This is a genomic window from Rhodococcus sp. MurmanLake-1 (assembly GCF_056945715.1).
In genome coordinates this window covers 400710-456586 of record NZ_JBWZNF010000005.1, presented here as the reverse complement: position 1 = coordinate 456586, position 55877 = coordinate 400710, and the positions used below count along the sequence as shown (strand labels likewise).

The 55877-nt window shown below is 63.0% G+C and carries 56 protein-coding genes (2 of these 56 cut by a window edge); 23 read left to right on the top strand and 33 right to left on the bottom strand.

Annotated elements, in window-relative coordinates; translation table 11 throughout:
- Together AC2ETI_RS17455 and AC2ETI_RS17450 are read right to left on the bottom strand one after the other, a co-directional pair.
- Positions 1–913, bottom strand: the 5' portion of a protein-coding gene (locus AC2ETI_RS17455; protein WP_483634159.1) for a hypothetical protein. 203 nt of this gene lie to the left of the window's left edge; 913 of the gene's 1116 nt are visible here — the first part of the coding sequence; it begins with the start codon at positions 911–913; its stop codon lies off the left edge, out of view.
- Complete coding sequence (locus AC2ETI_RS17450; protein ID WP_003941975.1) at positions 913–1863, bottom strand: Ppx/GppA family phosphatase; 951 nt, start codon at positions 1861–1863, stop codon at positions 913–915. Before AC2ETI_RS17450 ends, AC2ETI_RS17455 begins: the two co-directional genes overlap by 1 nt.
- A gap of 66 nt (positions 1864–1929) precedes the next feature.
- Between AC2ETI_RS17450 and AC2ETI_RS17445 the strand changes: the two genes are divergently transcribed.
- Positions 1930–2715, top strand: coding sequence for a DUF3109 family protein (locus tag AC2ETI_RS17445; protein ID WP_003941928.1), 786 nt, complete (start codon positions 1930–1932; stop codon positions 2713–2715).
- A 99-nt stretch (positions 2716–2814) separates the two neighbouring features.
- On the opposite strand, the gene AC2ETI_RS17440 is transcribed toward AC2ETI_RS17445, so the two are convergent.
- The 8 genes from AC2ETI_RS17440 to AC2ETI_RS17405 all read right to left on the bottom strand — a co-directional run bounded on the left by AC2ETI_RS17440 (position 2815) and on the right by AC2ETI_RS17405 (position 11306).
- Complete coding sequence (locus AC2ETI_RS17440) at positions 2815–3504, bottom strand: response regulator transcription factor (RefSeq protein ID WP_003942020.1); 690 nt, start codon at positions 3502–3504, stop codon at positions 2815–2817.
- Positions 3501–4736 carry a sensor histidine kinase gene (locus AC2ETI_RS17435; protein ID WP_019744391.1) on the bottom strand — a complete coding sequence of 412 codons (1236 nt, stop codon included), beginning with the start codon at positions 4734–4736 and terminating at the stop codon, positions 3501–3503. The genes AC2ETI_RS17440 and AC2ETI_RS17435 overlap by 4 nt, the downstream gene beginning before the upstream one ends.
- Before the next feature lie 162 nt (positions 4737–4898).
- Complete coding sequence (locus tag AC2ETI_RS17430; protein WP_003941992.1) at positions 4899–5654, bottom strand: phosphoglyceromutase; 756 nt, start codon at positions 5652–5654, stop codon at positions 4899–4901.
- 46 nt (positions 5655–5700) lie between these two features.
- Positions 5701–7302, bottom strand: coding sequence for an AMP-binding protein (locus AC2ETI_RS17425; RefSeq protein ID WP_019744393.1), 1602 nt, complete (start codon positions 7300–7302; stop codon positions 5701–5703).
- Positions 7303–7441: 139 nt separating this feature from the next.
- Positions 7442–7939 carry a type III secretion system chaperone family protein gene (locus tag AC2ETI_RS17420; RefSeq protein ID WP_483634158.1) on the bottom strand — a complete coding sequence of 166 codons (498 nt, stop codon included), beginning with the start codon at positions 7937–7939 and terminating at the stop codon, positions 7442–7444.
- A complete protein-coding gene (gene mshA, locus AC2ETI_RS17415; RefSeq protein WP_020906764.1) occupies positions 7936–9264 on the bottom strand; it encodes a D-inositol-3-phosphate glycosyltransferase in 1329 nt (442 codons plus the stop codon). Before mshA ends, AC2ETI_RS17420 begins: the two co-directional genes overlap by 4 nt.
- A gap of 42 nt (positions 9265–9306) precedes the next feature.
- Positions 9307–10134 (bottom strand): alpha/beta fold hydrolase, encoded by an 828-nt coding sequence (locus AC2ETI_RS17410; protein ID WP_020906763.1) that lies wholly within the window; start codon positions 10132–10134, stop codon positions 9307–9309.
- On the bottom strand, positions 10080–11306 hold the full coding sequence (locus AC2ETI_RS17405; RefSeq protein WP_283309991.1) for an MFS transporter: 1227 nt from the start codon (positions 11304–11306) through the stop codon (positions 10080–10082). The genes AC2ETI_RS17410 and AC2ETI_RS17405 overlap by 55 nt, the downstream gene beginning before the upstream one ends.
- A 111-nt stretch (positions 11307–11417) precedes the next feature.
- Between AC2ETI_RS17405 and AC2ETI_RS17400 the strand changes: the two genes are divergently transcribed.
- The 3 genes from AC2ETI_RS17400 to AC2ETI_RS17390 all read left to right on the top strand — a co-directional run bounded on the left by AC2ETI_RS17400 (position 11418) and on the right by AC2ETI_RS17390 (position 13650).
- Positions 11418–12191: a PIG-L family deacetylase gene (locus AC2ETI_RS17400; protein WP_019744397.1), complete on the top strand. Its 774-nt coding sequence runs from the start codon at positions 11418–11420 to the stop codon at positions 12189–12191.
- A gap of 65 nt (positions 12192–12256) precedes the next feature.
- Positions 12257–12649 (top strand): PaaI family thioesterase, encoded by a 393-nt coding sequence (locus AC2ETI_RS17395; RefSeq protein WP_003942017.1) that lies wholly within the window; start codon positions 12257–12259, stop codon positions 12647–12649.
- Positions 12646–13650 carry a tocopherol cyclase family protein gene (locus tag AC2ETI_RS17390; RefSeq protein WP_019744398.1) on the top strand — a complete coding sequence of 335 codons (1005 nt, stop codon included), beginning with the start codon at positions 12646–12648 and terminating at the stop codon, positions 13648–13650. Before AC2ETI_RS17395 ends, AC2ETI_RS17390 begins: the two co-directional genes overlap by 4 nt.
- Here the strand turns inward: AC2ETI_RS17390 and AC2ETI_RS17385 are convergent.
- Entirely contained in the window at positions 13616–14485 is an 870-nt protein-coding gene (locus tag AC2ETI_RS17385; protein ID WP_483634157.1) for a LysR family transcriptional regulator, read from the bottom strand. The genes AC2ETI_RS17390 and AC2ETI_RS17385 overlap by 35 nt on opposite strands.
- A 70-nt stretch (positions 14486–14555) precedes the next feature.
- On the opposite strand from AC2ETI_RS17385, the gene AC2ETI_RS17380 reads away from it, so the two are divergent.
- Positions 14556–14915: a YybH family protein gene (locus AC2ETI_RS17380; protein WP_019744400.1), complete on the top strand. Its 360-nt coding sequence runs from the start codon at positions 14556–14558 to the stop codon at positions 14913–14915.
- A gap of 15 nt (positions 14916–14930) precedes the next feature.
- On the opposite strand, the gene AC2ETI_RS17375 is transcribed toward AC2ETI_RS17380, so the two are convergent.
- The gene (locus AC2ETI_RS17375) at positions 14931–16202 is read right to left on the bottom strand and encodes an ROK family transcriptional regulator (RefSeq protein ID WP_020906761.1); all 1272 of its coding nucleotides are present in this window, start codon (positions 16200–16202) and stop codon (positions 14931–14933) included.
- Between the two features lie 342 nt (positions 16203–16544).
- Here AC2ETI_RS17375 and AC2ETI_RS17370 point away from each other — a divergent pair, with 342 nt between their 5' ends.
- Genes AC2ETI_RS17370 through AC2ETI_RS17360 form a run of 3 tightly spaced genes read left to right on the top strand, consistent with a single transcriptional unit; the run spans position 16545 to position 20623 of the window.
- A complete protein-coding gene (locus AC2ETI_RS17370) occupies positions 16545–17540 on the top strand; it encodes a TauD/TfdA dioxygenase family protein (RefSeq protein WP_483634156.1) in 996 nt (331 codons plus the stop codon).
- Positions 17537–19858, top strand: coding sequence for an arylsulfatase (locus AC2ETI_RS17365; protein ID WP_483634155.1), 2322 nt, complete (start codon positions 17537–17539; stop codon positions 19856–19858). Before AC2ETI_RS17370 ends, AC2ETI_RS17365 begins: the two co-directional genes overlap by 4 nt.
- A gap of 15 nt (positions 19859–19873) precedes the next feature.
- Positions 19874–20623 (top strand): SDR family NAD(P)-dependent oxidoreductase, encoded by a 750-nt coding sequence (locus tag AC2ETI_RS17360; RefSeq protein ID WP_003942076.1) that lies wholly within the window; start codon positions 19874–19876, stop codon positions 20621–20623.
- Between the two features lie 19 nt (positions 20624–20642).
- Here AC2ETI_RS17360 and AC2ETI_RS17355 read toward each other — a convergent pair whose 3' ends face one another.
- The 4 genes from AC2ETI_RS17355 to AC2ETI_RS17340 all read right to left on the bottom strand — a co-directional run bounded on the left by AC2ETI_RS17355 (position 20643) and on the right by AC2ETI_RS17340 (position 25351).
- Positions 20643–21404, bottom strand: coding sequence for an ESX secretion-associated protein EspG (locus AC2ETI_RS17355; protein ID WP_029254829.1), 762 nt, complete (start codon positions 21402–21404; stop codon positions 20643–20645).
- Positions 21401–22951 (bottom strand): hypothetical protein, encoded by a 1551-nt coding sequence (locus tag AC2ETI_RS17350; RefSeq protein WP_483634154.1) that lies wholly within the window; start codon positions 22949–22951, stop codon positions 21401–21403. Before AC2ETI_RS17350 ends, AC2ETI_RS17355 begins: the two co-directional genes overlap by 4 nt.
- 127 nt (positions 22952–23078) lie before the next feature.
- Positions 23079–24275, bottom strand: a complete 1197-nt coding sequence (locus AC2ETI_RS17345) for a L,D-transpeptidase (protein WP_021333914.1) — start codon at positions 24273–24275, stop codon at positions 23079–23081.
- 32 nt (positions 24276–24307) lie between these two features.
- Positions 24308–25351, bottom strand: coding sequence for a UDP-N-acetylmuramate dehydrogenase (locus tag AC2ETI_RS17340; RefSeq protein ID WP_483634153.1), 1044 nt, complete (start codon positions 25349–25351; stop codon positions 24308–24310).
- A 74-nt stretch (positions 25352–25425) separates the two neighbouring features.
- Between AC2ETI_RS17340 and AC2ETI_RS17335 the strand changes: the two genes are divergently transcribed.
- The 3 genes from AC2ETI_RS17335 (at position 25426) to AC2ETI_RS17325 (ending at position 27296) form a co-directional block, all read left to right on the top strand.
- Complete coding sequence (locus AC2ETI_RS17335; RefSeq protein WP_019744408.1) at positions 25426–25923, top strand: DUF2505 domain-containing protein; 498 nt, start codon at positions 25426–25428, stop codon at positions 25921–25923.
- A 76-nt stretch (positions 25924–25999) separates the two neighbouring features.
- A complete protein-coding gene (locus AC2ETI_RS17330; protein ID WP_003941898.1) occupies positions 26000–26500 on the top strand; it encodes a DUF2505 domain-containing protein in 501 nt (166 codons plus the stop codon).
- A 7-nt stretch (positions 26501–26507) separates the two neighbouring features.
- On the top strand, positions 26508–27296 hold the full coding sequence (locus AC2ETI_RS17325; protein ID WP_019744410.1) for a hypothetical protein: 789 nt from the start codon (positions 26508–26510) through the stop codon (positions 27294–27296).
- A 70-nt stretch (positions 27297–27366) separates the two neighbouring features.
- Here AC2ETI_RS17325 and AC2ETI_RS17320 read toward each other — a convergent pair whose 3' ends face one another.
- The 3 genes from AC2ETI_RS17320 to AC2ETI_RS17310 all read right to left on the bottom strand — a co-directional run bounded on the left by AC2ETI_RS17320 (position 27367) and on the right by AC2ETI_RS17310 (position 31801).
- Complete coding sequence (locus AC2ETI_RS17320) at positions 27367–29400, bottom strand: Ig-like domain-containing protein (RefSeq protein WP_483634152.1); 2034 nt, start codon at positions 29398–29400, stop codon at positions 27367–27369.
- Positions 29401–29481: 81 nt separating this feature from the next.
- Positions 29482–30912: an Ig-like domain-containing protein gene (locus tag AC2ETI_RS17315; RefSeq protein WP_279163251.1), complete on the bottom strand. Its 1431-nt coding sequence runs from the start codon at positions 30910–30912 to the stop codon at positions 29482–29484.
- Between the two features lie 310 nt (positions 30913–31222).
- Positions 31223–31801 carry a type IV toxin-antitoxin system AbiEi family antitoxin domain-containing protein gene (locus AC2ETI_RS17310; RefSeq protein WP_069146209.1) on the bottom strand — a complete coding sequence of 193 codons (579 nt, stop codon included), beginning with the start codon at positions 31799–31801 and terminating at the stop codon, positions 31223–31225.
- Positions 31802–31928: 127 nt separating this feature from the next.
- Between AC2ETI_RS17310 and AC2ETI_RS17305 the strand changes: the two genes are divergently transcribed.
- The gene (locus tag AC2ETI_RS17305) at positions 31929–32699 is read left to right on the top strand and encodes an LmeA family phospholipid-binding protein (RefSeq protein ID WP_029254824.1); all 771 of its coding nucleotides are present in this window, start codon (positions 31929–31931) and stop codon (positions 32697–32699) included.
- On the opposite strand, the gene deoC is transcribed toward AC2ETI_RS17305, so the two are convergent.
- The gene (gene deoC / locus AC2ETI_RS17300; protein ID WP_024488037.1) at positions 32696–33361 is read right to left on the bottom strand and encodes a deoxyribose-phosphate aldolase; all 666 of its coding nucleotides are present in this window, start codon (positions 33359–33361) and stop codon (positions 32696–32698) included. The genes AC2ETI_RS17305 and deoC overlap by 4 nt on opposite strands.
- A 64-nt stretch (positions 33362–33425) precedes the next feature.
- Here deoC and purU point away from each other — a divergent pair, with 64 nt between their 5' ends.
- A complete protein-coding gene (gene purU, locus AC2ETI_RS17295; RefSeq protein ID WP_003941509.1) occupies positions 33426–34313 on the top strand; it encodes a formyltetrahydrofolate deformylase in 888 nt (295 codons plus the stop codon).
- Here purU and AC2ETI_RS17290 read toward each other — a convergent pair.
- A complete protein-coding gene (locus AC2ETI_RS17290; RefSeq protein ID WP_020968909.1) occupies positions 34310–34987 on the bottom strand; it encodes a GntR family transcriptional regulator in 678 nt (225 codons plus the stop codon). The two genes, purU and AC2ETI_RS17290, sit on opposite strands and share 4 nt — an antisense overlap.
- Before the next feature lie 174 nt (positions 34988–35161).
- Here AC2ETI_RS17290 and AC2ETI_RS17285 point away from each other — a divergent pair, with 174 nt between their 5' ends.
- From AC2ETI_RS17285 to AC2ETI_RS17275, 3 genes are read left to right on the top strand one after another with little or no spacing between them, the layout of a single operon-like run.
- Positions 35162–35914, top strand: coding sequence for an HpcH/HpaI aldolase family protein (locus AC2ETI_RS17285; RefSeq protein ID WP_020968908.1), 753 nt, complete (start codon positions 35162–35164; stop codon positions 35912–35914).
- Positions 35911–37275: an MFS transporter gene (locus tag AC2ETI_RS17280; protein WP_003941494.1), complete on the top strand. Its 1365-nt coding sequence runs from the start codon at positions 35911–35913 to the stop codon at positions 37273–37275. Before AC2ETI_RS17285 ends, AC2ETI_RS17280 begins: the two co-directional genes overlap by 4 nt.
- Positions 37263–38060, top strand: a complete 798-nt coding sequence (locus AC2ETI_RS17275) for a carbon-nitrogen hydrolase family protein (RefSeq protein ID WP_003941519.1) — start codon at positions 37263–37265, stop codon at positions 38058–38060. Before AC2ETI_RS17280 ends, AC2ETI_RS17275 begins: the two co-directional genes overlap by 13 nt.
- Here the strand turns inward: AC2ETI_RS17275 and AC2ETI_RS17270 are convergent.
- From AC2ETI_RS17270 to AC2ETI_RS17250, 5 genes are all read right to left on the bottom strand, one after another.
- On the bottom strand, positions 38057–39088 hold the full coding sequence (locus AC2ETI_RS17270; protein WP_021333908.1) for an alpha/beta fold hydrolase: 1032 nt from the start codon (positions 39086–39088) through the stop codon (positions 38057–38059). The genes AC2ETI_RS17275 and AC2ETI_RS17270 overlap by 4 nt on opposite strands.
- Before the next feature lie 168 nt (positions 39089–39256).
- Complete coding sequence (locus AC2ETI_RS17265) at positions 39257–39553, bottom strand: DUF2516 family protein (protein ID WP_003941505.1); 297 nt, start codon at positions 39551–39553, stop codon at positions 39257–39259.
- 96 nt (positions 39554–39649) lie between these two features.
- Complete coding sequence (locus tag AC2ETI_RS17260; protein ID WP_483634151.1) at positions 39650–40477, bottom strand: heparin-binding hemagglutinin; 828 nt, start codon at positions 40475–40477, stop codon at positions 39650–39652.
- On the bottom strand, positions 40470–40976 hold the full coding sequence (locus AC2ETI_RS17255) for a helix-turn-helix domain-containing protein (RefSeq protein ID WP_019744418.1): 507 nt from the start codon (positions 40974–40976) through the stop codon (positions 40470–40472). Before AC2ETI_RS17255 ends, AC2ETI_RS17260 begins: the two co-directional genes overlap by 8 nt.
- 103 nt (positions 40977–41079) lie before the next feature.
- Positions 41080–42360 (bottom strand): DUF445 domain-containing protein, encoded by a 1281-nt coding sequence (locus tag AC2ETI_RS17250; RefSeq protein ID WP_020968906.1) that lies wholly within the window; start codon positions 42358–42360, stop codon positions 41080–41082.
- Positions 42361–42530: 170 nt separating this feature from the next.
- On the opposite strand from AC2ETI_RS17250, the gene AC2ETI_RS17245 reads away from it, so the two are divergent.
- On the top strand, positions 42531–43265 hold the full coding sequence (locus AC2ETI_RS17245; RefSeq protein ID WP_003941527.1) for a TetR/AcrR family transcriptional regulator: 735 nt from the start codon (positions 42531–42533) through the stop codon (positions 43263–43265).
- Positions 43266–43322: 57 nt separating this feature from the next.
- Positions 43323–44177, top strand: coding sequence for a polyphosphate kinase 2 family protein (locus tag AC2ETI_RS17240; protein ID WP_019744420.1), 855 nt, complete (start codon positions 43323–43325; stop codon positions 44175–44177).
- Between the two features lie 16 nt (positions 44178–44193).
- On the opposite strand, the gene AC2ETI_RS17235 is transcribed toward AC2ETI_RS17240, so the two are convergent.
- A complete protein-coding gene (locus AC2ETI_RS17235) occupies positions 44194–44415 on the bottom strand; it encodes a hypothetical protein (protein WP_020968904.1) in 222 nt (73 codons plus the stop codon).
- Between the two features lie 114 nt (positions 44416–44529).
- Here AC2ETI_RS17235 and AC2ETI_RS17230 point away from each other — a divergent pair, with 114 nt between their 5' ends.
- Positions 44530–45099 (top strand): DUF2231 domain-containing protein, encoded by a 570-nt coding sequence (locus AC2ETI_RS17230; protein ID WP_020968903.1) that lies wholly within the window; start codon positions 44530–44532, stop codon positions 45097–45099.
- 22 nt (positions 45100–45121) lie between these two features.
- Here AC2ETI_RS17230 and AC2ETI_RS17225 read toward each other — a convergent pair whose 3' ends face one another.
- Positions 45122–45535 (bottom strand): DUF6292 family protein, encoded by a 414-nt coding sequence (locus AC2ETI_RS17225; protein WP_020968902.1) that lies wholly within the window; start codon positions 45533–45535, stop codon positions 45122–45124.
- A 120-nt stretch (positions 45536–45655) separates the two neighbouring features.
- Here AC2ETI_RS17225 and AC2ETI_RS17220 point away from each other — a divergent pair, with 120 nt between their 5' ends.
- A complete protein-coding gene (locus tag AC2ETI_RS17220; RefSeq protein WP_483634150.1) occupies positions 45656–46924 on the top strand; it encodes a glycosyltransferase in 1269 nt (422 codons plus the stop codon).
- A 71-nt stretch (positions 46925–46995) separates the two neighbouring features.
- Here the strand turns inward: AC2ETI_RS17220 and AC2ETI_RS17215 are convergent, their stop codons facing one another.
- Positions 46996–47439: an STAS domain-containing protein gene (locus AC2ETI_RS17215; protein WP_020968900.1), complete on the bottom strand. Its 444-nt coding sequence runs from the start codon at positions 47437–47439 to the stop codon at positions 46996–46998.
- 391 nt (positions 47440–47830) lie between these two features.
- Here AC2ETI_RS17215 and AC2ETI_RS17210 point away from each other — a divergent pair, with 391 nt between their 5' ends.
- Both AC2ETI_RS17210 and AC2ETI_RS17205 read left to right on the top strand, forming a co-directional pair.
- On the top strand, positions 47831–48262 hold the full coding sequence (locus AC2ETI_RS17210) for an ATP-binding protein (RefSeq protein ID WP_020968899.1): 432 nt from the start codon (positions 47831–47833) through the stop codon (positions 48260–48262).
- Entirely contained in the window at positions 48259–49053 is a 795-nt protein-coding gene (locus tag AC2ETI_RS17205; RefSeq protein WP_020906739.1) for an RNA polymerase sigma factor SigF, read from the top strand. The genes AC2ETI_RS17210 and AC2ETI_RS17205 overlap by 4 nt, the downstream gene beginning before the upstream one ends.
- 15 nt (positions 49054–49068) lie before the next feature.
- Here AC2ETI_RS17205 and AC2ETI_RS17200 read toward each other — a convergent pair whose 3' ends face one another.
- The 4 genes from AC2ETI_RS17200 to aceA form a co-directional block, all read right to left on the bottom strand.
- Positions 49069–50109 carry an NAD(P)-dependent alcohol dehydrogenase gene (locus AC2ETI_RS17200; RefSeq protein WP_483634149.1) on the bottom strand — a complete coding sequence of 347 codons (1041 nt, stop codon included), beginning with the start codon at positions 50107–50109 and terminating at the stop codon, positions 49069–49071.
- A gap of 72 nt (positions 50110–50181) precedes the next feature.
- A complete protein-coding gene (metE, locus tag AC2ETI_RS17195) occupies positions 50182–52488 on the bottom strand; it encodes a 5-methyltetrahydropteroyltriglutamate--homocysteine S-methyltransferase (RefSeq protein ID WP_019744430.1) in 2307 nt (768 codons plus the stop codon).
- Positions 52489–52579: 91 nt separating this feature from the next.
- Positions 52580–53476 (bottom strand): 3-hydroxybutyryl-CoA dehydrogenase, encoded by an 897-nt coding sequence (locus AC2ETI_RS17190; RefSeq protein ID WP_003941541.1) that lies wholly within the window; start codon positions 53474–53476, stop codon positions 52580–52582.
- A gap of 184 nt (positions 53477–53660) precedes the next feature.
- A complete protein-coding gene (aceA, locus tag AC2ETI_RS17185) occupies positions 53661–54950 on the bottom strand; it encodes an isocitrate lyase (protein WP_003941533.1) in 1290 nt (429 codons plus the stop codon).
- Between the two features lie 504 nt (positions 54951–55454).
- Between aceA and AC2ETI_RS17180 the strand changes: the two genes are divergently transcribed.
- Positions 55455–55877: the 5' portion of a serine/threonine protein kinase gene (locus tag AC2ETI_RS17180; protein WP_244891388.1), read on the top strand. The gene runs 201 nt beyond the window's last position; the window shows 423 of its 624 coding nt (coding positions 1–423); its start codon is at positions 55455–55457; its stop codon lies beyond the right edge, outside the window.

The window sequence follows — 55877 nt, the reverse complement described above, 5'->3', positions numbered from 1 at the left end:
CGCCGACGATCAGTGCAACAACCACCTGACCGGCAAGCACTGCCCATTCACGGATCGAGTTACGCTCGCCTGCCTCTTCCGCTGCCGGTTCGGCTTCGACATCGGACTCCGCGACGGCACTGGACTTTTTTGCACCGTCATCGACAGCCGGCGCCTTGACCAGATCGACCACGGCGGTCGATTCGGCCTCACCGGCATCCGCGTCTGCGATCTTGTCGATCAGTTCGGTGCTCTCTTCCGGCGCGGCCGGAGCAGGAGCAGTCGGTGCAGGTGCCTTCACGACAGGAGTGGGGACACGCGGCGGCAGGATCGGCGGACGCAACGACGGCGACTGGGTTGCGGCGCGCTCCTGACGCATCAAGTCGCCCGCCAGGGTCTGACCCGACAGCAGTGCTGGTTCCTGCGTTACCTGCGTCGGTGACGAGGAGTTGAGCGGTGCCCGGCTCACCCACTGCCCGGGCGAGGACTTCGAGGTCTGTCCCGGAGAAGGTGTGGAAGTCGGCTTCGGAGTGGTGACCGGCGGTGTGGCAACCGGCTTCGACTCGGCCTTGGGTGCCTGCGGCTCGTCATCGTCATCGTCGTCGAACGAGACGGCGAAGGCGGCGGTGCGGTCGGCGGGAACCTTCGGTGCCGGTTCGGCTGACTTGGCGGTTTCCGCGACAGCCTCGGCCGGCGCAGAAGGTGCAGCGTTTTCTGGCGCAGGGGCTTCAGGCTGGGCTGCTGGTTCGTCCGACTCTGGCTCGGCGGCCGCGCGCGATCCCGACTGGCGAACGATCGGGATCTCACCCGTCAGTTCGGCGACGGAGATGCCACCGGCTACGCCGCGCCGGCGTCGTCCACCTCGGGATTCGACGCTCTGACCGTTCCGCTTGAGCAGTTCCGCTACGGAAATCTGCTGACTGTCCTCGGTCATCAAGCACTCACCACCAATTCACCGCCCATTTCTGTGTCGAGCTTTCGCAGAATCAGACCCTCACGCAGTGCCCAGGGACAAATTTCCAGTTCGTCCACTCCGAGCGCCCGCATGGTTGCCTCTGCGATGAGCGCGCCGGCCACAATCTGCTGTGACCGATCCGAGCTCACTCCTTCCAATTCTGCACGGTCCGCTGCCGTCATCCTGGATATGAAGGCTATGAGTTGCCTGAGTCCGCTGGAAGTCAGGGTCCGTTTTGCCCGGGGGCCTGCGGCAGAAGGGGCCGCGCCGGTGAGCCGAGCCAACGATCGGAAGGTCTTCGAGGTCCCGACCGTGCGGTCCCAGTCGCCGGCGGCGCGCAGTTCCTTGGCTGGTCCGACCAACTCCGCGTCCAGCCAGTCGCGCAATACAGCGACCCGGCGCTTGCCCGGCGGATCGGCCTGTAGCCAGTCGCGCGTCAACCGTCCCGCACCGAGTTGCAGTGAGAAGGCGACGTCCGGATCCTCGTCACCGCCTGCGGTGAGTTCGAGCGAGCCGCCGCCGATGTCCAGGTTCAGGATGCGTCCGGCGCTCCAGCCGTACCAGCGGCGCACGGCAAGAAAGGTCAGGCGGGCTTCGTCGACCCCGGAGAGAACCTCGAGATTGACTCCGGTCTCGGCGCGGACGCGGGCGAGCACAGCTTCGGAATTGTTGGCGTCACGGACGGCGGAAGTGGCAAAAGCCATCATTTCCTCGCACCCGGACGTCTTGGCGATACCGGCGAATTCGGAGACCGTCGACACCAAGCGATCGGCCCCTGACGTGGTGATATCGCCGCGGTCGTCAGTGTTTTCTGCCAGCCTCAACGTGGACTTGGTCGAGCTCATGGGTGTTGGGTGGCCGCCCCGATGGGCGTCCACAACCAATAGATGGACGGTATTGCTTCCGACGTCGAGTACCCCTAGTCGCACATCGCCACGTTACTGGGTCTACCGTCGGCCCTTGTGACAGCAGGTAACCCAGACCGGTCCCACAAGATGACTCCGAGCCCCGAGGTCGATCTCGATTTCCCGCGCGAATGGGTCGAATTTGTCGATCCGGACAACTCCGAGCACCTCATTTCCGCTGATATGACGTGGTTGCTCTCGCATTGGACCTGCGTGTTCGGCACGCCGGCGTGTCAGGGCATCATCGGCGACCGCCCGGACGACGGCTGCTGCTCGCACGGCGCTTTCCTCTCCGATCAGGAGGATCAGGACAAGCTCGATGCGTCAGTGAAAATGCTCACAGCCGAAGACTGGCAGTTCATGGAAAAGGGTCTCGGCAAGAAGGGCTACGTCGAAGAAGACGACCTCGAGGACGAGCCCGCGCTGCGCACCCGCCGCTACAAAGGTGCATGCATCTTCCTCAACCGGCCGGGTTTTGCCGGCGGCGAGGGCTGCGCACTGCATTCCATGGCGCTCAAGAAGGGCATCGAGCCGCTCGAGGTGAAGCCGGACGTGTGCTGGCAGCTACCCATCCGCCGCACCCAGGACTGGGTCGACCGGCCGGACGGCGTTCAGATCCTCAAGACCACGATCACCGAGTACGACCGCCGCGGCTGGGGTGAGGGCGGCGACGACCTCGCCTGGTACTGCTCCGGCTCCCCCGACGCTCATGTCGGGGAGCGGCAGGTCTGGCAGTCCTACGGGCCGGAACTGACAGAGCTTCTCGGAAAGCGTGCGTACGACGAGCTGGCTCGCCTCTGCAGGCGTCGCGCCGGCCTCGGCCTCATAGCAGTCCATCCGGCGACCACGATCGCTCAGAACAAAGCTCAGGGCTGACTCCACGTAGACAAAAAGAATTCAGCCGCTCACACGATCGTGTGAGCGGCTGAATTCTTCTCGGCATTCGTCTCGATATTTCTTCTCGACCAGGTTCGATCACGCTTCGAGCTTGTAGCCCAATCCTCGGACCGTGACCAGGTGTTCGGGCTTGGCCGGATCCGATTCGATCTTCGAACGCAACCGCTTCACGTGTACGTCAAGGGTTTTGGTGTCGCCGACGTAGTCGGCGCCCCAGACGCGGTCGATCAACTGTCCGCGGGTCAGCACCCGGCCGGAGTTGCGGAGCAGGTACTCGAGGAGGTCGAACTCCTTGAGCGGCAACGTCACCGGGTTACCGGCGACCTGCACGACGTGACGCTCGACGTCCATCCGCACCGGTCCGGCCTCGAGCACCCCGTTGTCGGAGGCGAGATCCGCCTCGTTCTCCACCCCGCGACGCAGCACCGCACGGATGCGGGCGATCAGCTCGCGCGCCGAATACGGTTTGGTCACATAGTCGTCCGCACCGAGTTCGAGGCCGACGACCTTGTCGATCTCACTGTCACGCGCCGTCACCATGATGACGGGAACGCCGGAGCGCGATCGCAGCGCCTTGCAGACGTCGGTGCCACTCATGCCGGGCAGCATGAGGTCGAGCAGGACGATGTCCGCTCCGGAGCGATCGAATTCCGCCAACGCCGACGGTCCGTCGTTGACGATGGTGGTCTCGAAGCCTTCCTTGCGGAGCAGGAACGCCAGCGGGTCCGCCAAGGACTCCTCGTCCTCCACGATCAGCACACTCGTCATCGTTTGGCCTCCATGCCGTTTTCTCTACTGCCTTGTTCTCGTCTGCCGATCCGCGTGGAACCGGCGGTTCCCGCGTCGTCAGAGTCGATGTCGTCGTCCGACTCCACGTGTGCCGGTATCTGCAACGTGAAGGTAGACCCTGTTCCCGGTTTGCTCCACAGTTCGATGGAGCCGTTGTGATTGGCCGCGACGTGTTTGACGATCGCCAGCCCCAGACCGGTTCCGCCGGTCTGCCGTGACCGCGCCTTGTCCACGCGGAAGAATCTCTCGAACACTCGCTCCTGGTCCGCTTTCGCGATGCCTTCTCCTCGGTCGGTGACTGCGATCGCGACATTGTCGCCGCGTACCGACCGACTGACGGACACCGGAGAACCCTTGGGCGAGTATGCAATAGCGTTCTCGATGAGGTTGGACAATGCTGTGACGAGGAGAGTCTGATCCCCGAGTACTTCCAGCCCACTCGGATGGTCGGTGGTGACGGTGATCCCGGCGGCCTCGGCCGACAGATTCGACCTCGACAGTGCCTCGGACACCACGGTGTCGACGTCGACCACGTCGAGATCCGGCAGCTTCTCGGCACCTTGCAGACGCGAGAGTGCGATCAACTCGGTGACCATCTTGCCCAGACGAATCGACTCGCCCAGCACCCGTTCGCCGAAGTGCCGCACCGATTCCGGGTCGTCAGCAGATTCGAGCAGTGCCTCCGCGAGCAAACTCATCGCGCCGACCGGCGTCTTGAGTTCGTGGCTGACGTTCGCGACGAAATCGCGTCGCGTCGCCTCCATGCGGACCTGCTCGGAATCGTCGTCGGCGAACAGGACCACGAAATTGCGATCGTCCTTGCTGAGCAACCGGGCCGTGCCACGTACCGCGATCTTGTCGCGGCCGCGCTGAGCGGTCTGCGCCGTCAGATCGACCTCGACGGCTTGGCCCGTCCGCAGAACTTCCTGAGCAGCACGCCATGCCCTCTCGTCGACCAGACGATTCTTGACAAGGCCGAGTTCCTCGGCGCGAGGGTTGAAGAGCACGACGTCGTGGAAACCGTCGACGACGGCGATACCGCTTTCCGAAGCCAACACGATGAGGTCGAGAACCTGAGACATCGTGAGCCCGGTCTGTTCGTCCGAGCGCTGACTCTGGCGCGACGACAGCCTGGGTACCAGCACCCCGCCGACGAGGTAACCGACCAAGCCGGCGACCACGACCAGCAGCACTGCAATCACGACACTCACGGCGCAATCGTACGTTCGCGCGAAGTGTCGGTTACGGCGGGTTCGGACGTTCCCGCCCGCGTAATCCGCCAGGTGGACGGCGTTGGTTCGTCGTTCATCTGTTGTTGGCCGAGGCCCCCCGAAAACACTGTTCGGGGGGCCTCGACGCACATCATCGGGTTGCTACTTTCCGCCCTGATTCGCCACCGCGGCGGCGCCGGCAGCTGCGGCCTCCGGATCCAGGTAGGTGCCGCCGGGATTGAGCGGCTTCAGGTTCTCGTCGAGGTCGTAACGCAGCGGGATTCCGGTCGGGATGTTCAGGCCCGCGATGTCCTCGTCCGAGATGCCGTCGAGGTGCTTGACCAATGCACGCAGCGAGTTGCCGTGTGCAGTGACCAGCACGTTCCGGCCGGCGAGCAGCTCCTGGGAGATGGTGTCCTCCCAGTACGGGATCAGACGCTTGACGACGTCGAGCAGGCACTCGGTCAAGGGAACCTCGTCGAGGTTCGCGTACCGAGGATCGGTGTCCTGGCTGTACTCGCTGCCGGCTTCGATGGCGGGCGGCGGGGTGTCGTAGCTACGACGCCAGAGCATGAACTGCTCGTTTCCGTACTCTTCCTTGGTCTGCGCCTTGTTCTTGCCCTGCAGAGCGCCGTAGTGGCGCTCGTTGAGACGCCAGTCGCGCACTACCGGGATCCAGTGGCGATCGGCGGCGTCGAGTGCGAGGTTGGCCGTGCTGATCGCGCGGCGCAGCAGAGACGTGTAGAGAACGTCGGGCAACAGGTTGTGCTCGGCGAGCAGTTCGCCGGCGCGCTTGCCCTCGGCCATGCCCTTGTCTGTCAGGTGTACGTCCACCCAGCCGGTGAACAGATTGAGTGCATTCCATTCGCTCTCGCCGTGGCGGAGCAGGACCAGGGTTCCGATACTCATGGCGTTCATCCTGGCACGAGTACCGGAACCCTTCTTGATCAACCCTGTCCGGAAATCAGCTCGGGGCTACTTCCGCAGTTCGCAGATCCTTGCGGAGGATCTTTCCGGCCGCGGATTTCGGCACGGTGCTGATGAACGAAACCTGGCGAACCTTCTTGTGCGGCGAGACGCGCTCGGCGACGAACGAGATCACGTCGGCTTCGGTCAACTCGGCGCCGCCCTGGAGCACGACGAATGCCTTCGGGACCTCTTCGCCCTCGGCGTCGAGCACGCCGATCACTGCGGCGTCGGCGATCTGTGGGTGGGTCAGCAGCAAGGCCTCGAGTTCCGCCGGGGGAACCTGGTAGCCCTTGTACTTGATCAGTTCCTTGAGGCGGTCGACGATCTTGACGACGCCGTCGCCGTCGACGGTCGCAATGTCACCGGTGTGCAGGTAACCGTCGTCGTCGAGGGTGTCCTTGGTGGCCTGGTCGTTGCCGAGGTAGCCGAGCATGATGTTCGGGCCCTTGCACCACAGTTCGCCGGGCTCGCTGACGCCGTCCGAGCCGAGAGCCGGGTACGCGACCTCTTCGCCCGTTCCGGGGTCGACGAGCTTGCATTCCATGTTGGCGATGGTCGGACCGCACGTGTCGAGGGCGATGTCGTCACGATCGAAGGGGATCGCGTGCGAGACCGGGCTCATCTCGGACATGCCGTAGCCCTGGCGGACGTGGCAGTTCAACCGGTCGGCGACGGCCTTGCCGAGCGCCGCGTCGAGCGGGGCCGCACCGGAGAAGATGGTGTGCACGCTCGAGAGGTCGTACTGATCGACGAGCGGGTGCTTTGCCAGCGCGACGGCAACGGGCGGTGCGACGAAGATGTACGTCGACTTCTGCTCGGCGACGATCCGCAGGAACTCGACGAGATCGAACTTCGGCATAGTGATGAGGCTCGCGCGGCGGTAGAGCGCAGCGTTGAGCAGGACAGTCATGCCGTAGATGTGGAAGAACGGCAGGACCGCGAGAATCTTGTCGTCGGTCTCGATGCCCATCCGCGGAATGATCTGGCAGACGTTGGCCACGAGGTTCCGATGGGTGAGCATGACCCCCTTGGGTCGGCCGGTGGTGCCAGACGAGTACGGCAGCACCGCGAGCTGGGTAGCCGGATCGAAGGAGACCTCGGGCGCCGCTGCGCCCTCGCCGAGCAGATCTCGCAGCGACAGATGGCCTTCGGCACCGTCGAGCACGAAGACGTTCTCAGCCGGGATACCGACCAGGTCAGCAGCTGCCTTTGCCTGCGGCAGGAGCGGCGAGACAGTGAAGAGGAACTTGGCCTTGGAATCGGTGAGCTGCTTGGCGATGTCCTCGGCGGTGTAGAGCGCGTTGATCGTGGTCGCGACGCCACCGGCACGAAGGATGCCGTGGAAGACGGAACCGAAGGCCGGGACGTTGGGCGAATGCAGCCCGACCACGTCGCCGACGGCGAGTCCGCGCGCTGCGAGAGCGCCTGCAACGCCGTTGATCTGTGCGATCAGCGAAGCGTATGTGGTGACTGCGCCCGAACTGCCCTCGACGAATGCCGTCTTGTCGAGGTCTGCGGGGTCGGTATTTCCGAACAGGAAGTCGTAGACGCTGAGGTTGGGGATTTCAACGTCGGGGAACGGACTCTTGAAGCTCACTGTGCTCCTCGAAAAGTTGCGCGGCGGGGTGGTGTGACCAACTTACTGTGACTCACGGGAACAGTATTATTCCGTGACGACAGTCACAAGTAAAGGCCACTTTACGTGACACATCCGCGATGTGTCTCACCCCGCTCGATCAGCTCTGCGCGGGCTCCTCCTCGATGAGGTGCTTGAACGGTTCGAGATTCGCCAGCGACTCGCCTCGCGACACCCGCCATGCCCACTCACGCTTGATGGACGAGGAGAAGCCGAGTTCGAGGATGACGTTGAAATCGCCGTCGGCGGCTTCGAGAACCTGACCGAGCACTCGGTCGAGTTCATCGCCGGTCACGGCATGCTCCGCGATCTTGCCGACCAGGTAGATGTCCCCGACCTTGTCGAGTGTGTACGCCACCCCGTACAGACGGCGGTTGCGCTTGAGCAGGAACTTGTAGACGCCTTCGAAATTCTCGTCCACCTTGCGGCACACGAAGGCCTCGACCCGCACACCGTGATTGCCGACGGTGAGCAGAGTCGACGTCTTGAGTTTGTGTTCACCGGGAAGTTCGACGATGAAATGCGCGTCGTCTTTTCTGGTGAATTCGAGTTCGCGCTCGGCGAGAGCCTGCTCGATGGTGTCCGAAATGCTGCTCATGTACGCACTCCCCCGGTCCGGCGCAGACGCCACAGACCCCGCGCACGGCGGGGCGAGAAGTCGCTTGGACCGGTTCCGTTGTTGTAGTTGACTGCGGCTTTGCGATAGCTCTCGAGCAAACCGTCCGCGGTGTGTTCCCACGAGAAATTCTCGGCGTGACGCGGTGCCTGCGCGGCGAGTTCGGCCAAGCGCGTCGGCGCTGTCACCAAAGATTCGAGGGCGCCGGCCCAGTCTTCGGTGCGGTGTCCTTGAACCAGCAGGCCTGTCTCCCCGTTGCGTACGGCTACTCCCAGTCCGCCGACGTCGGCGGCGATCACGGGAGTTCCGCAGGCTTGAGCTTCGATGGCGACCAACCCGAAGGACTCCGAATAGCTCGGCACCGCAACCAGATCCGAGGCACGGTACACATCGGCGAGACGCTCCGGTGCCTGCGGCGGCAAGAACGTCACCTGCGCGGTGATGCCGAGTGATCGTGCAAGTTCGATCAGCACGTCCGGCCGCGCGAGACCAGTTCCGGACGGTCCACCGACGACGAGGATGCGCAACGGCAACCCGGGGCTGCGGCTGATCACTTCGGCGGCAGCACGCAGCAGAACGTCCGGCGCTTTGAGCGGTTGGATGCGGCCGACGAAAGTCACGACGATCTCGCCCGGGTCCAACCCCAACGACGCGCGGGCGGAATCGCGATCGCCCGGTCGATAGCGGGTGAGATCGGCGCCGGGAGCCACGACGTCGATACGCGTGGGGTCTGCGCCGTACAACTCGTGCAGCGCCTTGGCTTCGTCGGTGGTGTTGGCGACCAGGCGATCGGACTCGGCGACTACTTGCTGCTCACCGATCTGACGTGCTGCCGGCTCCGGGGTGTCTCCCTCGGCAAGCGAAAGATTCTTCACCGCCGCGAGGGTGTGTGCAGTGTGTACGAGGGGGACGCCCCAACGGTCGCGAGCCAGCCAGCCGACCTGCCCGGACAACCAGTAGTGCGAGTGGATCAGGCTGTAGTACCCGGGCTCGTGTCGCGCTTCCTCCCGTAGAACGCCCGCGACGAAGGCACACAGTTGAGTCGGCAGATCCGCCTTGTCCAGCCCTTCGAAGGGACCAGCTGCAATGTTCCGAACCCGCACTCCGGGAGCGGCGTCCACCACGGGCGCGTCGGCCGAGGACGTCGCGCGGGTGAATATCTCCACCTCGACGCCACGTTTGGCGAGCTGAATCGCGGATTGCAGAACGTAGACGTTCATCCCACCCGCGTCACCGGTGCCGGGTTGCGCCAATGGCGAGGTGTGGACCGAGAGAACGGCCACCCGGCGAGGGCGCGAAATGTGCATGGGCGTCACGACTCCATACTGCCCCCTCACCGGGCGCGAACTCTAACCGAGGCTCGAGATGAAGGTTCGCACTTCGGACACGAATCGTGTCGGATCCTCCACGAACGGGCCGTGATTGCAGCCTTCCCAGTACGACGCCTGGGACTTGGGAATCAGTTCCTCGGCGTGCTTACCTGCACTCACGTCGACGACGGAGTCCTCGGTTCCGTGCAGAACGAGAACGGGGATATCCAGGTTACGAAGCAAGTCGTCGTGACCGACAGCACGGTTGAACAATGCTGCTCGTACCCGCGGACGGGTCGAGAGGCTGTACCCGAACAAGGCCTGCGACGCTGCACCCTTGCCCTCGGGTGGGCCGGTGAGAGCGTTGCCGAAAGCGCCGAGTGCCCTGATCGCCTCGCGGGGATCTTCGGACATCGCGCCGGGAACCGCGCTACGCATCGCCGAGCCGACCTTGCCGCCCTTCTCACCGCGGCCGATGCTGGTGATCGCACCGACCAGAACCGCACCCGCCACCGCACCGGTTCCGTGCGCTGCCAGATAATCGCAGATCACCAGACCGCCGTACGACCAGCCGAGCAGTATCGCGTTCTCGGTAACGCCTTCTGCCGCGAGAACAGCCGCGACGTCGCCGGCCCAGTTCGCGGAGTCGTCGTATCCGGTTTCGGGAGCATCGGAGTAACCGTGGCCGCGCAGATCGACAGCGATCAGGCGGTAGTCCGCAGCCAGGTCCGCGAGGACCTGCTCGCCCCAGCACTGCGACGACTGAGCCCAGCCGTGCAGCAGCACCAGCGGGGTCCCCGCCGAATTTCCGGTTACTCGATAGACGATGGACGTGCCGTCGACGCTGACGGCTTCACGAATAGACATGCCGTCACGATAGAGGCTGCGACTGCAGCGCCGACCGCGAGCATGTACGCCGACGAGACGCCGTAGCGGTCGATCAGTTGCCCGGCCAGCGCAGACCCGAGCGCCACGCCGACGCCGAGGCCGGTGACCGTCAGGGTCATTCCCTCCGTGAGCTTTTCCGGGGGGACGATCTGTTCGACCAGGGCTGTCGCGATGATGAGCGTCGGTGCGACGGTCGCGCCCGCCAGCACGTACGCACCCGCGAGTGCGGCCACGTTTCCGACCAGGAGAAGTGGGACGCTGAGAACGGCGACCCCGGAGGACGCGATCATCAACTGACCTCGCAGCGACCGCGCCGGGTGCATCGACCCGAAGATCAGTCCCGCGATTCCCGAACCGCCGGCGAAAAGCGCGAGGACCAGCGTCGCCGATCCCGGCGAATTCTGTTCCTGGGTGAACGCGATGGCGCCGACGTCGATGACGCCGAAGATCGTTCCGAGCATCACCATGATCACGATGACGATCCACATCACGTGATTACCGAGAACCGACCGTCCGCGGCCGGGTCGACGCGGATGCACCTTCGGTTCGGTTCCGCGCTGTATGACCAGCAGCAGGGTTCCGGTGACCAGCAGAATCAGTCCCGCCAGTGGTCCCGCCTCGGGAAAGAGCCCGATGCTCAGGCCAACCGAAATGACGGGGCCCGCCACGAAACAGAGTTCGTCCACCACGGATTCGAAGGCAAAGGCGGTGCGCAGCTGAGGTTTTCCGACATAGATCGCCACCCACCTGGCGCGGATCATCGCGCCGATCGTCGGGGTGGCGCCGCCGGGGACGACCAGAACGAAAAGCAGCCAATCGGGAGCTTCCATCCGCACTGCGAGCAAGAGCGCCCCGATCGCCGTGACGCTCACGGCTGCGGCAATCGGCAGGACCGCACGCTGTCCGAAGCGGTCGACCGCACGTGAGACCGCGGGCGCGATGATCGCCGACGAGAGCGCAAAAACCGCGGCGAGCGCGCCGGCGAGCGCGTAGTCACCACGAAGTTGCGAGATCATCGTCACGATTCCGATGCCGATCATGGCGATCGGCAGCCTTGCGACAAATCCGGCGGCCGAGAAGGCGACCGATCCGGGGGCGGCAAAGATCTCGCGGTAGGCGCTCAGCAGGCCTTTGTTGGTGGATTCGCTCATGTCAGCTTCTCGTGCACTGAACAAGGTTCACAGAGCCGAGGCCGACTCGACAAATCGTTTTCACTGTGCGCTCGGGTTGACCTGTCGGTAACTTGCCTTACGATTGCGCGAATGAGTGTCCTGGTGTGTTTCCACGCCCATCCCGATGACGAAGTTTTCACTACGGGTGGCGTGATGAGAATGGCCGCCGACGCAGGTCACCGCGTCGTAGTCGTCACCGCTACCGACGGTGCTCTCGGTGAATTCCCCGACGGCCTGTTGGACGAATACGAGACGTTGGCTCAGCGCCGCAGCCGTGAACTCGAGGCGTCCACCGACGCGTTGGGCGCCAATCGCGTCGTGTCCCTGCATTACCCGGATTCCGGGATGGTGGGTACGCCCGAGAACGAGAATCCGGAAGCGTTCTGCAACGTCGACGTCGAGAAGGCCGCCGAGCGTCTTGCCGAGGTTCTTCGTGAAGAGAACGCCGATGTCCTGACCATCTACGACCCCAACGGCGGATACGGGCACCCGGATCACATCCAGGTCCACCATGTCGGCGTCCGGGCCGCAGAACTCGCAGGCACGCCGTTCGTCTACGAGGCGTCCACCAACCGCGATCACATGAAGATGCTGATGCAGGCCAACCCCGAGTGGACCGAAGAGGCGCAGCCGCCGGACATCGAATCGTTCGGGCTTCCCGCAGACCAACTCACCACCGCCGTCGATGTCAGTTCGGTGATCTCGTCCAAGCGCGCGGCCATGTACGCGCACGCGACCCAGGTCGGCGATTTCGGCCCGTTCCTCGAAATGCCGACGGAGCAGCTCGCCGCGGCATTCGGCACCGAGTGGTTCCGTCGCCGCAACGCGCCGGAAGGTCTGTCCGAAACCGCCCTTCCCCTCTGAAGTCACCGTCCTCGATAAACCGAAGTCCCGACGGAGGTTTCGGCGGCTCGTTACCATCGGTAGGCATGGACCTCGAACAACTTGTCGCGAGCATGCCTTTTGCAGTTCACACCGGAATTCAGTTGGACAGCGCGGCACCCGAACAGGTTGTCGGCCATCTGGATTGGGACAGCCACCGCACCACCGCCGGCAACGGAATGCACGGCGGCGCCTTGATGACGCTGGCAGACAGCGTCGGCGCCGTCTGTGCATTCCTCAATCTTCCGCCCGGTGCAAGCACTTCCACCACCAGTTCGTCGACCGTGTTCACTCGCGGGGTGCGCAAGGGCACGGTCACCGCAACCGCCCGGCCATTGCATGCGGGGCGCAGCACCGTCGCGGTCGTGACCGAGATTCGCGACGACGAAGGCCGCCTCGTCGCTCAGGTCACCGCATCACAGGCAGTATTGGGACCGTGAAGCGTCCCGCGTACCGCGCCTCGGGTGCCACCCTGCCGTACGGCAATCTGCTTGCCTCTCATGATGTTGCGATGGAGGGTTACTTCTGGCGATTCACGATGCCAGGCAGCGGACGGGTGGTGATCGCGCTCGCCGGAATCAACAAGTCCGACGGCGGCAACTGGTCGACGCTCGGTCTCGCGGCGCATCCAGGCGGATTCCTCCGTACCGCCGAACATCCGAGCGGATCGGCCGATCCACGGATCCTGGGGGCCTACGCCGACAACGCTTTCCGCGGCAATGCCGATCGACTGCAGGTCGATTTCGGCGACAGCCATCTCGACGTGCGGATCAGCAATCAGCGATTCTGGCCGCATCGCCGCTTCGGGGGATCGAGCTACTTCCAATCAGTTCCCGCACTCAATCAATACTGGCATCCGTGGCTGCTCGGCGGCCGGGTCGAGGGAAGCGCCGTCATCGACGGGCAGAACTGGGATCTCACCGGGGCACAGGTGTACGGCGAGAAGAACTGGGGAAAGGGAGGATTCCCGGAATCCTGGTGGTGGGGACAGGCACAGGGGTTCACCGATCCTCGAGCCTGCGTGGCGTTTGCCGGCGGCCAGGTCAGCGCCGGACCTCTGCGCACCGAAGTCACCGCCGTCGTTGCCGCGCTACCGGACGGAACGGTATTGCGGCTGGGTAATCCGCTGACGTCACAGGTGGAGACGACGGTGTCCGACGATCGCTGGACTCTTCGCGGCTACAGCCGGAAGTGGAGCGTCGACATCGACGGGACCGCGCCCATCGCCGACGCACATATTCTTCCTGTTCCGATACCTGCCGAGCGTCGAAACGTGCCAGGAGCGCTCGAGCATCTCGGTGGAACCATGTCGGTCATCGTCCGCCGGCGCGGCACCATAGTCTGGAAGGACAGGTCACGGTTGGCCGCTCTCGAGCACGGCGGATTGGATCGGGCGCAGGCCGAACTCACTCGGCGGGAACAGCTCTCGCAAGATCGATGAGAGCAGAGGCCGCCGGATTCTTGCCGCCCGACGAACGCCAGACCAATTCCAGCCGAGATCGTGCTTCCGGTTCGAGATCGATCCGATGCAACTCCCCCACTGTCGACTCCGGTAGCACGGCCATTCCCAGCCCCTGCGCTGCCAATGAAACGATGATGCCGAGGTTGCTTGCCTCGAGCGCAACCGTCGGCTTGGTGCCGGCTGCGGCGCACGCGAAGTCCAGACACGTTCTGATGCCGGTTCCCTCCGGCAGACAGATGACCGATTCCGTCGCGAGCTCGGCAAACGGCAGAGACGACACCTCGGCCAGCGGATGATCCGCCGCCACTCCGGCCACCAGTCGTTCGTCGGTGATCACCCTCGATTCGAGCCCTTCCGGCAGCTTGCCCGCCACCCCGATGACGGCTATGTCGAAGGTTCCGTCCAACACTCCGGCAAGCAAACTGCGCGAATCGTCCTCGGCCAGCGAAATGTCCAGTCCGGGGTGTTTGTTGTGCAACCGACTGAGCAGATCTGTGAGGTCGGCGGAAGCGCAGGCGGTGACCATCCCGACCGAAACGGAACCCCGAACCAGTCCGTTCAGGGCATCGACAGCGTCGCGGGTGCTCTGAACGGAAGCGAGTGCAGCGTAGGCGTGCGGGAGGACGGCTCGCCCGGCGTCGGTCAGACAAACGGTTCGACCACTTCGATCGAGCAATTCCTGCCCCAACTCACGTTCCAGCCGTTTGACCTGCGCACTCACACCCGGTTGGGCTACGTGAAGCCGCTCGGCGGCGCGGGTGAAGTTGGCTTCCTCCACTACCGTGACAAAGTATTCGAGCTGCCGAAGTTCCATAACTACTGATTCTAGCTGCGAGACAAACTAGATCTTGGACTTATCGCCGGTGCGGTAGAACGATGGAAGCATGACAACAACAGATGACGTTCAGAAGGCCGGAACCCCGGAAGACATCGCGAAGCTTTTTGTGCAGTTCGCCAACGCTGGTGACGCAGACGCCGTCGCCGCACTCTACGAGGAGGATGCGGTGATGGCCTTCCCGCCCGGATCACTCACCGTGGGCCGCCAAGCCATCCGCGAGGTGATCTCTCAGATGCTGGCAGCTGCACCGAGATTCACCGTCGAGGAATCTCTACCGACGGTGATCAGCGGCGACCTGGCCATGACCTCGACCAAACCTTCCGACGGAACCGGCGGGCGCACGCAGGTCGCGCGCCGCCAGTCCGACGGATCATGGTTGCGAGTCTTGGATCGACCGGAACTCTGACTACCCTCTTCGCAGTCAGACGGCCGACGCGCGACGCATGGCCGCAGCGGGATCAGCAAACAGTGAACTCAGTGACACGACCGTGGAAGCGTATTCCTGAACCCGATTACCGAAACCGGTGATTCGAATGTCCTTACGCTCCAACGAGGATGCCGTCGAGAAAGCCTCGGCGACATGGGGCACTCCGGCGGGATAGTCGGTGAATGCCTGACCACCCAGAATCACACGATCCGGGTTGAACAGGTCACGCAGCATTGCCACCGTCCGGCCGAGGACGCGTGCTCGATCAACCAGAAGCTCGTGTGCCGGAATGGAACCCGACGACGCAGCCCGGTAGACGTCCGCGATCGTGACACGCTCACTGCCCTGGATCACTGCGCCCGAAGACAAAGCCTGCGCGACTACGGCGCGGTCACTGATCGTTGCTTCAAGGCAACCCACGGCGCCGCAGGTGCACCGTGCGGACGAACCCGTCGGAAGGTGCGCGATCGAACCGGGTCCGCTGGACGGCGTGTGCACTCGACCTTCGAAAGTGATTGCGATACCGGCAGTTTCACGGGCGTAGAAGTACAGCCCGGTAGTACCCGGCGTCGGGGCTTCGGCACGGTCGGTGCTGAGCAGAAGTTCCGACGCAGCCATCGCCTCGACGTGGGCGGCGACTGATACAGGAAGGTCCAAGCCGGCTCCGATGATGGATCCGACTTTGGCGCCCTTCCACCCCAGGCGTGGGTGATCGACTACTCCGGTCGCCGAATCGACGCGACCGCCGATGGCCACGCCGACGGCGAGTGGACGACGCTTGTGCCACCGTGAGGCAAACGATTTGGCCGAGCGCGCAATGGTGGCAAGCGCGACAGCAGAATTGGTGGCGGGAGTCGGAATCTCGACGGCGCCGAGCACCTTGCCACGAATGTCGCTGGCGATGATGCTGGTGACGACGGCACCGATATGAATGCCCACGGTCAAGTACGGCTCGTGGTTGACCTCGAACGGAACCCGCGGACGCCCGATGGCGCCGGAGGCTGTCAAGTCTGCGCGTTCGCGCAGGATCCCGAGGTCCAGCAGGCTCGTGACCTGCCGGTTCACGGTGGCAATACTCAGTCCGGACGCTTTCGCCGCGGTATCGCGAGAGAGCGGCCCGCGGGATCGAGCAATGCGCAACACCGTCGCGGACGGTCCGTCGGCAATGCGCAGTTCGGGCACGACGATCTGGGTACGGGTCCGCGTTCCCGAGAGCGCGGTTCGCGATCTGATGTTCGGAATGGCGGAGATGGTGGGTGTCGACATGGCTGTCCCTTGCAGAAGGAGGAGAAGGCGCATATCTCTGTCGACCGCGAAATCAGCTTTTGCGCTGGTCAAGCGAAGAGAAAGACAGGAAAGGCGCAGAAATTAGCTGCAGAAAGAACGGCGGCGACAACACAGCTCTCGCGCCAAGGGCAGACGCGAACCAAGCGCAGCGGTCACATAGGTGACCCGCAAAGCGGCAGGCTGGTCGGTCGACATGGCTCCAAAAGTAGCAGCTTCACCGAGATTCACAAATCAGGTGCGGTAACGATCACACTGACCACAACCCTGTCGAGGCGGATTCTCGCGTGTTTGGGTGGGTGCACTCCCCACGAAAGGTGCACCATGTCTACAGCTTTCGCCAAGCCGACCCTCACGGACGCGGCATCAACGAACGGGGCGGCTGCCGGCGCCGCTCGCGGCACTGTCACCCCCCTCGGCGCGCATATCGGCGCCCGAATCGACGGAATCACTCTCGGCGAGCACCTCGATCCGGCGACGATCTCACTCATCCGACAGGCGCTTCTCGAACACAAGGTGATCTTCTTCCGCGGACAGAACCACCTCGACAACGATTCGCAGTACGAGTTCGCCCAGCTGTTGGGCACCCCGACCACTGCCCACCCCACGGTGAAGTCGCACGGCGCAAAAGTTCTGCCCATCGATTCGGACCTGGGCAAGGCCAACAGTTGGCACACCGACGTCACCTTCGTCGATCGCATCCCCAAAGCTTCGGTCCTGCGCGCGGTGCAGCTGCCCGAATACGGCGGTTCCACGACGTGGGCGTCAGGGGTAGCCGCGTACAACGGACTGCCGGATCCACTCAAGGCGCTCGCGGAGAACCTCTGGGCTCGCCACACGAACGTCTACGATTACGCGGCCACCAGCGCCGAGCGTCTCACCGAAGATCGCACGGCCGCCTACCGCGAGGAGTTCCAGTCCACGTACTTCGAGACGGAGCACCCTGTGGTGCGTGTCCACCCCGAAACCGGAGAACGCACGCTCGTCCTCGGACATTTTGTCAAGAACTTCGTCGGGTTGAGCACCGAACAGTCGAACGGTGTGTTCAAGCTCTTGCAGGATCACGCCATCAAGCTCGAGTACACGACGCGCTGGAACTGGGAAGCGGGTGACGTCGCGATCTGGGACAACCGGGCCACCCAGCATTACGCGATCGCAGACTACGACAACCAGTACCGGCGTCTGGAGCGCATCACACTGGCCGGCGACATCCCGGTCAACATCCATGGGGAACGAAGCCGCAGTATCGCCGGCGACGCTTCCGAGTATTCGGTTATCGAAGGTGCAGTTGCGGCAGAAGGTGCCTCGAACAACTCATGACTCACGCAGATTCCGCCCTTCCGCCGCACGCGCGCGGTTACGAAGGCTTCGAGGGTCGAATCGGCCGCACCGCAGCCGATTCGACCCCGGCGTGGCCCACAGCCACGACCCCGCCTCTCGGATCACCCAACATCGTCGTGGTTCTGATCGACGACATGGGATACAGCGACATCGGACCGTTCGGCTCCGAGATCGAGACTCCCACCCTCGACCGCCTTGCCTCGCAGGGCATTCGAATGACCAACTATCACACGACGCCCCTCTGCTCGCCGTCGCGCGCCGCGCTTCTCACCGGCCTGAATCCGCACCGCGCCGGGTACGGTTTTGTCGCCAACGCCGATCCGGGCTACCCCGGACTGCGTCTGGAATTGGCCGACGACGTCCAGACACTCCCCGAAATCCTCCGCGGCGCAGGCTATGCGACCTATGCGGTGGGCAAGTGGCATCTCGTGCGCGACGCAAACCTCGCCCCGGGACGAAGTCGTGATTCCTGGCCGACACAGCGTGGATTCGATCGCTACTACGGCTCACTCGAAGGACTCAATTCCTTCTATTACCCCAATCAATTGATCTCCGACAATTCTGTGGTCGACGTCGACGAGTATCCCGAGGGCTACTACCTCACCGACGATCTGACCGACAAGGCCGTCGGGTACATCAAGGACCTTCGCGCCCACGATCAGGACAAGCCGTTCTTTCTCTACTTCGCACACGTCGCCATGCACGGACCCTTACAGGCCAAGCCCGCCGATCAGGCGAAATACCGCGGTCGCTACGACGAGGGCTGGGATCGAATCCGCGAGTCGCGGTTCGCCTCTCAGCTACTGCAGGGACTCTTTCCGGAGGGGACACGACAGGCACCGCGTAACTCCGAACCCGGATTCGACGTGCCCGAATGGGATTCGCTCACGCCGGAGGTGCAGTCTCGGTTCGCCCGCTACATGGAGGTGTACGCGGCGATGGTCGACTCGATCGATCAGAGCGTCGGACGCATCGTCGACACCCTGGACGAACTGGGCGAACTCGACAACACGATCATCGTCTTCACCTCGGACAACGGCGGCACCGCCGAGGGCGGTTCGGACGGGACTCGAAGCTACTTCGCGCAGTTCGCACATATTCAGGATCCGGACTGGGTGGGCGATGTCCCACACGACGAATCCCTCATCGGCGGACCTGAATTGGGCGTGCACTATCCACGTGGATGGGGGCAGACGTCCAACACCCCCTTCCGGTTCTACAAAGGGCAATCCTTTGCCGGTGGGATCCGTGTTCCCTTCCTCCTGTCCTGGCCCGCGGGATTGAAACCCGAAGCGGGCGACAACGGGATCCGCGACCAGTTCGCGTATGTCACCGACCTGACGCCGACGCTTCTCGAACTGGCCGGAATCGAAACCCCCACCGTGCGAAACGGGCTGCCGGTCAAGGAGTTCGACGGTGTGTCGAGCGCGTCGGTTCTGCGTTCACCCACCGCTCCGAGTACCCACACCGAGCAGTACACCGAGGTGACCGGAATCCGCGGCTACTACAAGGACGGATGGAAACTGCTGGCGCTCGCTCCAGCTGACATCGACAAACCGCACTGGCAATTGTTCGACGTCCGAGCCGACCCGACCGAGCTCGACGACCTCGCATCACGGTTTCCCGACAAGGTTCGCGAACTCGCCGAGGCCTGGGACCACTCGGCGTGGGCGAACACCGTGTTTCCTCTACTGGGCAATACCGTCGGCGCGGTTCGCCGTCCGGAGGAGGAGGCACTCTCACGCCCGGTGCGACTACTTGCGGGAACGCCCCCACTGGAGCGCTACCGCTCATCCAAACTGATCGGGTTCCGTGACTTCGACATCACGATCGAACTCGACGGTTACCGCGAAGGCGACGCCGGCGTCCTTGTCGCCCATGGGGATCCACAAGGTGGATATCTTCTCTACGTCGAGGACGGCAACCTGCATCTCGGATACAACGCCTTCGGTTCCTACTCCGTGGTCGATGCGGGGCCATTGCCGGTCGGCACCAAGCGAATCGACGTGTCCGTGGCTGTGTTACCGCGGTTGCGTTGGGATCTCCACGTCAGCGTCGACGGCATTCACGCGGGCCAACTGCTCGGGCAAGTACAACTGGTCGGGATGGCGCCGTGGACCGGCATCTCGGTCGGGGTCGACGCCAGAGGACCTGTGTCGTGGGAAGTACGACGACGCCACGGACCATTCCGGTACAGCGGCGCGCTGCGCGCCGTCACCTACACCCCTGGCCCGGTCAAGGTACCGCGTCGTCACATCGAATCCATCGAACGGGAAGCAGAGTATGCCGCCGACTAGCCCTACGATTGCATCATGACCATTTCTTCCGATGCCCGCATCGCCGTAGTCACCGGAGCCAGCTCCGGAATCGGTGAGGCCACCGCCCGCACCCTGGCAGCTCAGGGATTCCACGTCGTGATCGGTGCTCGCCGCGTCGATCGTCTCGAGAAGATCGCCGAGGAAATCGGTGGTACCGCTCTCGAACTCGACGTCACCGACGAGGATTCCGTCGACGCGTTCGCGGCCGTGGTCCCCCGTGTCGACGTGTTGGTCAACAACGCGGGTGGTGCAAAGGGTCTGGCAACAGTCCTGGACGCCGATCTGGACGACTGGCGGTGGATGTGGGAGACCAATGTCCTGGGCACGTTGCGTGTGACGAAGGCACTGCTGCCCAAGCTGATCGATTCGGGTGACGGTCTGGTCGTGACCATCACCTCGGTGGCCGCGCTGGAGGCATACGACAACGGCTCGGGCTATACCACCGCCAAACACGCTCAAGCCGTCCTTCATCGGACATTGCGCGGTGAACTGTTGGGTAAGCCCGTTCGACTGACCGAAATCGCGCCCGGAGCAGTCGAGACCGAGTTCTCACTCGTCCGGTTCGAGGGTGATCAGGACAAGGCCGACAAGGTGTACGAGGGAATCACACCGTTGGTGGCGCAGGACATCGCCGAGATCATCGGTTTTGTCGCGTCGCGGCCGTCACATGTGAACCTCGATCAGATCATCGTCAAGCCGCGGGATCAGGCAAGCCCCGGTCGGTTCCATCGCACCACCAGCTAGTTCGAATCGCACCGAACAGCTAGAGCCTCGGGCGAATCGACTGACGGAGGACGGAGTCGAGATTGCGTGCAATCTCGGCCTCCGTCACTTCCGCGGAAGCGCCGCGGGCACTCACGGTTTCACCCGCGGTGATGATGTACCGACCGTCGCCGGCATAGTCGTACCAGTGGAATGTTATTCCGTCGTCTGTCGGCCTGCTGTCGACGGCTCCTCCCGGGTATGCGGTGACTTCACCGATCGAGGTCCGCTCTCGGCCGAAGAATCTGCTCACTTCCTCGCTCCCGCGCGCACCGGCTGCGCTGCTCAGAAAGCTCTGCCTCCCGGCAGTTTTCGGCCTTTCGATGTTCAGGCCACGCTCCGATCCAGCGGGGCAGGTCGGCAGGTGATCGACGAGCATCCGCGGAATTGCCGATGGGCGTGCCACGGTGAAAACCACGTCGGAGCCACAGTCGACAGTCCTGCCGGGCAGTTGAGTCAGGAGCACACCCAGGTCGCCGGCAACAACACCGTGCAATCGCGTCACCGTACTCATCTTCTGCCCATGGAAACCGGAAACCTCCACACGAGCATCAGGATTCGCAAGAGCACCGAGAACGTGATGCAGCCGATCGTCGAGCACGGCAGACAGGTGCGCTCCCGCTCGACGTCGCGCCGCTGTCAACTCGATCATGGTGTCGGCCGCCGGACGAAACCGCAGCGGGTACGGGAGTCGGTCACGTCCGACCGCTTCCCAGAGAATCTGGAATTCGAGGCCGGTGAACTGCCATTGCATGGTGGTCATTCGCCCAGTACCGCCGGGGAGACCATGGGTAGGTCGCCGATCAGGGCGTTACCGTTCTCGACGGTGACGAGGTAGCCGGGGGTGTCGTGAACGTTGTCTTCGTCTTGCCCTTGCCCTCGTCCCGGTGCCATGCCGCCGACGCCACCCATCGCGCCCCGACCGCTCTGCGCGCCCGTCGCCGAAGTACCGCCAGTTCCGTTGACTCCCCCACGTCCGCCACCGGCGAGGCCACCGCCGCCGCCAGGGCCTCCAGGTCCGAGGGCTCCACCTGGCCCGAAGCCGCCGGTACCGATTCCACCGGCAGAACCTCCACCCGAACCGCTACCCACCAGGCCTGACGGCACGCCGGAACCGAGCTGAGCACCATTCGGAGTTGCACGGGCAAGGCCATCCGGCGCTGCACCGGCGGACAGTGGACCGGCATGTGCCGCGGTGGTCCCGGCCGGGCCGGAATCGTTTGCGGACCGGGCGGCGTCGGCACCGGAATTCCCTTGGGTGTCAACACCACTACGGTTGTCACCATTTCCGGAATTGGGGCCTAAAGGGTTCTGACCGGAACCGTCTCCGGCCGGATTTGCACCGCCGGAGATTCCACCGTCCACTCCTCCACCAACTCCGCCACCCGACGCCGATGGCGCGCCGAGCCCGTTCCCCGTTCCCGAGGCCATACCTCCGCCGGAACCACCACCACCGAATGCGCCGCCACTTCCAGCCCCGCCACTTCCAGCCCCGCCACTTCCAGCCCCGCCATTGCCGGTGACCGGATTGAAAGCGGCCGGGAGGATCGGCACCTGGTCGTCCGCACGCTTCATGTACGGCAGATACACGTCCTTCATCACCTGGCGCGCTTGACGTTCGGCTTCTTCCGCTTCGTATTGGGCCTGCTTCCACGTAGCCCCGGGAACCAGGCTGAGAAACCTCTCGACCGTCGAGGCGCCGTCGGGTGCCGGAATCGAGCGTTTGGCCTCGTCGAGTGCGATCTTCGCCTCCTCGATCTTGTTCGAGATCAGATCGACCCGCACCTTCAGCTCACCCGCATCAGCCGAGTAGGCCAGCACTGCTTCCAACGCAGCCGAGCCGCCGCGCCCCTGCCAGCCTTCGGTGATTGCACCGTTCACATCGTTCTGGAACTTCCCGATGCCAGATTCCACCCGGCCGGCAATGGCCTTCCAGGCCTCACCGATTGCACTCAGGGTTGCCGGATTCATCTCGCTGACGTGGTCGAAGATTTCGGAGTGCGACATCGCATCGAAAGGATCGTCGTCCACGATTGCATGTTCGCTGTACTCGAGCGATGACGTCTGGGCGGTGAGGGCATCGCGCTCACCCCAGGCTCGTGCGCGCTCTGCATCGGCGTCGGCGGTCGCAACAGCCATCTCGTCGTCGAACGCGCCGCGGTCGTCGGTTACGGATTGCACCAGAGCAGATGTAGCGATTGCGCTCGCGATGGGAGCGCCGACAACTGGCAACGCCGCCACGCCGGACGGGACGGCCTGCGTCGCTTCGGAGATCCTGCCAAGCACATCTTCCAGAAATGGAATGCCCACCGCTGCCCCCTGACGTCGAAATCCCCGTCAGACTCCCCCGAGCCGACAGCGCTTACCTGTATTGACGCAAGCAACGCCCTGATGGTTCCGCTCGTCGACGGATTTCTCGGTTCACAGCAGTAGAGACTTACGCCAGTGCAGACATCGACTTCCAGGTCGGCAAATCGATCGCCCAGTCGTAGATGTCGCCGTCCGCAGGCGACAGGTCGATCGACGTGCCGGTCACCTCGACGGGGTCACCGTAGAGGGCGGTTCCGAAGTATTCCTGCGCGTCGGATGTCGACAGGTTGATGCAACCGTTCGTGACGTTCGACGAGCCCTGTACCCCGGTGGTCTCAGGATTGGCGTGGATGAATTCGCCGTTGTTGGAGATGCGCACCGCCCAACGCTCACGCACGTTCTCGTAGAACGGCGGATTGGACATCATGAAGTCTTCGTACTTCTCCGTCACCATGTGAATGCCGCTGCGCGTGACGTTTCGAGGTTCGTTTCCCTCGCCGTAGCTGACGGGAATGTCCATGATCGTCTGACCGTCTCGCACCACCTGCATGCGGTGGCTCGGCGCGTTCGCCTTCACGATCTGGCTACGACCGATCGTGAAGTCGAGCGTGAGATCCTGGTCGCCGTACGCGCCACCGCCGTAGTTCAAGCCGTAGAGCTTGGCGTCCAGATGGACAGTTGTGCCCGGCACCCAGTAATCGGCCGGTCGCCAATGGGCCCGTGACCCGCCGTTGTCGTCGGCCAGCCATGCCCACGATCCGGCGGTGGGCGGCACGGTGGTCACGACAAGCGCCTTTTCGACGGCCGCCTTGTCTACGACGGAGTTGTCGAACTGCAACGTGATCGGTGCCGCGATACCAACTTCCTGGCCGTCGGCGATGTTGAGGGTGGCGCCGGTGGTCGACTCCGGGGCAACCGTCGTAAAGCTCCCTTGCACTGGCACGGATTTGCCGTCGGTTCCGGTTGCCGAGCCCGACCACGAATACGTGGTGCCGTAGCCGAGTGCCTCACTGACGGTGAACGTCGTCTTGTCAGGCGAGAGTTGTCCGGCGACGGCCTTACCGGCCGCGTTGCTGAGATTGACGTCGGCCAGTGTTCCCTGGGTCACCGCAACCGAGACGGGCGCGACCGGGCTGACGTCTTTGGTACCGGGTGCCGGCGTCGACACCACGGTCGCAACAGGTGCTGGTTCGGCGGCCGCCGCACCGCCCTGTCCGTCCTTGCCACCGATCGTGCAGCCGACGGCGGCCACCATCACAGCGAGCATCACAGCTACCAACGCAACAAGACGCGAACGACTTCTCCTACCACCCAGCTCATGCACTTCAACAGGCTACCTGCGGGCTCCGTCAGGAATCAGATGGTGCAGCCCACAGTTACCGGTTCCGGTTCCAGGTGGACACCGAACGCGGCTTCGACGCCGTGGCGAACCGTCCGCGCAAGCGAGACCACATCCGCGCTCGTTGCCGACCCTCTGTTGGTCAACGCCAAGGTGTGTTTCGTCGACAGCCTGGCCGGTGCATCTTCACCGGGATAACCCTTGGAGAATCCGGCCCGTTCGATCAACCATCCGGCCGAGAGCTTGGTTCCACCACTGCCCGGGAACTGCGGCACGGTGACGTCTCCGAGCTGTTCGGTTATTGCTCCGAGCACAGCAGGCAGCTTGTCGTCCGGCACCACGGGGTTGGTGAAGAAGGAACCCGCGCTCCACGTGTCGTGGTCGTACGGATCGAGCACCATCGCCTTGCCGGTCCGCAATCCCAGAACCGCCTCGCGGACCTGCGACGCAGGCAACCGCTCGCCTTCCTCGGCCCCGAGTGCGGTGAACAGTTCGCGGTACGCGAGCGGGGCGCTCAATCCGTCGGTCGACGCATCGAATTCGACGGCGAGAACCACTGCTGCATCGGAATGCTTGAGAACACTCGACCGGTAGCCCAACTCGAGTTTCGACGGTTCGACCCACGACACTTCGCCGCTGCGTCGGTCGAGCAATTGAACCTGCCGGAGCCGCGAGCCCACCTCGACGCCGTACGCGCCGACGTTCTGCACCGGCGTCGCACCGGTCGAGCCCGGAATCCCGGACAGGCATTCGAGGCCGCCCAGTTCCGCGGCGACGGATTGGCCGACTACTTCGTCCCACACTGCGCCCGCTTCGGCAATGACGCGGTCCGTGTCGAGGCTCACGGTGGTGTTGGCCACACGAACGACAACTCCGTCGAATCCCGCGTCCGAGATCACGAGATTCGATCCGCCGGCGAGAATCAGCGTCGGGATCTGCTCGCGATCGAGCAGCGTCACGACGTCGATCAACGACTGCGTCGTCGGGCATTCGGCGAGCAGCCGCGCCGGTCCCCCAATTCGGAGCGTCGTCAATCCCGACAAGTCAACGTTCTCGGACACGAAAGCGCCTGATTCCACGACGCGTCTGCCAATGGTTACGTCCCACACATCGATAAACGGTAGCCTCCACAATCGTGAGCCGTCGCATCGAGCATTCGTCGAAGTACACAGTCCCCGCCGAGAAGGTCCATGAGGCGGTGACCTCCGAGCAGTACTGGCGCGACCGAATCGTCGCTGTCGGCGGTCCCGGCGCGGCGATCGAAGAGCTGACCGTTCGCGACGAGACCGTCGCGGTCACGATGTCGCAGATCATCGCCGCCGAGCATCTCCCAAGCATGGTGTCGAAGGTCGTCAACGGCGACATCGTCATCAAGCGCAGTGAGACGATGGCTCCTTTCAAGGACGGCAAGGCCACTGGCACCTTCTCCGCCCACGTCGACGGTGTTCCCGCCCGTATCGAGGGCACGCAGGTCCTGACTGGTGACGAGAACTCCGCCACTCTCGAGATCGAGGGTGAGGTCGAGGTCAAGATCCCGTTCCTCGGCGGAAAGATCGAAAGCGCGATCGTCGACGAGGTTGTCCGGCTCATCCAGGCCGAACAGGACTTCACCCGGGAGTGGATCGCGAAGTAAAATCCTGCGGGCGGCGATAGTTGTGGATACGGCCAATTTGGCTTGTCACAGCGCGTAACAGGTATTCTTTCCGATCATGGCTCGCCGCATCGACTACTCCGCCCGCTATCAGCACTCCCCCGAGCAGGTCTACGCGGCACTGGCGGACCGCTCGTACTGGGAGGCCCGCGTCGAGGAGATGCGCAAGCATTCCGAGAACCATGTGGAACATTTCGAGGTCACCGATTCCGGAATCGATCTCGTGCTGCACCACATTCTCCCGCGCACCGATTTGCCGGACATTGCTCAGACGGTGATGAAGAAGGATCTGGTCATCACGCGCAAGGAGTCGTACGGCGCCTTCGGCGACACCGTGACCGGAACGTACGAAGCGTCCATCCCGGCCGGGCCGGGGAATCTGTCCGGCACCATGGAGTTGTTCGCGACCGAGACCGGGTCCACGCTGCGAACCACGTCCGAGGCGAAGGTCTTCATACCGTTCATCGGCGCGAAGTTGGAACAGCTCATGCTCATCAACCTCGTCGATCTGTTCCGCACCGAAGCCCAGGTCACCGCGACCTGGCTCGCCGCACGCTGAAGCCGACGTGAAGAAGGCTCCACCCCCGAAGATCGAGGGGGTCATCACCCGTGGCACGACGGGGATCAACAGACTGCGACGAAGTGACCGGTGGATCGTCCACAACCGCACTATCGCTCGCGCCCTGAACAATGCGGCCGATCCGTTGATCGTCGACCTCGGGTACGGGGCGAGGCCGGACACCACCTTCGAGATGGCAAGCCGCCTCACCGCTGTCCGGCGGGATCGACGCGTCATCGGGCTCGAGATCGACCCCGCCCGCGTGGTCGAGAGTCGTGACGGTGTCAGCTTCGCCCGTGGCGGATTCGAACTGGCCGGTCTCACACCCGTTTTCGTACGCGCCTTCAACGTCCTCCGGCAATACCCGGAGGACGCTGTGGACTCTGCGTGGGCACACATTCAGTCCGGCCTCGCCCCGGGCGGACTGCTACTCGACGGAACCTGCGACGAGCTCGGAAGGCGTTGCGCCTGGGTGCTTCTCGACGCCGATCGTCCATTGACCCTGACACTGGCCTGGGACCCCTTCGACATCGAGCGTCCTTCCGACATCGCAGAACGTCTCCCGAAGGCTCTCATTCACCGCAACGTTCCAGGTGAGCCGATCCACGCGCTGCTCAGCGCGGCCGATCGAGCCTGGGCCACCGCTGCGCCACACGCCTCCTTCGGACCTCGACATCGCTGGGCTGCCGCATTGGAAATTCTTCGGGCGCAAGGAATTCCCGTGCAGCCCGCGCGACGACGTCTTCGCGACTGCATCCTGACGGTGCCATGGCATGTCGTAGCGCCGAACCCCTGAACTCGCAGACGGGAAACGCCTCGCCGCAGAAGTTGTCTCTGCGGCGAGGCGTCTGTGTGCAGGCGTCGGGCTAGGACCCGAAGATGTTTTCCAGGCTTCCCAGCGAACCTGTCGAACTGCCGCCGTTGCCGGGCTCTCCGCCGTCGGACTCTGCCGTGATCTTGACGGTGACTGCAGTCTGGGTCTCGGAACCGAGGTAGCCGTCGGTTCCGCTGAACACCGCGGTGATTCGGCGATCACCGAGTTCGGTGAAGGTGTGCGAGAGCGTGGCCTTGCCGTTCACTACCGCAACCGGTCCACCGATCGGGGTGGTTCCGTCCATGAACTGAACGGTTCCTGCGCTGAGCGTAGGTGCCACTGCCGCAACGAGATCAACCTTCGCGCCCTTGACCGCTGACGCCGGAGCGCTCACGGTGATGGACGTTTCCTGATCCTCCGCGGCCGGAGCCGTGACCGAAACCGACTGAGCGGCCGAGGTAGAGGTGAGGAATCCTGTTGCACCCGAGTAGACGGCCGTGATGTCGTGCGTACCGACGCTCGCGAACTCGTGCATGATCGACGCCTTGCCCTCGACGACCGGCACCGGCGAGCCGAGATTGCCCGAGCCGTCCTTGAACTGCACCGTGCCACCCACCGGCGACGGAGTGACCGCCACGGAGAGACCCACTGCCGTACCGGTTTTTGCATCCGCCGGAACGGTCAAGACCGTCTCGGTCTGCTGGTCGGTGGGAGCCGGCGCCTTGACGTTCACAGTCTGGGTGTTGGACGTCGAACCCAGGTAGTTGCCCGAACCCGAGAATACTGCGGTGATGCTGTACTCGCCCGCCACGGTGAAGGTCGGCATGGTTGTCGCCTTACCCGTGGCGTCCACTGGAACCGAGGGGCCCAGATCCCTGCCACCTTCCTTGAACTGCACGGTGCCACCTGCAACACCGGTCGAGACAGAGGCAGTGAACGACAATGCCTCACCGGTCGACGCCGTCGACGGGCCGACGAGGGTGGTCGTTGTGTTCTCCTCGACCACCACCGGAGCGACTGTCAGCGCATGGGGCGCCGACGTCGAAGTCTGGTAGACACCGGAACCGGAGTACACCGCCACGATCGAATGCGCGCCTTCTGCATAGGAATTCGTCAGCGACGCCTTGCCGTTGGCATCGACGGTAACGGCGCCGCCGAGGTCGGTTGCACCGTCTTTGAACTGCACCGTGCCACCCGCCGGAGTAGGCGACACCGTAGCCTCGACGGTCACGGACTCACCTGCAACTGCACTTGCGGGGCCGGTGATCGCGGTTGCAGTGCTCTTGTCCGCTTCGGACACGACGACGTCGACAGCTGACGACGTGGAGGTCGCCACCTTTGCATTTCCGAGGTACTTGGCCGTCACGCTGTGGGTTCGGACGTCAGCCGGTGTCCAGGCAAGTGTTGCAACACCATTGGCGAGCGCGCCCGCACCGATCTTGGAACCTGCGTCGAAGAACTCCACCGAATCACCGTCGGCACCACCGGTCACCGTCGCACTCAACGTCACCGGCTGCCCCACCTGAGCGCCACTGACCGGTGACACGGCCGTCGTCGAGACGTTCTTCTGAACATTGATCGACGGGCCACGACCATTCGTCGTGTCGTCAACGAACACCGTCCCGTCGAAATGCACCGTCGTCGACAAATTGGTACCACGAGCACAATCCGCACCGACGCGATACTGGAATTCGAACGTCTTGACGTCACCGCCCCACATCGGCCACTCCGTAGCACCCGCACTCAACCGAACAGAATCAGTAGCCACCTCGTTGACACGGAACGCACTACCGTTCACCGTCGCCGAACCATCGACATACGTCATACACGCCGGATGAAAATCGCGCACCGCATACAGATTGTGAACTCCAGCAGTTCGCTTGAACACCGTCTTCGACGTGATCACATCACCCTCGGACGGCGTGCCGTTACTGATCGTCCGAGTCACCTTGTACCCATCGGAATTGAACTCCGCCGTCACCGGAGCCGCACCAGCAACCCCGACACCCGCAACCACCGCGAAACCCGCAGCAACAGCAAACACACTCAAACCTGCAACTGCACGACGTGCAGAACCTACAGACATAGATTTTCCTTCTCGAGAAGTGAGGGATATGGGTGATGCCCCACCACCTGAAGCGGGCGGGGCATCACCGGGTATTGATTGCTAGGAGCCGAAGATGTTGCCGAGGCTGCCGAGCGAACCGGTGCCGTTGCCTGGTTCTTCACCGTCGACCGGTGCGGCGATCTGGACGGAGACCTGATCGGAGGATGCCGTCACCGTGCCGGCGCCCGAGTACTCCGCCGCGACAATTCGCTGACCCTGAGTTGCGGGCTTCCACGAAAGGCTGGCCTTCCCGGATGAATCGACCGTAGCCGTGCCGATGACGGTCTCACCGTCCTTGAAGGTGACTGTGCCACCGGCATTTGCAGGACTGATCTGAGCGGAGATCGTCTGTGCAACGCCGACCTGCCCCGCTACTACGCTGAGATCTGTTGTGGAGCTTGTTGTTCCGGCGGGCTGTTCGGCGACTGTCACATTCGCGGTGGTACTCGACCCGGTGACGCCGGATCTGCCGGCGAACACAGCCTCGACGTTCTGCGCACCGGCAACCGTCGGAACCCAGGCGTAGGTCGCTTCACCGTTGCCTGCCACCGGCACCGAAGCGAGCACCGTTCCGCCGACCTTGAACGTGACCGTTCCACCGGTGCCCGACGCGGACACAGTCGCTTTGAGAGTGGTCGACTTGCCGACCTGCGCGCCCGAGATCGGCGCCAGCGTCGTACTGGACTGAGCATCGGCCTGCGAAACGTTCACGATCAGCGCTGCCGAAGCGGAACCGACGGCACGCGCCGTGTCGGCGAACTTCGCTGTGATCGAGTGATCTCCACGGGTGGTCGGTGTCCAGGCAAGTGTTGCAACACCATTGGCGAGCGCGCCCGCACCGATCTTGGAACCTGCGTCGAAGAACTCCACCGAATCACCGTCGGCACCACCGGTCACCGTCGCACTCAACGTCACCGGCTGCCCCACCTGAGCGCCACTGACCGGTGACACGGCCGTCGTCGAGACGTTCTTCTGAACATTGATCGACGGGCCACGACCATTCGTCGTGTCGTCAACGAACACCGTCCCGTCGAAATGCACCGTCGTCGACAAATTGGTACCACGAGCACAATCCGCGCCGACGCGATACTGGAATTCGAACGTCTTGACGTCACCGCCCCACATCGGCCACTCCGTAGCACCCGCACTCAACCGAACAGAATCAGTAGCCACCTCGTTGACACGGAACGCACTACCGTTCACCGTCGCCGAACCATCGACATACGTCATACACGCCGGATGAAAATCGCGCACCGCATACAGATTGTGAACCCCAGCAGTTCGCTTGAACACCGTCTTCGACGTGATCACATCACCCTCGGACGGCGTGCCGTTACTGATCGTCCGAGTCACCTTGTACCCATCGGAATTGAACTCAGCCGTCACCGGAGCCGCACCAGCAACCCCGACACCCGCCACCACCGCGAACCCCGCAGCAACAGCAAACGCACTCAAACCACCGACAATACGACGAACACCACTCACGGACATCCACATCCCTCTCGCACACGGGAGCAGACAGCCGTCCAGGACAAGCGTCCGTCTGCTTTTGATGCCGTGACGTTATCCCATTGACTGTAAAGTAACTACGCTTTTCGCCGAATTAGTTCATCGCCGACATCACCAAGCTGCAGCGATCATGGGTCGAAAGTCCCGAAGTACTGGTGCAGATATCGCTCCACCTGGACTGAAGTCAGAATATTCGCCCCGAAGTAGCGCATTTCAAATCTCTGATATTGGTCTCATATTCGATTTCGAACGTGATGCCAGAAGGTCGCAGAAGCTCAAAATACTATCTCGACTACAGGCTTGCGGCGAGCGCCAACTCCACTCGGACGGCAACGTCGATGCTCGCGTTTTCACACGAGAGATACAACTCGTGCGCGTCGAGTCGACCTATCGCTACCGCATCGGCGACTACTTCGTTGAGCAGAACTTGAGAAATTCCACCGGATGCGAGGTCGTGCACGGTGCGCAAAGGCGTGGTGATGCGGATGGGTCCGATCTGTTCGCACTCGTCGTCCGCGAGCGGCAGTCGGTGCAGGGCGACTTGGCGGGTCGGCGCCGCGAGTGGGTGCGCTGTCGAGAGATGAATAAAGCGAGGTTGCAGGTGCCCGAGGCCATGTAGATCTGCGGCGCTGTAATGCGAGACGGTGGCGCTACCGGCGAACCACGTGCACCACTTCGCAAATTCGTCCAAGGCAGTATGTCTGACGCGTTCGAGGCGAAAGAGTCCGCGGCACTCACATGTCCATGTTCCGGATTCCGCCATCTCCTCCATCGACGCCAGACCGAAACCCAGTTCGGACGCTTGGAGAGCCGTGACGAATCCACACTGTCGCAGCGCCAGCAGCTCGAGTGATTCGTAGTCCGAAGCCATGACCACCTCCGGTGACCGTCGAAAACGCCGTTTCGAACAGACTACGGGCGACTGTGTCGCGCATCACAGGAATGAGGAAGTGCGTATTCACAGAGTTCGTTCAGACTCGTCGGGAAGAATCTGGCGAATGACTGTCGCAGCGAACAACCCTCGTCCGCGCAACCGAGTGCTCGTCATCCTTCTCGTGGTGATCGCCGTGCTCGTGGCGGCACTCGTCGGTGGAGAACTGTACGTACGCAACCAGGTGAAGACCTGCATGGCCGATCAGTTCCAGAGCGAACTGGGATCCCAGGTCGACGTCGGGTTGAGCTGGAAGCCCGTACTCCTGCAGGCAGTCGACAAGAAGGTGCCGTACATCAGCATCGACAGTGACGACTCTTCGTTCGGCCCCGCAACGGGCATGCAGGTTCACGCGAAGGTGAACGACATCAACTTGCAGCCCTCGGCGGGTAACAGCGGCACCATCGGCAGCTCCAGCGCCGACGTCACCTGGTCTACGGCAGGCATTCTCGCCACCTTGCAGGAGCAGACCTTCGGTGGCCTCGTCTCCGGCGTCACCGCCGACTCGAGCGCCGGAACACTCGCGTTCGACGTCGGACCGGTCGGGCTCGCGAAGCTCACGGTCAAGCCCACCGTCACCAACGGTGTGGTCGACGTTCAGACCGTCGGCGCCGAGATTCTCGGATTGGGTCTGCCGACAGACCTGGTCGACGGCATCGTCCAGACACTCACCGACAGCCTGCAGACGTACCCGCTGGACATGAAGCCCACCAAGCTGACCGTCACCGACGACGCAATCCAGATCTCACTGGAGGGCGGCGCTTACGCCATGCCCGTCGCCGACGCGAACAACCAGAACGCCTCGGCGGTGCCGGACAGCTGCGGCCTGCTGACCTAGTCGGTCAGACCGTCCAATACTGCTCGGGTTCCGGACAATCCGAGACGGGTGGCGCCGGCCGCAATCATGTCGAGTGCGGCCTGCGTCGTACGTATTCCGCCACTGGCCTTGACTCCCACGCCTGGGCCGACCGTCCGTGCCATCAGTTCGACGGCCTCGACCGTCGCCCCACCCGCGGGATGGAATCCGGTGGAGGTCTTGACGAAATTCGCCCCGGCGCGCACGGCCGCGCGGCAGCATTCGACGATGGCCTCGTCGGACAGAGCAGCGGTTTCGAGGATCACTTTGAGGATCGCACTCTCCCCCATCGCCTCACGGACGGTGAGGATGTCTGCGAGCACAGCGCTGTAGTCGCCCGCGACCGCCGCTCCCACGTCGATGACCATGTCGATCTCGGCTGCGCCCTGATCGACGGCCAGTCGCGCCTCGGCACCCTTGACCAGTGAATGATGCTTCCCCGACGGGAATCCGACGACGGCCGCCGTCACCAGTCCGTCGGCGCGAATCGGCAACATCGACGGCGAGACACAGACGGCCAGCACACCGAGGCTGCGTGCCTCGTCGATCAGGGCGGTCACATCGGCCGCGGTGGCTTCGGGTTTGAGGAGAGTGTGGTCCACCATCGCGGCAACCTGGGAACGAGTGAGTGCAGCTTCAGACATGATGGAAAGCTTGGCACACCACCACGCGACCGTCGCCGCAGCCGCACCTGAGAGACTAGGCCGCATGACCGCTGCACCTTCGATCGACGATCGTCGCTATGTTCTGTCCCTCGGCTGCCCCGACACCACGGGCATAGTCGCACGCATCTCGACCTTTCTCACCGACGTCGGTGGATGGATCGTGGAGGCCGCATACCACGCCGATGCCGACACCGGATGGTTCTTCACGCGTCAGGCGGTCCGTGCGTCGTCTGTGAGCATGAGCATCGACGAGCTTCGTGAACGTTTCAAAGCTGTTGCGGCCGAGATCGGTCCGGAAACCGAGTGGACTCTTCACGACTCCGGCGCACCCAAGAAGATCGTGCTGCTCGTGAGCAAGGAAGGTCACTGCTTGCATGACCTCCTGGGCCGCGCCGCGGGCGGAGAACTTCCGGCAGAGATCAGCGCCGTCATCGGAAATCACGAGGACCTGCGCAGTGTCACCGAGCGCCACGGGATCGACTTCCACCACGTTCCGTTCGCCAAGGACCCGGCCGAACGGGGACCGTCCTTCGAGAAGGTCCGCGCCCTGGTCGACGCTCACAACCCCGATGCCGTGGTTCTTGCACGCTTCATGCAGGTGCTTCCCGAATCACTGTGCGAGCACTGGGCCGGCCGCGCGATCAACATCCACCACAGCTTCTTGCCGTCGTTCATCGGTGCCCGCCCCTATCACCAGGCGTTCGCCCGCGGCGTGAAGTTGATCGGCGCCACCTGCCACTACGTGACCGCCGAACTCGATGCCGGTCCGATCATCGAGCAGGACGTGATCCGCGTCGACCACGCCGACGATGTCGCCGACATGGTCCGCCAGGGTCGAGACATCGAAAAGCTCGTGCTCTCACGCGGACTGCGCTGGCACCTCGAGGATCGTGTGCTGGTCCACGGGCGCAAGACGGTCGTATTCAGCTAAGGCTGATCGGCAGGCAAAAGGGCAAGGACCTCCGGTACCGGCCGGAGGTGTGCGGCCAGAATTTCGAGAGCCTTGTCTGCATCGGATTCGTCCAGCGCCTCAACCAAGGCACGATGCTGCGCATTGATCGTGTCCAGGCGGTGCGGTCCCACGTTCAGGGCGCGCACCGCAACTCTCTGTTGCCGTGACCGGAGCGACTCGTAGAGTTCGGTCAGTACCGAGTTCTGTGCAGCTCTGACCATCGCAAGATGGAATTGCCGGTCGAGACCGGAAACCTCGAACCAATCACGTTCGCGCCCTGCAGCTTCCATCGGTTCGATCAGCTCGATCATTGACGTCGGCGCGCCGAAGCCTCGGGCACACAGCACCGTCACCGCGTGACCCTCGATCAGTTGCCGGCTCTGGTAGACCTCTTCGAGCTCACGGGCTGTCACGGTTCGGACCTGCGCGCCCTTGCGCGGCAGGAGAGTGATGAACTTTTCGGCGGCCAGCCGATGGAATGCCTCTCTGACCGGCGTACGGGACACCCCCATGGTCCCGGAGACCCACAGCTCGTCCAGGAATCGCCCCCCTTCGATCGATCCACGAATGATCTCGTCCCGCAACCAGACGTAGACGCGGTCGCGTGCCGGCCCCTGGGTGGCTGACGGGTCGGCAGTTGCCGGTGTCGACATCACAATCCCTTCGCACTGGCGTCCGCCGGGTTGACGAACTTGTAACAAATTCATCATACCGACTCTGGACACACCAAGTATTCTCTGTGTATACATGACGTATACGACAGCTGTGCGGGTCGTCACACCGATCAGATCAGTCGTAAAATCCCTACTGCCAAGGAGCCCACCAGCATGTTCAGCACTCCCGCCGACCGCCGTCACGCGATCTGGCTGTCCGATCCAAGCTTTGCCGCAGCAGAAATTGCGCGTGGGCTCGGCTACGGCGCGGTGATCCTCGACATCGAACACGGGTCGTTCGACCTTGCCGACCTCGAGCGATTCATCCCCTTCCTTCGCGGCCTGGACATGGAGGTTCTCGCGAAAGTACTGGGACCCGAGCGCGGACCCATTCAGCAGGCTCTCGACTTCGGCGCCACTGCCGTTGTCATTCCGCACATCGAAAATGCTTCCCATGCAAAGGAAGTCACTGCGTTCGCCAAATTCCCACCGCTAGGCGACCGTAGTTTCGCCGGCGGGCGCACGACCAACTACGGCGGTTTCACCGACGACTGGGTCCGTCGCCAGGACACCTTCACCCGTTGCTACCCGATGATCGAGGATGCCGGAGCAATCGAGAACATCGCAGACATCCTGGCACTGGACACCGTCGACGGCGTCTTCGTTGGCCCGTCCGATCTTTCGCTGCGCCGAGAACGCGGTGCATACACACGTACCGAGGGCGATTTTGCCGACCTCGCTATCGTTGCCGCAGCGGCAGCCGAAGCAGGCAAGCCGTGGGTACTGCCGGCGTGGAGCGTGGAAGAGAAAGAATTTGCCGTCCGACACGGCGCTGATCAGATGGCGTTGATCATGCAGCACGGTGCCCTCGCTGCCGGCTTTGCCGGACCGCTCGATCAGATCACTCGGATTCGGGAGTCTCGATGACAACACAAACCTCGGAACCCGGCTCGTCACCGATAAAGGCGGCCGTCCCGCCGAAGATCGGCCGTGCCCGTTGGGGTATCGCCGGAGTTCTCGGCGTCGGCATGTTCGTCAACTACATCGACCGCGTGAACCTCTCCATTGCCGCACCGGAGATCATGCGCGACTTCGACATCAGCGCTTCGCAAATGGGAATGGTCTCGTCCGCGTTCCTGTGGACGTACGCCATGCTCCAGATGCCGATCGGTTCGTTCATCGACCGCATCGGCGTGCGGTGGGTCAATCGAGCTGCCGCGTTTCTCTGGGCCGTGGCGTCGTTCGCCTCCGCTGCGGCAGGTGGACTGGGAATGCTCCTGGTCGCCCGACTCGTCCTCGGTGTCGGCGAAGCGCCTACTGTCCCGGCCGGCTGGAAAGCAATCGGCCAATGGTTCCCGAAGCAGGAGCGTGGGACCGCGACTTCCATCTTCGACGGGTGTGCCAAGATCTCGAACGTGATCGGCATCCCGATCATGGCGTTCTTGGTCACGACGTTCAGCTGGCACGCGGCCTTCATCTTCACCGGCATCCTCTCCGTGGCCTACCTCGCGATTTGGTGGCTGCTGTATCTGACGCCCAAAGAGGCACTGGCGAAAGGTCGGCTGAGCCAAGCGGAGTTCGACTACATCCGCGAGGGCGGCGCCGAAGACGAGGACGCAGAAACCAGCGGTTCGCTCAATGGTCTGGGCTACCTCCTGCGGCGACGCAAGACTTGGGGACTCGCACTCGGGTACGCGTCCTATACGTACGCCTACTACGTGCTCTTGACCTGGCTCCCCGCCTACTTGGAGAAGAGTTTCGGGGTCAACCTCCTCAAGGGCGGCATCTACACGATGATCCCGTGGCTCGTCGCCGTGATCGCACAGTTCCTCATCGCCGGCATCCTGATGGACAGGTGGTTGGCCAAAACGGGTGACGTCACCAAGGTCCGCCGTACGGTCCTCGTGGTCAGCCTCCTGGCATCACTTGCTGTCACGGGAGCGGCATACGCGGGATCGATCGCAGTCGCCCTGATCTTCCTCTCGATCGGAGCAGCAGGACTGGCAGTGTCGGTCCCCGCAGGTTCGTCCATCGTGGCGCTCATTGCGCCTGAGGGATACACCGGGTCGCTCGGCGGCATCGTCAATTTCGTGGCGAATCTGCTCGGAATCGCGGCGCCCATCGTGACCGGCATGGTGGTCGACGCCACCGGTTCGTTCGCCGGCGCGTTCATCGCGACCGGTGCGGTACTCATCGGCGGAATCTTCTGTTACACCGTGGTGCTCGGCAAGATCGAGAGAATGCCGGCGCCCCAAGCCCAGAAAGGCACAACCACATGGTCGACGTAGCAATCGCACAGTACGCCCCAGGACTCGACAAGCAGTCGAATCTCGAGCAACTCACGAAACTGGCGAGCGAAGCGGCGGAATCCGGCGCTCGCATCGTGGTCGCTCCCGAGTACGCGATGTTCACGGCTCCGAGCATGGACTCACGTTTCGTCTTGACCGCCGAGTCGCTCGACGGCGAATTCGTCTCAGCGCTGGCAGACCTCGCAACAACTCTCGGCATTCACATAGTCGCCGGGATCAACGAGGCAGTTACGGGCTCCGACAAGATCTCGAACACCTTGGTCGCCCTGGCCCCGAAACTCGGTGTCGTTGCGATCTACCGAAAGCTGCACCTGTACGACGCTTTCGGTTACAAGGAATCGGACGTCGTCCGTGCCGGTGAGATTCACGACCCCGAAACCTTTGTCGTGGAAGACGTCCGGTTCGGTCTTCAGACTTGCTACGACCTTCGCTTCCCGGAAACGACACGACGGATCGTCGATGCAGGCGCCGACGTTCTCCTCCTCCCGGCAGAGTGGGTGCCCGGCCCGTTGAAGGAAGATCACTGGACAACTCTCGTCCGCGCCCGCGCGATCGAGAACACGATCTACGTCGCGGCGGCCGACCAATGCGCACCGGCGGGATCAGGCGCGAGCATGATTGTGGATCCGATGGGCGTCATCGTCGCATCTCTGGGAGAACGCGTGGGTATGGCGACTGCAACCGTCTCCCTCGAACGAATCGCGGAGGTTCGGATGAAGAATCCGGCTCTCGAACTACGCAGATTCGGAGTCACCGCGCGCTAGAGATTGCGCAGTCGCACGATTTCCTTGTCGAACTCGTCGATGTTCTCGATCGACGACATGTGACCGACGCCCGGCAACACGATCAACCGTTCGAGGTTGCCGGCGTCGTCGAGGACCTGCGCAAGCTTGCGCGCATGGACCGGCGGAGTGAGCCGATCGAGCGAACCGACGAGCACGGTGGTCGGCACTTCGAGATTGTCGAGTCCCTCGTGAATGTCGAGGGTGCTCAGCGCTGCTCCCCAACCGCCACGAATACGCGGCTTGCACTCACGAACGATGTTCTCGCAGAACTGAATCTCGGCCTTGGTCGCGTTCGGTGACATCGAGACGTACTGGATCGCCTTCGTCATGGCGCCCGAGGAGACAAACGGAACGGGCGAACTGAGGATGGCGCGGCCCACGGGGACAGGCACCCGAGGAAAGCGATTGGGCAGTGGGATGACCGTGGTCTCGGCGATCAACCTTTCACTCGCGGTGCTCGCGAGCATGACCGCCGACGCGTACTTCTTGACCTCGTCGGGGTGACGACCAGCCCAGGCGATGATGCTCATCCCGCCCATGCTGTGACCGACGATGACCGCCTTCTTGTCCTCGCGAACCGTGGCTGCCAGCACGGCAGAAAGATCGTCGGCGAGGACGTCCGGGCCGAGCGGAAGATTACCGACGGTGCTGCGTCCGTGACCGCGCTGATCGTAGGTGATGACGCGATATTCACCGGCAAGCGCATTGACCTGCGGGTACCAGAATTCGGTTGAGCACGTCCAGCCGTGACTGAGAACGATCGGATCGCCGTCGACGGGACCGTAAGCCCGGACATTGATGATCGCACCGTCGTCGGTGGTCAGCTCACTGATATCAGCTTTGAGCGTCGGAGTCTTCAGGAGTGCGTTGGGCTCGACGTCGCTCGAAAGAGTCAACCCGCGCGTGGATCGCCGATGACGGATCCCAGCGACTGCCGCGACGAGTGCTCCCACTCCGACGGCGCCTGCCAGTACTCGAAGCTCTGTGGTTCGCGAACGACTGGACATGCATTTACCCCTGACTGCTGCTGACGACAGACGGATGCAATCTATGTGTGACTGCCGTTAACCGACACTATCACTCGAACAACGCGCGTTGTCAGCGTTGGAGCGAAGAGTGGGGCAACACACGGTGACCTGGAACCGCGTCACCGGATGAGCAGAAACCGCGGCCCGCTACCAGCGGGAACCGCCATGCTGGATGTCGTCCACGCGCGGTCGAACGTCGACGAGATATACACACACTGCAACAACCGCGATGATGCCCAGGAGACCGACAGGGGATGTCGCCAGCAGGATCAACGCCGCAACGATCAGAATTCCGAGCCAGATCGGCTTGGTCAATTTGTTGACCGCGGTAAAGGCGTCCGGACGCTGCCTGACGGCATGAACGATCGCGTAGACAGCACCCACCAACGCGAGCACTTTCAGTGCGAGAAAGATCAGACCGACTAGCCCATCGACTTGAGTCACAACTACATCCTAAGTTCTCATCCGGTTCCCGACGAACACGAAGGCTCCCACACTCGGCTGAGCGCGGGAGCCTTCGTCAGGTGGAGCTGGGCAAAATCAGGCCTTCTTGGCCGGAGCAGCCTTCTTGGCCGGAGCCGGCGCGGCGGCCTTGGCCGGAGCAGCCTTTGCCGGTGCAGCCTTGGCCGGAGCGGCCTTCTTGGCGGCGGTGGTCGCGCGCTCCTGGACGTCGGAAGCAGCAGCGGTCACGCGAGCAGCAGCTTCCTTGGAAGCCTCGTCTGCCTGGTCACCGAGGTCGAGGACCTTCAGTGCTGCCTCGTCGCCTGCGTCGGCGATCTTCTCGCCGGCGTCAGCGATCTTCTCGCCGACCTCTTCTGCGGTGTCGGAGATGCGTCCGGCAGCGCGGCCGGCCAGCTTGGCAGCCTGCTCGCCCACGGCGCGCGTCTGACGAGCAACGGTTCCGAGTGCGTCTTCGGTCAGCTCGACGGCGTCGCCGAGTGCCGACTCTGCAGCAGCGATGCCCTCTTCGACTGCGGGCTGCTTGCGGATGCGCTCGACTGCGTCTTCGCCGCGCTCTGCGAGGGAGTTGTACAGATCGCCGGCAACCTTGAGGTATGCCTCGGCGACCTTGCGGAGTTCCTCGGGTGCGAACTTCTCTCGCAGCTCGGCGAGCTCTTCGGGCAGCTCGGACGGCAGGCCGGCGAGACGCTCGCGCAGTGCCTCGACGCTCTCGGCAACGTCACCCTGAACGGAAGCAAGCTTCTCGCGGGCACCGTCGACACGGCCGTTGACGTCACCCTGGGTGTTCTCGGCGCGCTCACGAACCTGAGCGACTACATCGGCCACGGCCTGGACAACCAGGTCGCCTGCGCCGACAGCGGCGTAGAGCGAGGTCTTGACGCTGTCGATGGCGTTCTTGTCAGTCATCTTGTTCTCCTAGTGAAGTCTCGGTGTCTGGAATTGCGGCCGATTCAGCGAAATCGGGCGCTGCGGCTGGTCTGGACGACTCGTTCTCGCGACAGAACGAGTCGTAGATTTCGAGCAGTACTTGCTTCTGCCGTTCGTTGATGGCCGTCTCGGCCAACACCGCGTCCCTGATGGGACTGTGCGGGCGTTGTTCGAGATATCCCGCTTGGACGTACAGGACTTCTGATGAGACCCGAAGACCCTTGGCAATTTGCGCCAGTACGTCTGCCGACGGTTTGCGCAATCCGCGTTCGATCTGACTCAGATACGGATTGCTGACGCCGGCGAGTTGAGCAAGTTGGCGCATCGAAACTTGGGCGGCTTCCCGCTGTGCACGAATGAACCCCCCGATGTCGTGTGCCGCAGAGCTGACGACGCGAGCTGCCAAGTCGCTTGCTCCGGCTGCGGCACCGGATAATTCACGATCTCCGTCATCGGAGTTCGTCGACTTCGCTGGCATTGCGTCCTCCCTTTCCAGTGGACATTTCCCAGGATAGGAGAGGGTGCTAACTATTGCAAGCACTACTGCTAGCACTCGTGGTGGACGTCACATACCGGACAGCTCAGCCGAAGATGAGAGTCGAAATCGTGTAGATCAGCAGCCCGGCGATCGAGCCGACAACGGTGCCGTTGATACGGATGAACTGAAGATCTCGACCGACCTGCAGCTCGATCTTCTGGCTCGCTTCGTCGGCATCCCACCGCTCGACCGTGTCGCTGATGACTCCGGTGATCTCGTCGGTGTAGTTCTCCGCGATGTACTTGGTGCCCTGCACCAGCCAGCCGTCGACCTTCTCACGCATGGATTCGTCGTCTCGCAGCCTGACTCCGAAGCCGGCCACGTTCTCGGCGACCTTGGTCCGCAGGGTGCTGTTCGGATCGTCGACCGACTCCATGATGAGGCGCTTGGCGACCTGCCACGTCGACGACGCCAGACCCGTCACTTCCTCGCGGCCCATGATCTCCGCCTTGATCCCTTCGGCCTTCTTGATGGTCTCCGGGTCGTTCTGCAGATCATCGGCGAAGTCGATCAGGAAGCGGTTGGCAGCGAGGCGTACCTCGTGTTCGGGATTGGAACGGACCTTCCAGGTGAACTCGACGAGTTCCTTGTAGATCTTCTCCCCCAGCATCGCGTCGACGAATTTCGGCGACCACGCCGGCGAATCGCGAACGATCACACGGTCGATCGTCTCCTGGCTGCCGAGTGCCCACTGATGCGCGCGCTCGGCAAGCAATTCGATGATCGGCAGTTGCTTGTTGTCCTTGAGCAGCTCCCCGAGCACTCGGCCGATCGGCGGTCCCCACATGGGCTCGGCCAGCCGCTTCACGATCGTGTTGTCGATGATCTGGGCAATGTCCTCGTCGCGAAGAACCTCGACCATCCCGCGCAATACCGTCGACGTCTCGGCGGCGACGCGAGCGGCATTGGCAGGTTCAGCCATCCACGTACCGAGGCGGAGCGGAATCTGCGCCTGCTGCACCTTGGCCGACACAACCTCGGGAGCCAGGAAGTTCTGACCGACGAACGAGCTCAAACTGGCTCCGAGCTGGTCTTTCTTACGCTTGATGATGGCAGTGTGCGGGATGGGAAGCCCCATCGGATGACGGAAGAGCGCGGTGACGGCAAACCAGTCGGCAAGCGCGCCGACCATGCCCGCCTCGGACGCGGCCCGGACGTACCCGACCCACTCTCCGGCGCCGCGGGATTCCTGCCACCGGCAGAAGATGTAGACCACCGTCGCGAAGCCGAGGAGGCCAGTGGCGAAGACTTTCATCTTGCGAAGGTCCCGACGCTTGGCGGCGTCGTCGAAGGCGGAGAGGCTCAGTTGCTGCACCCTCGCCATTGTGCCGAAAGGTGTGACGCGGCGTAGCGCGAGCGACACGATGTCCGATTCGCTAGGACTTAATCCCCCGAACTGCGGATGTGAGTGCCCGAGATAAAGGCACGGACATTAAGCTGGACCAGAAAGTAGACCGATCGGACGTGGCTCGCACCACAGATATGAGATGACTCGTGGCCAAGAATGCCGTGCAGGACAACGAGCAGGTAGACGGCCCAGTCGTTGCTGATGCGAAGCCCGAGAAATCCGACGGTCGCAAGCGTCGGTGGCGCGAACACAAGATCGCTCGCCGCGAGGAACTCGTCGACGGCACCATCGCTGCTATCCGGGCCCGCGGCCGTGAGATCGGCATGGACGAGATCGCGTCCGAGATCGGTGTGTCCAAGACCGTGCTCTACCGGTACTTCGCCGACAAGAGCGACCTCACCACCGCCACGATGATGCGGTACGTCGAGACCATCCTGTCGCCGCGTATCTACGAAGCCATCAGCGGTGATCTCGACGATTTCGAACTCACCCAGGCCAGCATCACCGCGTACGTCGAGACGGTGGCATCCGACCCCGACATCTACCTCTACGTCATGGCCAACGGCGCCGGCGCCAACCGCGACGTCGTTGCCGATTCCGAGCGCATGATCGCCGAATTGCTCTCCACGGTGTTGGGCAATCGTCTTCGCGAGATGGAGATGGATTCCGGCGGTTCCCTGCCGTGGGCGTTCGGGATCGTCGGCGGAATTCAGCTCGCGACGCACTGGTGGATCTCCAACAAGTCGATGTCCGCAGAATCGCTGATCGACTACCTCACCATGATGACGTGGGGCGGCATCACCGGCATTGCTGCGGTCAACGGATCACCGGCCAAGTTCAAGTCGGTTCCGCATCCCCTCGTCAAGCCTGCCGAGGACTGACTCGCCCGAGACCGAACTTTCGAGCCACAGGGGTCGATCCTGTGGCACTCTTTCGGCATGGCACAAGACTCGCTGTGGGAAACACCGGCCGCCAAGACACTGCGGGCGGAGCCCGGGTTCGAACTCGATCAACTCGATCGCAACAGCACTCCGGGATTCACCGGAAACAAAGCTGACGGCGAACGTCTACTCGAGGAGCGCGGCGCGGTCCTGTCCGACCTGCAGGAGTTGCTCTACGCCAACGGCAGGTCCGGGGACAGCCGTTCCATCCTGCTGGTCCTGCAAGGAATGGACACCGCAGGCAAGGGTGGCATGGTCCGACACGTGATCGGTCACGTGGATCCTTCGGGAGTTCAGCACGCGGCCTTCGGCGTCCCGACCGAAGAGGAAAAGCAACATCACTACCTCTGGCGGATCAAGAAGGAACTCCCCCGCGGCGGCTATCTCGGTGTGTTCGATCGCTCCCACTACGAGGACGTCCTGGTCGTGCGCGTCCACGATCTTGTCCCTGAGGATGTCTGGAGCGCGCGCTACGACGAGATCAACCAGTTCGAGAAGGAACTCGTCGACGCCGGAACCACCATCGTGAAGGTGGCGATGTTCGTCTCGCTCGACGAGCAGAAGAAGCGGCTCGAAGAGCGGCTCGACCGCCCGGACAAGTACTGGAAGTACAACCCGGGTGATGTGACCGAACGCGGTTTGTGGCCTGCATATCAACAGGCGTATCAGGCAATGCTCGACAAGACGTCGACCGAGCACGCGCCGTGGTACGTCGTGCCGTGTGATCGGAAGTGGTACAGCCGAATTGCGGTCACGGAGCTACTGATCGACGCTCTGGAAAAGCTCGATCTCGACTGGCCGCCTGCCAACTTCGACATCGAGGCGGAGAAAGCGCGACTGGCACAGTCCTGATCAGAAGCAGTCCTGATCAGAACAGGTGTGGGGATTCGCGGTGCACTTTGTGGTCGTGATGAACGGTGCTGGTGTACAGGGCAACCGCCAGTCCGATGGACGCGACGCCGGCGAGCCCGGCAATCAACGCCCAACCACCGTGCCCTGAACCGGCGGCCACGAGAAAGCTGCCGAGACAGACAACTGTGGCCAGCACCAGGAAATACGACGCCCACGCTGCAAAGAGATTGAGCTTCATCGTTCGCTCCTCCGGTCGGATCTCTTTCGTTTCGACCGTACGCCGGAGCATGACGGTCGACAAGACACTCCTGTCGTGAGGTTTCCCGACGTCTACGCCGGGTAGCCGAATTGCATGGACATCGGAACTCTTTACCGCGGAATCGAATCGGCGCGCGGACTGGACGGTCCGTCCACTGGCATCAGACGCAGAATCCTCGAGATCACCGAGCGATCCGACAGATCGCGTACTGTCGCCGCACTTCTGCGCGGCGCCCTCGTCGGGCATCCCATCCATCCCGCCCTCGTGACCATTCCCGCGGGCGCGTGGACGGCTTCGCTGATCTTCGACGTGTCAGGCGATCCGCAGACTGCACGACGGTTGATCGGGCTCGGGCTGGTCTCGACGCCGCCGGCTTTGCTGACAGGCTGGCTGGACTGGTCCGAACGTGGCGACGTCGCACGCCGTGTGGGGCTGGTACACGCCGCGTCGAATGCTGTGGGGATCTGGTCTTTTGCCGCGTCGTACAGGCTACGCGGCAAGGATTCACTCGCGCTGGCGCGAGTTCTGTCGGTGCTGGGGCTCACCGCGGTCGGTGTCGGTGGCGCGCTCGGCGGTCACATCGTTTTCAAACTCATGGACGATCCTGCCGTCGAGGCTGCAGCGACTCCGGTTCTCGATCCCATCCTGGACGTGGTCAACTGAGCTGATCGGACCTCAATACTGTTCAGGCGTAAGCACTTCCGGAGTAGCTTCGTAGTTCTCGCGCGGTCTCGTCCGAATCCGCCAGTGGCCTGTTCATGACCCAGTGCGGGTTGCGCGTGCCCAGTGTCGCGGCAAAGTCGGCGACGGCGTCCGGGGTCGGCACTGCGTGTTCGCCCAGATATCCGAGAACGATGAGGTCCTCCCCTGAACGAGTCTCCACGGCCAGGGCCCAACCGCACGTCTCCTCCCACAGCAACGCCACCTCACGCCCAGGGAAACGCGGCACAGTTCGATCCAACGCGATGTAGGCCTCCAGAGGATGCTCGCGCCTGCAACACCATTGCTCTATGCCGGCCCCCACGCCGACCGCCACCCGTTGTACGTACCGCTCGAACCCGAGTCCGACGGTTGCGTCGACCAGCATTTGTTCTGTCATCGAACCTCACTCCTCGCCATCGTGTTTGGAATGTGCCCAGCGCTGACCGCGCCGAAACCCGGTTCAGATCACGGACTCCGGGTATCCCCAGACGAACCGATCAAGTGGAGAGGGGACCCGATGAAGTACTCGCCCGCTATAGCTCCCGGACGAATGCTGAAGATCTCCATGGTGTCGGTGAACGCCGATCCACTCGCACCGGTGGGCTGCTCGGCAGCCGGTGCACAGAACCTGCACGTCGACGAACTGTCCGCGGCCCTGGTTCGCGCCGGACACGATGTCACCGTCTTCACCAGGCGGGCACACGTCGGTGGACCGGACCGCGTTCGCGCCCGCGCCGGGTACTCCGTCGACTATCTCGAAGCCGGACCGACACACGCTCTCCCGGACGCCGAAATACTCCCCCACCTGGGCACCTTTGCCAGCATTCTGCGCGCTCAGTGGAGTACCGACCGACCCGATGTGGTGCACTCGCACTTCTGGATGTCTGGTGTGGCAACGGAACTCGCGACCCGCTCACTCGGCATCCCCGTACTTCAGACATTCCATTCCCTGGGATCTGCGGCGCACCGACACCTCGGAGCAGCCGACGACAGTCCATCGGAGCGGACTCACCTGGAACCGTTGATCGCCAGGGGCGCAACCCATGTGATCGCGACAAGTTCGGACGAGATCTTCGATCTGGTTCGGCAGGGGTCACCACGATCACGGACCACGATGGTGCCCTCGGGCGTCGATACCGAAGCGTTCACCCCGGAGGGACCCGCCGCGAAGAAGACCGCGCCGCATCGATTGATCTGCGTCGGAAGGCTGGTGGAGCAGAAGGGCTTCGATGTTGCCGTCGCCGCGCTGGCTTCGCTGCCGGACACGGAGTTGGTGGTGATCGGCGGGCCACCCGTCGCGCAACTGAGCACCGACGAGGTTGCGATCCGCTTGGTCAAGCTCGCCGAGCGGCTCGGCGTCGCAGATCGAGTCCAATTGTTGGGACGCGTTCCGCACCGCCAGCTACCGAAACTGATGCGGTCGGCCGACGCCCTCGTATGCACCCCCAGATACGAACCTTTCGGAATCGCGGCGCTGGAAGCGATGGCGTGCGGAGTTCCTGTAGTCGCGACTCCTGTTGGCGGACTGCGGGATACGGTGATCGACGGACTCACGGGGCGTCGGGTGCCGGTGAACAGCCCCGTGGAAACCGCGCGCGCGGTCCGGCATCTTCTCGACGACGAAGACGAGGGCGCGGCGTTTGCACGGCAGAGTCGGGCCCGAGCGTGCGAATCGTATTCATGGGATCACGTCGCCACCGAGGTGGTCCGAACCTACGGCCGCTGCGTCACAGCACCGCCGAGAGCCCGCCAACACAAGGGCACTCACCGAAGTGAAGTGCACTGACGCTGACGGGCTCTACGAAGCTGATTTCTCGAAACTGTAGGTGACTCGAAACTATCGGCGAAAGGGCGGTATCAAGCCGGGAAACGTCGGGTCTCTTCGAGTCCGATTGCATGATCCAGCGACTCGTAGCAGGCAAACATCGACTCCTGACCAGCTGCTTTGAGTAGCCTCTGAACCGGGCGGGCGCAGACGAGCGCGAGTGTGCCGCCCACGTCGCGTGATCGCGTCGACAGGACCGACAGCACGGACAAGCCGCACGTCCCCATGAATTCGAGTTCGGAGAGATCGACAACCAGCGTCCGGTCCGCGGCAACGTGGTACGTCAAGAAGTCACGAAAAGCATTGGCGCTCATCAGGTCGATCTCGCCACGAACGTGGATCACAGCGGTATGTGCACTGATGCGGTGCGCGTGAAACGATGCGGTCGCTGTCCCGGTCGCGGGAGGTCCGTAATCTACCGATCCCTTCGCCGCGTTCGTAAAGCCTGAAATAGATGATCCTGGAACAACAGTCATGGTTCTCCCATCCCGCAACGGTTTACACTCTGCAAAAGAGAAGGGACCTCCGAAGGAGCCGCACGATGAACGGGTCTCCAGAATTACGGATAAATCCCTCATCGGCTGTGTGCTCAACCTCGGTTTGAAACAGTACGCCAGCATGACCGGCGTCACAAGTGCGTTGCGACCATTCGTTTCGGTGTTCCGAACAAAAATGTGGTTTGGTCTGCGGTTCCGCGAGGTAATCCGATGTTGCGATCGCCAACGGTCGTGAGCAGAATCGTGTCGTTTACCCCGGCACCACCATCGACCAAATTTCGTGTTCGGGGGTCACTGTGAAGGTCGAGATGGGTATCGTTCTCGGCACCAGACTTCACCGCGACCCCTGGTACGACGATCCGGAGAACTTATGGCACACCTCAGCGCACTCGAGCCCGATCAGGATCAGACTCAGCCAGTTGTGGAGTTGAGGATTCAAGCGACTCTCGATCAGCTGTCGATTTTGCGTGCACTGGCCGCCACTGTTGCCATTCAGGAAAACTTCGACCTCGACGCCATCGCCGACATCAAATTGGCCATGGACGAAATCTGTACGCATCTGATTGTTCGTGCTGCGCCTGATTCGGTTCTGGTGTGTCGGTTCGTGTTCACTCCCCCGCAACTGCACGTATCCGTATCGACGACAACCACGGAGTACGAGGACAGCACTCAGCGATCGTTCGGGTGGCACATCCTCACCGAACTCACCGATTCGATTTCGCTCGACCAGGAAGAGAACCTGGGCGGCGTCGGCTACATCACGACCATGAAGTTCACCAAGGCCCTCAGCGGGCGCCTGTGACCGCTTCCGCAGACGGCCCGTCACGCCCGCGCCGGCGGTCCACCGACGAATATCGGGACGTCATACCCGTTTTCGAGGAAATGCGGACCCTCGAGCCCCACAGTCCGGAGTACGAACGAGTGCGCACCGCACTGATCACCAGGTGCCTACCGTTGGCCGAACACATCGCCAGACGATTCGACGGACGCGGCGAGGCACACGACGATCTGGTTCAGGTGGCGCGCCTCGGTCTGGTCAACGCCGTCGACCGTTTCGATTCCACGCGCGGATCCGATTTCGTCTCGTTCGCGGTTCCCACCGTGATGGGCGAAGTTCGACGACACTTCCGCGACACCGGTTGGGCATTGCGGGTTCCACGCCGGATGAAGGAGTTGCACTTCCAACTCGGGCAAGCCATCAGCGAGCTGTCACAACAACTCGGGCACGCGCCGACCGTCGACGAGTTGGCCGAGACGTTGGGGATCGAACGTGAAGAAGTTGCCCAGGCGTTGATCGCCGGCAACGCGTACCAGACCGTCTCGGTCGACGGTGCCGCGTCCAATCACACCGACGATCTTCCGCTCGTGGAAACACTCGGTGACTACGACGCAGCACTCGAGAACGTCGAGAATCACGAGGCCTTACGTCCACTTCTCGACAAGCTGCCCGAACGAGAGCGGACGGTGTTGATGCTCAGATTCTTCGGAAACCTGACGCAGACACAGATCGCCGAGAAAGTCGGTGTGTCCCAGATGCACGTGTCGAGATTGCTCGCGAAGACATTGAGTAATCTTCGCGAGCAACTCGACTGAACGTGACTGAGGTGGTCAGATTGTTGCGGTGTCGATCACGAATCGGTATCGAACGTCGCTCTTGATCACGCGCTCGTAAGCGTCGTTGATGTCGCTCGCCGGAATCAGTTCGATTTCTGCGCCGATGCCGTGCTCGGCGCAGAAGTCGAGCATCTCCTGTGTCTGCGGGATGCCGCCCACCATGGAGCCGGCGAGGCTACGACGGTTTGCGGCGAGCGAGAATGCTCGAACTTCGATCGGCTTCTCCGGCAGGCCCAGTTCGACGAGCGTGCCGTTGATGGCGAGCAAGGACATGTAGGCGTCGATATCGAGATTGACCGAGACCGTGTTGAGGATCAGGTCGAACTCGCCGCGAAGAGCCTTGAACGTCTCACGGTCATTGGTCGCGTAGTAGTGATCGGCGCCGAGACGAAGGCCGTCTTCCTTCTTGCCGAGCGTCTGGCTCAGGACGGTAACTTCCGCGCCGAGCGCCTTGGCGATCTTCACACCGACGTGACCGAGGCCGCCGAACCCGATGATGGCGACCTTCTTGCCGGGGCCGGCATTCCAGTGCCGCAGCGGTGAGTACAAGGTGATGCCGGCGCACAGCAGCGGCGCGGCAACGTCGAGTTCGATGCCCTCGGGGATCGAGAGAACAAAATGCTCGGTGACGACGATGTGCGTCGAGTAGCCACCCTGAGTGCGCTCGCCGTCGCGTCCGGTGGCGTTGTATGTACCGGTCACACCCTTGCGGCAGTACTGCTCTTCGCCGGCCAGGCAGGCGTCGCAATCTCCGCAGGAGTCGACGAAGCAGCCGACGCCCACGCGGTCGCCGACTTTGTGCTTGGTGACATCCGAACCCACCGCGGCGACGACGCCGGCGATTTCGTGTCCGGGGACGATCGGGTACTTGGCCCCGCCCCACTCGTTGCGAGCGGTGTGGATGTCGGAGTGGCAGATGCCGGCAAATTTGATGTCGATGAGAATGTCCAGTGGACCGAGCTCGCGGCGTTCGACGGTGGTCTTCTCGAGCGGACCGTCAGCGGACGTCGCGGCGTAAGCAGCAGCAGTAACCATGCACACATGCCTACCCGTGCATGGAGGGACCTGCAAATCGCAGGCCCCTCCATGACGTGTTCTTGACGTGACTTACCCGGCGTCGCGCTCCGCTTGTTCGGCGCGACGACGCAGGCGCCTCGCGGCCGCAACCATGTTGCGCAGCGAAGGCTCGAGCTGCCATGGATGGCGGGTCTTGAGGCCACCGTCCGGGTTGGCCCACAAACGATCGAGAGAGATCGATTCGCTTGCCTCGGTGAGCAATTCGTCGAGCTCGTCGATGTCGGGAATCCGAGCCGAACGAGATTCGTACACACCGGGGCCGACGCCGTGCGTGAGCGCGCCTTCCTTGAGTGCTTCGAGAACCCACGTGATGGAGCGGGTCGCGACGATAGCCGTCACATCGGCGTCCAACCGTTCGATGGCGTCGACCACCGACGACCGAGCGGAGTACGTCAGATGTGTGTGGATCTGTGTTTCCGGCTTCGCTCCACCTGTTGCCAGACGGAACGCGTCGACGGCCCACTCCAGGTAGGCCTCCCGGCCGTCCTCACGCAGTGGCAGCAGTTCACGAATTGCCGGCTCGTCCACCTGGATGATGGCGATTCCGGCAGCTTCGAGATCCGCGATTTCGTCTCGAATGACAAGTGCCAGTTGCTCTGCCGTTTCGTAGAGCGGCTGATCCTGACGAACGAACGAACGGGCGATCATGGTGACCGGACCCGTCAGCATGCCCTTGACCGGCTTGTCGGTCAGCGACTGCGCGTACGCAATCCATTCGACCGTCATCGGCTTCGGACGTGCGATGTCGCCGTAGAGAATCGGCGGACGCGTGCAACGAGATCCGTAGGCCTGAACCCAACCGTTGTGCGTGAAGGCATAGCCTTCGAGCAGTTCGGCGAAGTACTGGACCATGTCGTTGCGCTCGTGCTCGCCGTGCACGAAGACATCGAGACCGATGTCCTCTTGCAGACGGATTGTGCGCTCGATCTCTTCCTGGATGCGCTTGTAGTAGTCGTCCCACTCCAAACGCCCCTGGCCGAGTTCGTAACGAGCCTGGCGAATCGCGTCGGTCTGCGGGAACGAACCCAATGTCTGGGCCGGAACCAAGGGCAGGTTCAACCGTTCCTGCTGAGCTTTACGACGCTCCTCGTACGGTGCACGCACACGATCTTCGGGCTTGATCGCGTTGACCCGAGCACGGACAGCGTGCTTGAGCTTGAAGTGCACCTTCGTCGGACGCTTACGCCACTTGTCCGAAGGACCTTCGGTGAGTGCCTTCGCCAGGGAGACGACCTCGCCGACCTTCTGCTTCGCAAAAGCCAGACGGTCTGCGACGTCTCCCGGAATGTCGTACTCGGAGAGCACGTCGTACGGCACGTGCAGCAGCGACGACGACGTGGAGACGACGAGGTCGGGCACAACGTCCTTGAGTTCGTTCAGGTACGTCAAGGTGTTGAACCGGTCGACGCGCCAGACGTTGCGACCGTCGACGACGCCCGCGTAGATGCGCTTGCGCTTGATGTTCGGCACTGCGGCCAGTTCCTCGGCCGTGATCTTGCCGTGCACCAAGTCCAGACCGAAGGCTTCGATCTTGGTGGGCGCCAAGATGTTGAGGGCTTCGCCGAACTTGCCGTACGGACCCGTCACCAACAGGCGCGGGCGGAGCGGAGCCGTCGACAGCTTCTCGTACGCACGTCCAAGAGCGGCCAGCTCCTCGGGGGTGCGGTCCTCGGTCACCGAAGGCTCGTCCAACTGAACACAGGTGGCACCGGCCTTGGCGAGCTGCTCGAAGAGCTTCTCGTACTCGGGCAGGAGCGCGTCCAACAAGTCGAGCGGGGTGAAGTTCGGATCGGACTTCTCGGTGGCAGGTCCGACCTTCGAGAGCAGAAGCAGCGAGACGGGCCCCATGATGACGGGGCGCAATTCGATGCCGCGCGCCTTAGCGCGTTCGAACTCGTCGAGAAGTGCCTCCGAGTTGAGCGAGAACACCGTGTTCGCGTCGATCTCGGGCTGACGGTAGTAATAGTTCGTGCCGAAGAAGCGCACCAGCTCGAGAGGCGGGAAGTCCGGGCGACCGCGGGCCATCGTGAAGTAGAAATCGAGCGGATCGAGGGCGCCCTCGAGCGGCTTGAACCGCTCCGGCACTGCGCCGAAGAGCAGCGCATTGTCGAGGACGTGATCGTAGAAGGAGAAGGTGTTGCCCGGAACCTGGCTCAGTCCCGTCGCAGCCAGTTCACTCCAGGTCGATTCCTGGAGTTCCTTGGCGACCGCGAGAAGTGCGTCCTTGTCCGAAGTGCCGTGCCAGTAGGACTCGAGGGCGCGCTTGAGCTCACGGCGCGGCCCGATGCGCGGATACCCCAGGACGCTGGAGCCGAATGCTGCAGTGCTGCTGGACATGCGGTCGACCTTTCTAACCGAGGGGCGCGAGCGCCCTGTGCGCCTTTGTGGTAGCCGGAACTACCAGAAAGGCGCACAGGGGCTTTGGGCCTTAGCTTGCCTGCTTGGTGGAGCGACCGTTGTCGGCGTATTCGTAGAAGCCCGCGCCGGACTTCTTGCCGGTCAATCCGGCTTCGACCATACGCAGGAGCAGCGGCGGAGCGGAGTACAGCGGCTCCTTGAACTCTTCGTACATGGAGTCGGCGATGGACTTGACGGTGTCGAGTCCGACCAGGTCCGTCAGAGCCAGCGGACCCATGGGGTGCGCGAGGCCGAGAACCGTTGCCTTGTCGATGTCTTCCTTGGTCGCGAAGCCAGACTCGACCATGCGGATCGCCGAGAGCAGGTACGGCACCAGGAGTGCGTTGACGACGAAGCCGGAGCGGTCTGCACTGCGGACGACCTGCTTGCCGAGGATGTCGCTGGCAAAAGCCTCGGCGCGCTGCGAGACGGAGGCACTGGTCTTGAGCGTCGTCACCAATTCGACGAGCGGCAGGACCGGAACCGGGTTGAAGAAGTGCATACCGATGACTCGCTCGGGACGCTTGGTCGAGATGCCGAGCTTCATGATCGGGATAGACGACGTGTTGGACGCGAGAACCGCATCCGGATCCGTCACGACCGCGTCGAGCTCGGCGAAGATTTCGCTCTTGATCTTCTCGTCTTCGACGACGGCCTCCACGACGAGCTGGCGGTCCGCGAAATCTCCCAGATCGGAGGTGAAACGCAGACGCCATGCGGCCTGCTCACGCTCACGTTCTGTGATCTTTCCGCTGCTCACACCGCGGTCGAGCGAACGCAAGATGCGTGAACGCCCGGCTGCTGCAAGCTCGCGAGTCTGCTCGAAGACCAGAACATCGACATGTGCGCGGGCGCACACCTCGGCGATTCCGGCACCCATGATTCCGGCGCCGATAACGCCGACGCGCTGAATTTTTTCGCTGGTCACGTCAGCTCCTTGTTTGTCTCGTGGAGTTTGTCTGGTGAAGGTGTTGTAAAAGAAGCACTTCGAACTGCGTCGACGCTGGTGGCCGATGCAATCGGAACTGCCTTGAAGACGAGAGAAAGTAGTGCGGTGATACAAGCAGGGGAGAGACCCGAAGCCGAGCCTCTCCCCCACCCGAAGTCAGTTCTTAGTGGAACTGGCCCTCTTCGGTGGAGCCCTTGAGAGCTGCCGTCGAGGTGTTGGGGTCAACGGTGGTGGCGATGGTGTCGAAGTAGCCGGCGCCAACCTCACGCTGGTGCTTGATGGCGGTGAAGCCACGCTCTTCGGCAGCCTTGAACTCGCGCTCCTGCAGGTCGACGAATGCCGTCATGCCTTCGCGGGCGTAACCGTAGGCCAGGTCGAACATGCCGTAGTTGAGCGAGTGGAAGCCGGCCAGCGTGATGAACTGGAACTTGAAGCCCATCGCGCCGAGCTCCTTCTGGAACTTCGCGATGGTCGCGTCGTCCAGGTGCGCCTTCCAGTTGAAGGAAGGGGAGCAGTTGTAGGCCAGGAGCTGGTCCGGGAATTCGCTGCGAACGGACTCGGCGAACTTCTTTGCAACCTCGAGATCCGGCACGCCGGTCTCCATCCAGATGAGGTCTGCGTACGGTGCGTAAGCCTTGGCGCGAGCGATGCAGGGCTCGATGCCGTTCTTGACGCCGTAGAAGCCTTCAGCCGTGCGGGTTCCGTCGAGGAACGGGCGGTCACGCTCGTCCACGTCGGAGGTGATGAGGGTTGCAGCCTCAGCGTCGGTGCGGGCGATGATGACGGACGGAACGTCCGCAACGTCGGAAGCCAGGCGAGCCGAGGTCAGGGTGCGGATGTGCTGCTGCGTGGGGATGAGCACCTTGCCGCCGAGGTGGCCGCACTTCTTCTCCGAAGCGAGCTGATCCTCCCAGTGGACACCGGCAGCGCCGGCGCCGATCATGGCCTTCTGCAGCTCGTAAGCGTTGAGAGCGCCACCGAAGCCGGCTTCGGCGTCGGCAACGATCGGAGCGAGCCAGTTGCTGACGGAGGTGTCACCCTCGGTCTTGGCGATCTCGTCGGCGCGCAGCAGTGCGTTGTTGATGCGACGAACGACGGTCGGAACCGAGTTGGCCGGGTAGAGGCTCTGGTCCGGGTACGTGTGGCCCGAGAGGTTAGCGTCGCCGGCAACCTGCCAACCGGAGAGGTAGATGGCCTTCAGGCCGGCGCGAACCTGCTGCACAGCCATGTTGCCGGTAAGTGCACCGAGGGAGTTGATGTAGTCCTCGTTGTTCACGAGATCCCACAGGATCTCGGATCCGCGACGAGCGAGGGTCTGCTCCTCGACGACGGTGCCCTGGAGCTTGACGACCTGATCGGCCGTGTAGTTACGAGTAACGCCCTTCCAGCGAGGGTTGGTGTCCCAATCCTGCTGGAGCTCAGCTGCGGTCTTCGGGGTGCCGGTGGTCGACATCAAGACTCCATCTCTTTGATCTGCTGGTCCGGCCTGTTGTGAGCAGTACGTGCGTACTACTTCACATACTTGCCAGGCCCTTCTTGTGTACTTACCGAGAATGGCACATCGAAAAAGTGCCGTCTACCTGTTGCTAATGCCAATCTTCGCTACCTTTTCAACACACTTTGCTAAGTCTGTGAAGATTCCTACACGGCTGGTACTACCCAATCGGACAGGTTCCGTACTGGCGAGTAGCAAAGAAACCGCAGGCTGTGAACGAAATGCACTCAACTCCGCCACTTGCGAATTCCGGCAGTTCGCGCGGCACTCGGAACAGGCCCATCCGCTACTTCGGAGCCAACTTCACGACTCGCAAGTGACCGCAATCACTTCGTGGCAACAGGCTTCGCTCGGGCAATTCCAGGGATCTACCCGCCAGAAAGCCACAGACAACCCATTCGCCGGCCATATGCTGTCGAACCATGACTTGTCGTTCGACGCCCCCGACCGGGCGATAAAGCGGTGCCGGACAACTATCAGCGGCCACCGAACAACCAGGCATGGTCGCAATCCGGTCCACAGCCGCCGCAGTTGGGCTACCGGGCCGCGCCGCAGTCGTATCCCCCGCCCCAGGGATTCCCGCCTGCACCGCCACGTGGAAATCCGCCGCGGCGTCGGCCCGGCTGGGTGATTCCGGTATCCGTAATCGGAGTCATCACTGTGTTGGCTCTCTTCGGCGGGCTTGCCTGGGTCCTCTGGCCGAAGGACGTCCCAAACTCAGCCGCCGGTGGCGCGGCCCAGACCACCATCACCGCCGCGAACACACCCGGCACCACGACAACCGCTCCCAGCACGACATCCCCGACGACCACACGCGCCGCGAACTTCCCCGCCGGTGCGTCCGCCTGCCCCGGCGGGCAGCCGGCCGGAAGTTACAAGGAGTCC

Excerpts from the sequence above, each read along its gene's own strand:
- AC2ETI_RS17445 (WP_003941928.1), top strand. The coding sequence starts at position 1,930 with ATGACTCCGAGCCCCGAGGTCGATCTCGATTTCCCGCGCGAATGGGTC.
- AC2ETI_RS17440 (WP_003942020.1), bottom strand. The coding sequence starts at position 3,504 with ATGACGAGTGTGCTGATCGTGGAGGACGAGGAGTCCTTGGCGGACCCG.
- AC2ETI_RS17430 (WP_003941992.1), bottom strand. The coding sequence starts at position 5,654 with ATGAACGCCATGAGTATCGGAACCCTGGTCCTGCTCCGCCACGGCGAG.
- AC2ETI_RS17420 (WP_483634158.1), bottom strand. The coding sequence starts at position 7,939 with ATGAGCAGCATTTCGGACACCATCGAGCAGGCTCTCGCCGAGCGCGAA.
- mshA (WP_020906764.1), bottom strand. The coding sequence starts at position 9,264 with ATGCACATTTCGCGCCCTCGCCGGGTGGCCGTTCTCTCGGTCCACACC.
- AC2ETI_RS17410 (WP_020906763.1), bottom strand. The coding sequence starts at position 10,134 with ATGTCTATTCGTGAAGCCGTCAGCGTCGACGGCACGTCCATCGTCTAT.
- AC2ETI_RS17405 (WP_283309991.1), bottom strand. The coding sequence starts at position 11,306 with ATGAGCGAATCCACCAACAAAGGCCTGCTGAGCGCCTACCGCGAGATC.
- AC2ETI_RS17400 (WP_019744397.1), top strand. The coding sequence starts at position 11,418 with ATGAGTGTCCTGGTGTGTTTCCACGCCCATCCCGATGACGAAGTTTTC.
- AC2ETI_RS17395 (WP_003942017.1), top strand. The coding sequence starts at position 12,257 with ATGGACCTCGAACAACTTGTCGCGAGCATGCCTTTTGCAGTTCACACC.
- AC2ETI_RS17385 (WP_483634157.1), bottom strand. The coding sequence starts at position 14,485 with ATGGAACTTCGGCAGCTCGAATACTTTGTCACGGTAGTGGAGGAAGCC.
- AC2ETI_RS17380 (WP_019744400.1), top strand. The coding sequence starts at position 14,556 with ATGACAACAACAGATGACGTTCAGAAGGCCGGAACCCCGGAAGACATC.
- AC2ETI_RS17375 (WP_020906761.1), bottom strand. The coding sequence starts at position 16,202 with ATGTCGACACCCACCATCTCCGCCATTCCGAACATCAGATCGCGAACC.
- AC2ETI_RS17370 (WP_483634156.1), top strand. The coding sequence starts at position 16,545 with ATGTCTACAGCTTTCGCCAAGCCGACCCTCACGGACGCGGCATCAACG.
- AC2ETI_RS17365 (WP_483634155.1), top strand. The coding sequence starts at position 17,537 with ATGACTCACGCAGATTCCGCCCTTCCGCCGCACGCGCGCGGTTACGAA.
- AC2ETI_RS17360 (WP_003942076.1), top strand. The coding sequence starts at position 19,874 with ATGACCATTTCTTCCGATGCCCGCATCGCCGTAGTCACCGGAGCCAGC.
- AC2ETI_RS17355 (WP_029254829.1), bottom strand. The coding sequence starts at position 21,404 with ATGACCACCATGCAATGGCAGTTCACCGGCCTCGAATTCCAGATTCTC.
- AC2ETI_RS17330 (WP_003941898.1), top strand. The coding sequence starts at position 26,000 with ATGGCTCGCCGCATCGACTACTCCGCCCGCTATCAGCACTCCCCCGAG.
- AC2ETI_RS17320 (WP_483634152.1), bottom strand. The coding sequence starts at position 29,400 with ATGTCTGTAGGTTCTGCACGTCGTGCAGTTGCAGGTTTGAGTGTGTTT.
- AC2ETI_RS17315 (WP_279163251.1), bottom strand. The coding sequence starts at position 30,912 with ATGTCCGTGAGTGGTGTTCGTCGTATTGTCGGTGGTTTGAGTGCGTTT.
- AC2ETI_RS17310 (WP_069146209.1), bottom strand. The coding sequence starts at position 31,801 with ATGGCTTCGGACTACGAATCACTCGAGCTGCTGGCGCTGCGACAGTGT.
- AC2ETI_RS17305 (WP_029254824.1), top strand. The coding sequence starts at position 31,929 with ATGACTGTCGCAGCGAACAACCCTCGTCCGCGCAACCGAGTGCTCGTC.
- deoC (WP_024488037.1), bottom strand. The coding sequence starts at position 33,361 with ATGTCTGAAGCTGCACTCACTCGTTCCCAGGTTGCCGCGATGGTGGAC.
- purU (WP_003941509.1), top strand. The coding sequence starts at position 33,426 with ATGACCGCTGCACCTTCGATCGACGATCGTCGCTATGTTCTGTCCCTC.
- AC2ETI_RS17290 (WP_020968909.1), bottom strand. The coding sequence starts at position 34,987 with ATGTCGACACCGGCAACTGCCGACCCGTCAGCCACCCAGGGGCCGGCA.
- AC2ETI_RS17285 (WP_020968908.1), top strand. The coding sequence starts at position 35,162 with ATGTTCAGCACTCCCGCCGACCGCCGTCACGCGATCTGGCTGTCCGAT.
- AC2ETI_RS17280 (WP_003941494.1), top strand. The coding sequence starts at position 35,911 with ATGACAACACAAACCTCGGAACCCGGCTCGTCACCGATAAAGGCGGCC.
- AC2ETI_RS17275 (WP_003941519.1), top strand. The coding sequence starts at position 37,263 with ATGGTCGACGTAGCAATCGCACAGTACGCCCCAGGACTCGACAAGCAG.
- AC2ETI_RS17270 (WP_021333908.1), bottom strand. The coding sequence starts at position 39,088 with ATGTCCAGTCGTTCGCGAACCACAGAGCTTCGAGTACTGGCAGGCGCC.
- AC2ETI_RS17260 (WP_483634151.1), bottom strand. The coding sequence starts at position 40,477 with ATGACTGACAAGAACGCCATCGACAGCGTCAAGACCTCGCTCTACGCC.
- AC2ETI_RS17255 (WP_019744418.1), bottom strand. The coding sequence starts at position 40,976 with ATGCCAGCGAAGTCGACGAACTCCGATGACGGAGATCGTGAATTATCC.
- AC2ETI_RS17250 (WP_020968906.1), bottom strand. The coding sequence starts at position 42,360 with ATGGCGAGGGTGCAGCAACTGAGCCTCTCCGCCTTCGACGACGCCGCC.
- AC2ETI_RS17240 (WP_019744420.1), top strand. The coding sequence starts at position 43,323 with ATGGCACAAGACTCGCTGTGGGAAACACCGGCCGCCAAGACACTGCGG.
- AC2ETI_RS17235 (WP_020968904.1), bottom strand. The coding sequence starts at position 44,415 with ATGAAGCTCAATCTCTTTGCAGCGTGGGCGTCGTATTTCCTGGTGCTG.
- AC2ETI_RS17230 (WP_020968903.1), top strand. The coding sequence starts at position 44,530 with ATGGACATCGGAACTCTTTACCGCGGAATCGAATCGGCGCGCGGACTG.
- AC2ETI_RS17225 (WP_020968902.1), bottom strand. The coding sequence starts at position 45,535 with ATGACAGAACAAATGCTGGTCGACGCAACCGTCGGACTCGGGTTCGAG.
- AC2ETI_RS17220 (WP_483634150.1), top strand. The coding sequence starts at position 45,656 with ATGAAGTACTCGCCCGCTATAGCTCCCGGACGAATGCTGAAGATCTCC.
- AC2ETI_RS17215 (WP_020968900.1), bottom strand. The coding sequence starts at position 47,439 with ATGACTGTTGTTCCAGGATCATCTATTTCAGGCTTTACGAACGCGGCG.
- AC2ETI_RS17210 (WP_020968899.1), top strand. The coding sequence starts at position 47,831 with ATGGCACACCTCAGCGCACTCGAGCCCGATCAGGATCAGACTCAGCCA.
- AC2ETI_RS17200 (WP_483634149.1), bottom strand. The coding sequence starts at position 50,109 with ATGGTTACTGCTGCTGCTTACGCCGCGACGTCCGCTGACGGTCCGCTC.
- metE (WP_019744430.1), bottom strand. The coding sequence starts at position 52,488 with ATGTCCAGCAGCACTGCAGCATTCGGCTCCAGCGTCCTGGGGTATCCG.
- aceA (WP_003941533.1), bottom strand. The coding sequence starts at position 54,950 with ATGTCGACCACCGGCACCCCGAAGACCGCAGCTGAGCTCCAGCAGGAT.